Here is a 57,260-nt window from a genome sequence, read left to right as displayed (position 1 = left end):
AAATTACCAACATTTTCGTCCCAGCGCCATAGGCTGTATCGCTTGATTTAGAGCGGTTTTGTAGGACAATCCGACCAGATTCGCGACCTGTTGAGCGATCTTTGGATCCAGGGGTGGTTAGCAGGCTACCTGATTCAGCGGTGAAACACAGGTTTGCCAGGCGCACGTGAAGTCGCGCAGGCGACCTTGGGGCTGGAAGGTCTGGCGCCAGATCCGGGCCATGCCCAGCAGATCGTCGGCTTCGGGGAGGGGAGTGTTCTGTTCTTCGACCAGCAGCCAGGCGATGGCGGTGGCGTAACGCAGGTTGACGGTCAGTTCCAGGTGCGGGCCGCTGAGAAAAGCATGCTGGCTGGCCAGGCCGCGGACCAGGCTGGCGCGCTCGGGGTCGAGTGCCAGGTAGTGGTCCCAGAGCGCCTGATGGCGGGGTTCGGCGATTCGGTACAGGCCGTGTCCACGGCGATCGTGCAGTGCTGAACCCAGGGCTGACTGGCTGGCGGCAATCCCCAGCAGCAGGGCTTCGGCGGTTGCGCTATGGCGTCCCAGGTAGATCAGGGTGGGGCGGATCACATAGCGGCACAGTTCGCTGGCAGCGATACCCATAAAACCCTCGAAACATTAAATGGGCGGCGAAACCTGAAGGAGCGTTGGCAGCGGGTGAATCGACTCAGGTTCGCCGAAAGCGGCTCAGGCCGCTTGAGTTGAAGTGTAGTGTCATATTCGCTCCGTAAAGGCCTGTTTTTAAAATATTTCCGGCTTCCAGTTATAACCGTTATATCGGTTGGTGCTTTACCGGATGGCCAGCGACGAGAAATGCCAGGCAACAAAAAGCCCCGCTTTTTGGGCGGGGCCTTGATGTTTCAGCCTTGCTGGCGTGTCAGGCAACCAGTGCCTGACGGGTACGCTCGATCACAGCCTGCAGCGGTTCGGCGCTGGAGTATTGATCGGGGTACAGGCGTTCGCTGTGACGGGCGATGCCGTGTTCGTTGACCAGGGTGAAGCTGAAGCAGCCTTTGCGAGCGGCCATGATCAGGCAGTTCATTGGTGCAAAAGCGTTGGTTAGGGTGCGGATGGCATCCTGAGTGTGGATTTGAGTAGACATAGTCATGGGTGTTCCTACAAGCGACACGGATAAGAGCCGTGCAAAATTAAAACGTTCCAGTGACGACGACCACCGTTGGTCGAACGAAGAACCCGACTGGAACAAAGCAGCCAGTTTGAAGCGCTGATAATTGGCGCGCTTGGGCTGGCAGGTAGGTACTTAGGAGGGCAGGCAACACATCGAGGGCAAAGGTTCTGGGCCCGGGGTGAAGATCCTGATCAATTTGCAGGTTGGTTCGGTCAGAGTAAGCGAGCCTGGCAACACCCTTTGCATTCGATTCAAAGGCCGTGCTGACGCAGGTTTTACCTGGAAACCATCGAGGTGGTCGATCCCGCTTGTTCGGTGCAAGGCTTCCTGTGGGAAGGCTGACCGGGGGGATTTGTTCGACCAGAATTGACTTTCAGCTTGGTACTAACGCCGCGGATACTAACGGATTGAACGGGAGAAGGGAAGTGTGGTAGCCAAAATCATTTGGCTTCGCCGTTCCCGGATTACCGCACCCACCGGGCATGATGGGATCCAACGCCCGGTAAAGACTCGCAATCCGACCGATGGTCTTGTTCATTTAAGCCCTGACAGCTGCCTGGATCAGGGTTTTAGCGCGATTTATCCCCAGGCACGGCATCAAAATGCGCCGAAAAAGCGCAGTGATATAACCGTCCCGAAGGTACTTGTGCACATTAATCGCGCAGCCTGTCACGCCACTGTCATCCATCGTTCAAGCGCAGTGGGTGCCTGTAACCAAAATTTAAGTCAATGAAAAACATCGGTTTTTTTTACTGGTGAAAAAATCGTCAGTTTGACTGCAGGCCCCGTTCCACAGGGCTTTGCGAGACTTCAGGGGCGGTTGTCCACTGAGTTATCCACAGCTTCTGTGGATTGTCCCGAGCGCTTGCTCTAGGACGGGCGTGCCGGGATTTTTTCAGCTTTACCTGTAAGAAAAAAAGAGTAGAGTGGCGCGCCTTCCGATCTGCCCACAGTGCTTTATGAAGTTTCGTACACCATCCGCGTCCACCCCTTCCAAAACAGCCACCGTTGCCCCGCCCAAGCGCTTTTCGATGCGCGTGGCCGAATGGCTGCTGGACAGCCCGCGACTGGGCGAAAACACCAACGTCAAACACATCGCCGGGCGATTGCTCAAGCAACCGGCTCGTGAAGGTGTCGTGGCTGCGCAAAGCCGCCTCGGCCAGTTGATGTGCCGCGAATGCGGGAACGCCAGGGATCGCCGCATCGGCCAGGATCTTTTGCGCCAGGCCGCGCGGGCAGGGGATCAGCGCGCGCAGCAGGAACTGGGCCTGATCGAAGACTGAGCTGTCCAAGACCTGACGCCTTGGTTAACCTTCAAGCATTATTTCAATGGCAGGAATGGCTATGGCTATGGACTTGACCAGCGTATTGCTCGGTCTGGGGGGCGCTGCTCTGCCGCTGCTGGTGTTGGCCTGGCAACTTCAACGCAAGGCGAACTCGGCGCAGGCCGGGGTGGCGCTGCTGGAAGAGCGACTGGCCACGGCGCATCTGGCGCAGGATGGCTTGAACGCGCAGCTCGAAGCCTGTCGTGATGAAATCGCTGACCTGGGTCAGGTCAATTCCGGGCGCCAGGCCGACCTCGCCGCCCTGCGCCGTGAAGTCGAGCTGCTGCAAATCGAACGTGACGATGCGCGCGACGCTTCCCACGCCTGGAACATCGAACGTGCCGGCAAGGAAGCCGAATTGCGCCGCCTTGACGCCCAGGCCGCTTCGCTCAACGCCGAGCTGCGCGAGCAGCAGGAAAGCCATCAGCAGCGCCTCAATGACCTGCAGGGGTCGCGAGACGAGCTACGTGCGCAGTTCGCCGAACTGGCGGGGAAGATCTTCGATGAGCGTGAGCAGCGTTTCGCCGAAACCAGCCAGCAGCGTCTGGGGCAGTTGCTCGATCCGCTGAAGGAACGCATCCAGTCTTTTGAAAAGCGCGTCGAAGAAAGCTACCAGACCGAAGCCCGCGAGCGTTTTTCGCTGGCCAAAGAACTTGAGCGCCTGCAGCAACTCAATTTGCGCCTGAGCGACGAAGCCACCAACCTGACCCGTGCCCTGAAAGGGCAGAAGACCCAGGGCAACTGGGGCGAACTGATTCTTGAGCGGGTGCTTGAGCATGCCGGGCTGGAGAAGGGCCGCGAGTACCAGACCCAGGTCAATCTCAAGGGCCCGGACGGCGAGCGCTTCCAGCCCGACGTGATCATTTACCTGCCCGGCGACAAGCAGGTGGTGGTCGACTCCAAGGTCAGCCTGACGGCCTATCAGCAATACGTGGCGGCCGATGACGAAGGCATCAGCCAGATCGCGATCAAGCAGCACGTCCTGTCCCTGCGCAGTCACGTCAAAGGTCTGGCCGGCAAGGATTACAAGCGCCTCGACGGCTTGCACAGCCTGGATTTCGTCCTGTTGTTCGTGCCGATCGAAGCGGCCTTTTCCGCCGCGTTGCAGGCCGAGCCGACACTGTTCCAGGAGGCGTTCGACCGCAACATCGTGATCGTCAGCCCAACCACCTTGCTGGCGACCCTGCGCGTGATCGACAGCCTGTGGAAACAGGAACGGCAAAGCCAGAACGCCCGGGAAATCGCCGAGCGGGCCGGGTGGCTGTACGACAAGTTCGTGTTGTTCATTCAGGATCTGGATGAGGTCGGCAATCGCCTGCAGCAACTGGACAAAGCCTATAGCGCCGCGCGCAACAAGCTGACAGAAGGGCGCGGCAACCTGGTCAGCCGCAGTGAGCAACTGAAGTTGCTTGGGGCGCGGGCCAGCAAAAGCCTGCCGGCGGATTTGCTGGAGCGGGCGATGACGGATGTCGATGGCCTGGTCGAGTTGCCGGAATAGCCAAAAGCTTCGCGAGCAAGCCCGCTCCCACATTTGAAAAATCCGTGAACGCTGGAGATCAACATGTGGGAGCGGGCTTGCTCGCGAAGGCGTCACCACATGCCTGAAGCCCGCGTCACTACAACGGCAAATGCCGGCTCAACAACGCCCGCAACGCCGCCGGTTTCACCGGTTTGGCCAGGTAATCCAGCCCGGCCGCATGCACCTGGGCCATCGTCTCCGGTCGCCCATCCGCGCTGATCACCACGCCAGGCACCGGTTCACCCAATCGGGTGCGCAACCAGGCCATCAACTCGGTGCCCGTTTCGCCGTTGTCCAGGTGGTAATCCACCAGCGCCAATTGCGGACGTACCCCATCGCCCAGCAGCGCCGCGCACTCGTCGCGGTTGCGCGCGGTCCAGACCTGGCAACCCCAGCGGGTCAACAGGCTGTTCATGCCGATCAGGATGCTGTCTTCGTTGTCGATGCACAGCACCTGCGCACCGCCGAGCAATTTGCCATTGAGTTCGGCCACCTTGGCCGGCCACGCGGCTTGCGGTCGGGCCAGGGGGACGCTGACGCTGAACACACTGCCGCGCCCCGGCCAGGAGCGAACGCGCAAGGTGTGGCCCAGTACGCGGCATAACCCGTCGGCAATCGCCAGGCCCAGGCCCAGGCCCTTTTCGGCGCGGGTCTGGTGGCTGTCGAGGCGCTTGAATTCTTCGAAAATCACCTGCTGTTTGTCTTCCGGAATTCCCGGACCGCGGTCCCAGACCTCCAGGCACAGCTCGCCCTGGCGCCGGCGAACCCCCAGCAGCACCGGGCCTTTTGCGTAGCGGAAGGCGTTGGTCAGGAAGTTCTGCAGGATGCGGCGTAACAGTTTGATGTCGCTTTCGATGCGCAGCGCGCTGCCCCTGACGCGGAACTCCAGCCCCTGATCCCGCGCCAGTGCCTTGAACTCGGCACCCAGAGCGTCGAACAACTCACTCAGTGCGAAAGGCTTGGTGTCGGGATTGATCTTGCCGTTTTCCAGGCGGGAAATATCCAGCAGATCGCTGATCAGGTCTTCGGCTGATCGCAGGGAACTGTCCAGGTGCTGCACCAGTTTTTGCGCTTCGCCGGACAAACCGTCGTCCTGATGATTGAGCGCGGCGGAGAACAGTCGCGCGGCATTCAAGGGTTGCATCAAGTCATGGCTGACGGCGGCCAGGAAGCGGGTTTTCGACTGGTTGGCAGCCTCGGCGGTGCCCTTGGCTTCGGTCAGGGCTACGTTCAGTTGCGACAGTTCGTGGGTGCGTTCGGCCACGCGCTGTTCGAGGCTTTCGTTGGCTTCGGTCAGCGCCTGTTCGGCTTCGCGGAACGGGGTGATGTCGGTGAAGCTCATGACGAAGCCGCCGCCGGGCATCGGGTTGCCGATCAGCTCGATCACCCGGCCATTGGGGAACAAGCGCTCGGAGGTGTGGGCGCGGCCCTGACGCATCCAGTGCAGGCGGCGGGCGACGTGCACTTCGGCTTCGCCGGGACCGCACAGGCCGCGCTCGGCGTTATGGCGAATGATGTCGGCAATGGGCCGGCCGACGCTGATCAAGCCGTCCGGGTAATTGAACAGCTCCAGGTAGCGACGGTTCCAGGCCACCAGTTTCAGCGACTGGTCGACCACGCTGATGCCCTGGGTGATGTTCTCGATCGCCCCTTGCAGCAGTGCGCGGTTGAATTGCAGGACTTCCGAGGCTTCGTCGGCGATCCGTACGACGTCCTCCAGTTGCATCTCCCGGCCTTCAATGGCGGCCTTGACCACCGCTCGCGTCGACGAGGCGCCCAGGACACCGGCCAGCAGGCGTTCGGTATGGGCGATCCATTCACCGTCGGCGTTCTGGTTGGGGTTGAAGCCTTTGCCCTGGCGGTAGGCGAAGCGGATGAAGCTCTGGCGCGCGCGCTCCTCACCCACAAAGCGAGCCGCCAATTGCAAAAGATCGTCGATCTGTACCGACAGCATCGAGCGGGCGCTGGGGCGAGAGCTGATTTCCTGGCCGATGAATCGACCGGCCTGCCAGTGTTCCGACACCCGTGTGCGCGACAGCACCGAGACCCAGGCGAACAACGTGAAGTTGCCGGCCAGGGACAGGACCACGCCCTGGGTCAGCGGCGTGATCGGCAGGTTCAGCGGGTTGCTGTGCAGCCACGCCAGGCCGGGGAAGTTACTCAAGGGCAAGCCGAGGCTGTGGGCGGCGATCGGCAGGATCAGGGTGTAGAACCACAGGAAGGTGCCGGCGGCCAGGCCGGCGAAGACGCCGCGACGATTGGCCTGCTTCCAGTACAGCGCACCGAGCATGGCGGGCGCCAGTTGGGTCACGGCGGCGAAGGCGATCTGGCCGATGGTTGCCAGGCTCGCCGTCGAACCCAACAGCCGATAGCTGACGTAGGCCAGCAGCAGAATTACCACGATGCTCACGCGGCGCACCGAGAGCATCCACTGGCGGAACACTTCGAACGGGCGCTCGGCGTTGTTGCGGCGCAGCAGCCATGGCAACAGCATGTCATTGGAGACCATGGTCGAGAGCGCAACACACTCCACGATCACCATGCCGGTGGCCGCGGACGCACCGCCGATAAAGGCCAGCAACGCCAGGGCCGGGTGTGCCTGGGCCAGCGGCAGGCTGATCACAAAGGAGTCCGGCAGCACTGAACTGGGCAACAGCATCTGGCCGGCGAGGGCGATCGGCACCACGAACAACGCCGCGAGGGCGAGGTAGGCCGGAAACACCCATTTGGCCAGGCGCAGATCCTGAGGGTCGATATTTTCCACCACCGTCATCTGGAACTGTCGTGGCAAGCAGATGATCGCCATCATCGCCACGCCGGTCTGCACCACCATTGATGGCCAGTTGACGGTTTCCTTCCAGTATTCCTCAAGGCGCGGGGCGAGCATGGCCTGGTTGAACAGGTCATCAAAACCGTCATACAGCCCGAAGGTCACATACGCGCCGACCGCCAGGAACGCGAACAGCTTCACCAGCGATTCAAAGGCAATCGCCAGCACCATGCCACGGTGGTGTTCCGTGGCATCAAGGTTGCGCGTACCGAAGACGATGGTGAACAAGGCCAGCACCAGTGATACCACCAATGCGGTGTCCTGGGCGCGAACCCCCATGGCATCGGCGCCGGCTCCGATCAGCAGGTTCACCCCGAGGACGATGCCCTTGAGCTGCAAGGCGATGTAGGGCAGCACGCCGACCAGGCAGATCAGGGCCACCACCACCGCCAGCGACTGGGATTTGCCGTAGCGCGCGGCGATGAAGTCGGCGATGGAGGTGATGTTCTCCTGTTTGCTGATCATCACCATTTTTTGCAGGACCCACGGCGCGCAGATCAGCAGCAGGATCGGCCCGAGGTAGATCGGCAGGAACGACCACAGCTGTTCGGCCGCCTGGCCCACCGCGCCGAAAAACGTCCAGCTGGTGCAATAGACGGCCAGCGACAGGCTGTACACCCAGGCACGCACCCGCGGCGGCAACGGCGCGCTGCGACGGTCGCCGTAAAAGGCGATGGCGAACATGATGGCCATATAGGCCAGGGCAACGGCGGCAATCAGCCCGCTGGACAGCGACATGGGAACTCCAGGCAACCAAGGACAGCCGGGCCTCCCGCCCGGCAAGACAGACAGTCTCGCACGATGGCAGGGGTTAGTCAGTGTCGACCAAGGTCGTGGCGTGGCGGGGTGTCGCAGGCGGGGTGTCAGTCAGGTTTTAGGTGCTGGGGCGGGCCTCTTCGCGAGCAAGCCCGCTCCCACATTGGTCCTGCGCGCACCGGTCAAAATGTGCTCGCGAACGCGGTGTCACTGACTCAACGCAATCTCGATCAACCGATGCAGCTCCTCGACCGGCATCGGCGTCTCGGAAAACAGAATGCGAAACACGATGGGGGCGGCCACCAGGTTGATCAGGCGATCGACACCGGGCCGGGGCGCATCCGGGTAGCGATCCAGAATGGCCTGCAATTGCCCGCCAATGATCGTCGCGCAATAGCTTGGCTTGAGGCTCGCCTGTACGTCGCGCAGCATGCAACGACCGGGCTCGGAGCTCATCTCGTCCAGATACTGTTCGGCCCAGGCCCGCACATCGCCTTGCAGGCTGCCGGTCCTGGCCGACTCGGTCTCAGGCTGCATGCGCGCGAGCGCAACGTCTGCCAGCAGCACCGACAGATCGCCCCAGCGCCGATAGATCGTCGAAGGCGTAACCCCCGCGCGCGCGGCGATCAGCGGCACGGTCACGGTGGCGCGATCCTGTTCTTCGAGGAGTTCGCGCACTGCTTTATGAATCGATTCCTGCACCCGGGCGCTGCGGCCTCCGGGACGTAAAACGGGAGCGGTCATCAGGTGTTTCCTGTGTTGCACCGGAGCCAGCCCCGGTTCTGAAAAGCCATGAACCGGACCTTAACACAAAGAATTTGCTTTAAGCGCAAGCCGGTAGCACACTCCGCAAAAGCAAAAAATTAGCTTTTGCGGAGCGTGCCCATGTCCCTGTCTCATTCGAACCGTGCCAGCCTGTGGTTTCTGGCAATCACCTTGCTCAGTTTTCTGGCGGCATCCACGGCGCCAACGCCCTTGTACCACTTGTACCAGGAGCAACTGCATTTCTCGGCTGCCGTGCTGACCCTGATTTTCGGCGTGTATGCCCTCAGTCTGCTGGTGGCGCTGCTGACGGTCGGTTCGCTCTCGGACTACCTGGGGCGCAAGCCGGTGATATTCGCGGCGGTGGTGCTCAACATCGTGGCGATGCTGATGTTCATCTACGCCGACAGTGTCGCCTGGCTGATCAGTGCCCGGGTGCTGCAAGGCTTTGCCACCGGCATGGCGACCGCGGTATTGAGCGCAACGCTGCTGGACACTGACCGCCAGCAGGGGCCGCTGGTCAACAGTGTCGCGCCGTTGCTCGGCATGGCTCTGGGCGGTATGGGATGCGGTTTGTTGGCTGAATTCGCGCCGGCGCCGTTGCACCTGACCTATTGGCTGCTGCTGGCCTTGTTTGCGATGCAGGCCGTGTATGTCTGGCGTTTGCCGGAAAGCGTCTCGCGCCAGGCCGGTGCCTGGGCGTCATTGCGCCCGACCCTGCATGTGCCGGTCCAGGCGCGGCCTACCTTGTGGCGGGTACTGCCGCTGAATGTCGCGACCTGGGCGCTCGGCGGGTTTTATGCCTCGCTGGCGCCTTCATTGGTGCGGGCGGCCACCGGTTCTACCTCGAACCTGATTGGCGGCGCCACCGTGGCCGTCTTGACGGTGACGGGCGCGGCGATGATTTTTACCCTGCGCAATCGATCCGCCACCCAGGCCTTGCGCTTGGGTGCCAGCGCGCTGCCGACAGGCATCGTCCTGATTCTGCTGGGTGTGCACAGCGCCAGTCTTGCATTGTTTTTCCTGGGGACGCTGGTCGCCGGTTGCGGCTTCGGCGCCGGTTTCCTGGGCGCGGTGCGCAGCCTGTTCCCGCTGGCCTTGCCCCATGAGCGGGCGGGACTGATGGCGGCGTACTACGTGCTCAGTTACCTGGCGTTCTGCTTGCCGTCGTTGCTGGCCGGCAACCTCACGCACATTTTCGGCCTGATCAGCACCACCGATGGTTATGGCGCGGTATTGATCATCCTGTCGCTGTGCGCGTTGTTCGCCCTGATTCGCCAGCGCAACGTCAATGCGTGCAGCGCTACGGGGCAGTCATAAAGAAACGGCGCTTTTTAAAGGCGCCGTTTTTTACCAGGCATCAGATCTGCGCAAAGCCGCCGTCCACAAACAGCTCGATGCCGTTGATGAAGCTGCTGTCGTCCGAAGCCAGGAACACCGCGGCCTTGCCCACTTCCGATGGCGTCCCGAGGCGGCCCATCGGCACCTGGCTGGCCAGGTGATCGAGCAGGCCCTGCTGTTGATCGGGCGGCGCGAGTTCGGTCAGGCCCGGGGTGTGAATCGGGCCCGGACTGATCACGTTGACGCGAATCTTGCGCGCCTTCAGATCAAGCAACCATGAGCGCGCAAAGTTACGCACGGCCGCCTTGCTGGCGCTGTAGACACTGAAGTTTTCCGTGCCCTGGGTGGCGGTGGTGGACGCCGTGAGGATCACCGAGCCGCCATCCATGAGCAGCGGCAACGACTTCTGCACGGTGAACAGCAGGCCTTTGACGTTGGTGCCGAAAATCCGGTCGAAGTGTTCTTCAGTGATCTCCCCCAGCGCCTGCATGTCTCCGCCACCGGCGTTGGCAAATACGATGTCCAGATGGCCGGCCTTGGCTTTGATGACGTCGAAGATCCGGTCCAGGTCCGCCAGGTTCGACACGTCGCCCTGAATACCGGTGACGTTTTGGCCGATGCTGCTGAGTGCGGCATCCAGTTCCGCCTGACGGCGGCCGGTGATGAACACAGTGGCGCCCTGGTCGACGAAGGCTTGGGCCGAGGCCAGGCCAATGCCGGTGGTGCCGCCGGTGATCAGTGCAATCTTGCCTTTGAGGGTGCTGCTCATGGGGTCAATCTCCGAGAGTCATGCTGGAAGGTGTCGGTGCTGATGTGCGCCGTTGTCCCCACTCTATGCCGGCGGATTAAGCAGAAAAATCACCTGAATCGGGTTTGTTTGTGCATGGTTGTGGACAATACTCAGGGCTCTTCCCCTGAGGATTCGCCATGAATCAACTACTGGCCATGCGTGTCTTCGCCCGTGTCGTAGAGGCGGGGTCCTTTACCCGGGCCGCCGACTCGCTGAGCCTGCCGAAAACCTCGGTCAGCAAATTGGTGGCCGAGCTGGAGGAGCACCTGGGTGTGCGCCTGTTGCAACGCACCACACGGCGGCTGACGGTCACGGCCGATGGCATGGCTTACTACGAGCGCGCCCTGCAGCTGATGGTTGAACTGGATGACCTGGACAACAGTTTTGCCAGCGCTCAAGGCCGGCCGAGGGGGCGCATCCGCGTCGATGTCGGAGGTTCGGTGGCCAGTATCCTGATCATTCCGGCGCTTGCGGATTTTCATGAGCGTTACCCGGACATCCAGATCGACCTGGGCGTCAGTGATCGTCCGGTGGACCTGATCAGCGAAAATGTCGATTGCGTCATTCGCGGCGGGCCGTTGACCGAGTTGTCCCTGGCGGCGCGGCCCTTGGGCTTATCGTCCTGGACCACTTGCGCGGCCCCGGCCTACCTCGCGCGTTTCGGAACACCGCTTGACCCTCGGGACCTGGACAAGCATCACCGCATCATCAGCTACCACTCGGCCCGCACGGGGCGAGTGATGCCGGCGCGTTTCGAGCGCAACGGCGAGAAAATCGAAGTGCAGGGTCGTGGCATCGTCAGTGTCAACGAAAGCAATGCCCACCTGGCGGCGGGGCTGGCGGGGCTGGGGGTGATCCACACCTTCACCTACACGGTTCAAGCGCACATCGAGCGCGGTGAGTTGGTGCCGATCCTTCAAGACTGGCGCCCTCCTCGTTATCCGTTTCATGTGCTGTATCCGCCGAATCGCCACTTGAGCAATCGGGTCCGGGTATTTATCGATTGGTTGACGCAGGCGTTCGCCGGTATGCACTAGCCTGGGTGGGGTTGTATATCTGTTAAATAGATAACAGTTAGAGATATTACCCGTTATATCGATATTCGATTGGGATCTATGATGGGCTCAACCTCACCAGAGGACAGGAGTTCGCCATGAAATGTCCCAACACCGCCACTCTCAGTCTCAAACCCTTCAGCGCCTTGCAGCACCCGCGCGAAGTCATTCGCCAGTTCACCCCGAACTGGTTCGCCGCGACCATGGGCACAGGTGTCCTGGCCCTGGCGCTGGCGCAATTGCCCATTGCCAGCCCCGTATTGCACGCCATTGCCGAAGCGCTCTGGCAGTTCAACATCGTGCTGTTCCTGATGTTCACGGCGTTGTATGCGGCGCGCTGGGTGCTGTTCTTTGATGAAGCGCGACGGATTTTCGGCCATTCCACGGTTTCGATGTTTTTCGGCACCATTCCCATGGGCCTGGCGACCATCATTAATGGCTTCCTGGTGTTCGGTGTGCCGCGCTGGGGCGATGGCGTGGTGCAACTGGCCGAAGCGTTGTGGTGGCTGGATGTGGCGATGGCCTTGGCGTGCGGTGTGCTGATCCCTTACATGATGTTCACCCGCCAGGAACACAGCATCGACCAGATGACCGCCGTGTGGCTGTTGCCCGTGGTGGCGGCGGAAGTGGCGGCGGCCAGCGGTGGCCTGCTTGCTCCTCATCTCGCCGATGCCCATTCGCAACTCGTGGTGCTGGTGACCAGCTACGTGCTCTGGGCCTTTTCCCTGCCGGTGGCGTTCAGCATTCTGACCATTCTGCTGCTGCGCATGGCGCTGCATAAACTGCCCCACGAAAACATGGCCGCCTCCAGTTGGCTGGCATTGGGCCCGATCGGCACAGGCGCGCTGGGCATGTTGCTGCTGGGCGCCGAGGCGCCGGCGATTTTCGCCGCCAACGGTTTATCGGGCATCGGTGAAATCGCGGCCGGGCTGGGCCTGGTCGCCGGCATCACGTTGTGGGGCTTCGGCCTTTGGTGGATGCTGATGGCGGTGCTGATCACCTTGCGTTATCTGCGCGCCGGCATCCCGTTCAACCTCGGCTGGTGGGGTTTCACCTTCCCGTTGGGCGTCTATTCTCTGGCAACCTTGAAGCTGGCCAGCACGCTGCACCTGGCGTTTTTCAGTGTCGTCGGTTGTGTGCTGGTGACAATGCTGGCCCTGATGTGGCTGATTGTCGGCAAGCGCACGTTGCAGGGCGCATGGCGGGGCGAGCTGTTTGTCTCGCCGTGCATTGCAGGATTGAAGAAATGATCGGCCAGGTTTAGGTAATGTGTGGCCTGGATCGAAGTTCGACATTCCAATAACCGTATCCACGCCAACCCACCATCAGGGACACATGGACGATGAGTCACCCCTCGCAATTCACCTTGTTGCGCACCCGGCGCTTCCTGCCGTTCTTCGTGACGCAGTCCCTCGGGGCGTTCAACGACAACATCTTCAAGCAGTCGTTGATCCTCGCCATTTTGTACAAGCTGACGATCGACGGTGACCGTTCGATCTGGGTCAACCTGTGTGCCCTGCTGTTCATTCTGCCGTTCTTTCTGTTCTCGGCGCTGGCCGGGCAGTTCGGGGAAAAGTTCGCCAAGGACGCACTGATCCGCCTGATCAAGCTGGGGGAAATCGCCATCATGGCGGTCGGCGCGATCGGCTTCCTGTTCGATCACCTGTGGCTGATGCTGCTGGCGCTGTTCGCCATGGGCACGCACTCGGCGCTGTTCGGGCCGGTGAAGTATTCGATCCTGCCACAGGCCCTGCATGAGGATGAGTTGGTCGGTGGCAACGGCCTGGTGGAAATGGGCACCTTCCTGGCAATCCTGGCGGGGACCATCGGTGCCGGGGTCATGATGTCGTCCAGTCACTACGCCCCCGTCGTTTCCGCCGCGATCATCGGCATCGCCGTGCTCGGTTACCTGGCCAGCCGCGGTATTCCGCGGGCTGCGGCGGCAACGCCGGACATGCGCCTGAACTGGAACATTTTCAGCCAGTCCTGGGCCACGCTGAAACTGGGCCTGGGGCAAACCCCGGCGGTGTCGCGCTCGATTGTCGGTAACTCATGGTTCTGGTTCGTCGGGGCGATCTATCTGACGCAGATCCCGGCCTATGCCAAGGAATGGATGCACGGTGACGAAACCGTGGTGACGCTGATTCTTACCGTGTTCTCGGTCGGTATCGCGGTGGGTTCGATGCTGTGCGAGAAACTGTCCGGTCGCAAAGTCGAAATCGGCCTGGTGCCGTTCGGCTCGTTCGGCCTGACCGTATTCGGCCTGCTGCTGTGGTGGCATTCCGGCGGCATTCCTGACAGTGCTGCGGGGCATGGCTGGATCGAAATCCTCGGCTTTGGCCACACCTGGCTGGTGTTGCTCGACATTCTCGGCCTGGGGGTGTTCGGTGGTTTCTACATCGTGCCGCTGTACGCGCTGATCCAGTCCCGCACGGCCGAGAACGAGCGGGCGCGGGTGATTGCCGCCAACAACATTCTCAATGCGTTGTTCATGGTGGTGTCGGCAATTGTCTCGATCATCCTGCTGAGCATGGTCAAGCTGTCGATCCCGCAGTTGTTCCTGGTGGTGTCGTTGCTCAACATCGGCGTCAACGCCTACATCTTCAAGATCGTCCCGGAGTTCACCATGCGTTTCATGATCTGGCTGCTCAGCCATTCCATGTACCGCGTGGAGCATCGCAACCTGGACCTGATACCCGATGAAGGCGCGGCGTTGCTGGTGTGCAACCATGTGTCGTTCGTCGATGCCTTGCTGATCGGTGGGGCGGTGCGTCGGCCGATTCGCTTTGTGATGTACTACAAAATCTACAACCTGCCGGTGCTGAACTTTATCTTCCGCACGGCCGGGACCATTCCGATTGCCGGGCGTCACGAAGACATCCAGATCTACGAAAAAGCCTTCACGCGCATTGCCCGGTATCTGAAGGATGGCGAGTTGGTGTGCATTTTCCCTGAGGGGAAATTAACGACCGATGGCGAGATCAACGAGTTCAAGGGTGGGCTGACGCGGATTCTCGAAGAAACGCCGGTGCCGGTGATTCCGCTGGCCTTGCAGGGGCTGTGGGGGAGTTTCTTCAGCCGCGATCCGGGCAAGGGGCTGTTTCGCCGGTTGTGGTCGCGGGTGACATTGGTGGCGGGGCCGGCGGTGGCGGTCGAGGTGGCGGAGCCGGCGAAGTTGCAGGCGCTGGTGGGGGATTTGCGGGGTGCCGTTAGATAGGCGGTGATGGTGCCGGCCTCTTCGCGGGCAAGCCCGCTCCCACATTGGATCTTCAGTGAACGCAGCGTTTGTGTGTGGGAGCGGGCTTGCTCGCGAAAGCGGTAGGCGCTTAAGCGCTGACCTTGAGCCCGACCAACCCGGTAATGATCAACGCCACGCTCGCCAGTCGAATCAGCGCCATCGATTCCCCAAACAGAATAATCCCGGCGATCACCGTGCCGACGGCACCCACGCCCGTCCAGATGGCATAGGCCGTGCCCAGCGGCAATTCCTTCATGGCAAGGCCCAGCAAGCCAAGGCTGACAGCCATGGCTGCAATGGTGAGGGCAGTGGGGAGCGGGCGGCTGAACCCGTCGGTGTATTTCAGGCCGACGGCCCAGCCAACTTCGAACAGGCCGGCGAAAAACAGAATGATCCAGGACATGAGAGACCTCCATCGATTGACGGGGTCGTCCCCAGATTAATGACTCGATCGAGCCGCGAGGTCGTCCTCGCGTTGCGCAATATAGTGCCCAGCATTAATCCGGGGATCAAGTTTTCGTATCAATCGGTGGCTTGCCCGGCAGCGATTTCCCGGTCCTGTTTCTCGCTCATGCGACGGAAGTACGTCGACAGCAGTGCCCCGGAGATGTTGTGCCAGACGCTGAACAGCGCGCTAGGCACCGCCGCCAGCGGCGAAAAGTGCGCACTGGCCAACGCAGCGCCCAGGCCGGAGTTCTGCATGCCGACTTCCAGGGCCAGGGATTTTCGCTGGGCCAATGGCAGCTTGAACAGGCGCCCGGTGAAATAGCCCAGCAGGTAGCCGAAGCTGTTGTGCAGCATGACCACGGCCATGATCAGCAGGCCGGACTCGGCGATTTTCGCCTGGCTGGCGGCCACCACGGCGGTAACGATGATCACGATGCTCACCACCGACACCAGCGGCAACACGTCTACCGCGTGGCGAACCCGGTCACCGAGCAGGCGCTGGGCCACGACGCCGAGCACGATCGGCAGCAGCACCACTTGCAGGATCGACCAGAACAATTCCATGAACGAGACCGGCAACCAGGCCGATGCCAGGAGCCAGATCAGCGCCGGGGTCAGCAACGGGGCGAGGAGGGTGGTCACGGCAGCGATGGCCACCGACAGCGCCAGGTCCCCGCGTGCCAGCCAGGTCATCACGTTCGAAGAAGTGCCGCTTGGGCAGCAGCCGACCAGGATCACGCCGACGGCGATCTCCGGCGGCAGATGGAAGGCCTGGCAGAGCAACCACGCCACGCCGGGCATGATCACGAAATGCGCAACCACGCCCAGGGCGACGCGCCATGGATGGCGGGCGACCTCTGCGAAGTCTTCGAGCTTGAGGGTCAGGCCCATGCCGAACATCACCAGGCCCAGCAGCGGCACGATGGCGCCCTTGAGGCCGATGAACCATGCCGGTTGCAGGAATGCCACGACAGCGAATATCAGAACCCAGTAAGCGAAGGTGTTGCCGACAAAACGACTCAATGCAGCCAGTGCGCGCATGGCTTTATCCTTGTTATGTGAAAAGCGTTAGGGAGCTAAGCATACGTCGTCTGCAAAAAAAGATCGCAGCCTTCGGCAGCTCCTACAGGGAAAAGAAAGTCCCTATGTAGGAGCTGCCGAAGGCTGCGATCTTTTTCAAACGCCAAGGATCAAGACAATCAGATGCCCTGCGGCGTCTCCTCGCCCCCCAACGCCTCAACCAGCGCCGGCAGGAAGTCGCCGAAGGTCAGCATCATCAGGGTGAAGCTGGCATCCAGCTGGCCGAGGGCTTCATCACCGCCGTCCTGTTCCGCCTGGTCTTGCAGCAGGTCTTCGAACTTCAGGCGCTTGACCACCATTTTGTCGTCGAGGACGAAGGACAGCTTGTCCTGCCAGGCCAGCGACAACTGGGTGACCACCTTGCCGGTGCTCAGGTGCAGCTGGATTTCTTCGCTGGTCAGGTCCTGACGCTTGCAGCGCACGATGCCGCCGTCTTCGTGGGTGTCGCGCAGCTCGCACTCGTCCAGTACAAAGAAATCGTCCGCGGCTTTCTGGGTGGTGACCCACTCGGTCATGGTCGCGGTCGGGGACATCTTCACGGTCAGCGGGCGCACCGGCAGGGTGCCGATCACTTCACGCAGGGTAGATAGCAGGTCTTCGGCGCGTTTCGGGCTGGCCGAGTTGACCAGGATCAGGCCCTGTTTCGGCGCAATGGCGGCGAAGGTCGACGAGCGGCGGATAAAGGCGCGCGGCAGGAAAGCCTGGATGATTTCATCCTTGATCTGGTCGCGTTCCTTCTTATAGACCTTGCGCATTTGTTCGGCTTCGATCTCTTCGACCTTTTCCTTCACCGCATCGCGCACGACGCTACCCGGCAGGATGCGTTCTTCCTTGCGCGCGCTGATCAGCAGGAAGTCACCGCTGACATGCACCAGCGGGGCATCTTCGCCCTTGCCGAACGGCGCAACGAAACCGTAGGTGGTCAACTCCTGGCTTGCACATGGGCGCGCCAGTTTGGTGGCCAGTGCAGTTTCCAACGCCTCGGCATCAACAGGCAGATCTTGGGTCAGGCGATAGATAAGCAGGTTTTTGAACCACATGGGGTGAGTCTCTCCTTTATACAAAGGCGGGCATTATTGTCTTCGCCGGGTCATAGGCCAACCCTTCTCTAAGCCTTTGGAAGGCCTGAGAAAATTAATTAAAAAAGTGCTTGCCAGAGGGTGGGTCGCTCCGTAGAATGCGCGCCACACCGAAGCGAAGGGTGATTAGCTCAGCTGGGAGAGCGTCTGCCTTACAAGCAGAATGTCGGCGGTTCGATCCCGTCATCACCCACCATTCGTTTCAAGTGTTTAGCGCAGCGGTAGTTCAGTCGGTTAGAATACCGGCCTGTCACGCCGGGGGTCGCGGGTTCGAGTCCCGTCCGCTGCGCCATATTCGGTAACCTGGAACACTGAACGCCAGGTCACCACGGAAAAGCCCGCTAAAGCGGGTTTTTTTCTGTCTGCAGTTTGACTGTTGTACCGCGGGATGTGTCGTTTTACCGGTTTCAGATTTTTTTGAAAAATTTATCAATTAAATCAACACTTTATGAAAACCTGTGGCATAATGTGTCCCGCAACGAAGGTAAAGGGTGATTAGCTCAGCTGGGAGAGCGTCTGCCTTACAAGCAGAATGTCGGCGGTTCGATCCCGTCATCACCCACCACTTTCAACGCTACGCGCAGCGGTAGTTCAGTCGGTTAGAATACCGGCCTGTCACGCCGGGGGTCGCGGGTTCGAGTCCCGTCCGCTGCGCCATATTCGGTAACCTGGAACACTGAACGCCAGGTCACCACACAGAAAGCCCGCCTTGTGCGGGCTTTTTGTCGTCTGGCGTTTGGTCATTCCTGCTTTTTGCAGGAGCGAACCTGTCGAATCGTCGCGATGGTCGTTAACGATCACGCGGGATATCTGATACCCCCGTGGTGTTCTCGGGTTCATCGCGAGCCTGCTCGCTCCTACAGTTCGATATTTAGGCTATTGCCCTGTATTGCGTGCGTGGCGGTAATCACTGACGGCTTCATAAACGGCTTTGCGAAGTCGATTGATACCGCCAATCGGGCGATGCGCCTCGATTCCAAACCATGGATTGAATGACAGGTTGTCGCATTGCAGGTTCAGCGCCGGCGTATCGAAATCCTGCGCCGGTACTGTAATCCGCGCCACGGTCTGGAATGGCGCATCCTTCTCGCTCCACTCAATACTGGTGTCTTCAATCGGCATGTACCTGTTTGCGTCCTGACGCTGGATCTGCAGGGCGAAGCACGCCGGCGCACGATCGGTCGACAGCTGTTGGTTCAAGGCACTGCGCAGGAAATTCGGCAACTTCTGGTTTTGTGTCGGCAGGGTATAGCTTGGGCAACTTGCCGGATCTGGCATCACCCGAAACTTGGCATTGGCGTCACCGAACTTGTAGGGTGAAACAGAAAAGTAAGTCGTGTGGGTCGGGCTCGGCGGGGCAGGGGACAATGTCGCCAAAGCGATGAACAAATGACGAACCTGCCAGCTACGCGGGTCCCAGCCCGGAAAGAACGCCATCACCTTTTTGCCATCCGCCTGAGCCGCGACGTTCTGCCGATACTCGGCGACATCGCTGACGAAGAAATTCGGATGGCTGAACATCACGAAATCCTGTTCGCTCCTTGGCTGTCGATCGCTCAACAGTTGTTGGCCTGGCACATCGAGCAGCTTGAGCGCCATGCCCCGTGCGTCACGAATGCTGTCGAACTGCGGGTAGGCGTTGCCGTTGGACAGACGCATCGTCGCTCGCCAGTTTTTACCCGGCTCACTGAACACACCCTGGCGCAGCTCGCCTGCCAAGTCCGGCAGCACCTGGACTTCAGCCTGCACGCAGCCGTGGGCCTTGGCGTGGGCATCGCGCAGATAGCGAGTGCTTTCACGGTGCTGGTCGACGATGCGCACGGCAGTCTGAATGATCTCCTGGGTCATTGCCGTTTCGCCGTCCGGAATCAGTTCCTGTGCCGAGACCGGCCCGCGGTGCTGCCCGGCAAACCACGCCGTGGCCAGTGCCCAGCCCAGTAACCCAAGCCCCATCAACCACAGCAGTGTCTTGCCGAGAAAAGCGCCCAGGCGCAGCCAGAGGGTCTTCAGCATGCGGGGGTCCTTTTGATCATGGCAATTGCGACTCCAATGGGCCGCCCAACACTTTCAGATACTCCAGCAGCGCCCAGCGCTCCTGCGGCTGCAGCAGGCGTCCGATCACGCCGTTGCCGCGCTTGCCGGAGCGGAATTCATGGCCGCTGTTGTGGTTACCGGTCATGCGTGTGTCGAACAGAAAACCGTTGGGAAAAGCTTCGGTGCGATAACCCAGGTGGTTCGGGTCGTACTCGAACGTGCCTTTGTAGAACGTCGTCGCGCGTTCATCCTGCGGCGAGAGCAGCTGGAAAAGGCTGGGCACCGAACCGTTGTGCAGAAACGGCGCCGTTGCCCACACACCCGCCAGGGGGCGAGCCTTGTAGGCGCGCAGCTCGCGTACACCGATCGGCAAGCCGAAGCCGTCCATTTCCGCCCGCTCGACGGGGGTAATCCCCGCCTCGCGATACGCCCGGTTTTCGACGAACGCCGTGACATAGGCCAGTCCCTTGGCCACTGACATCTGGCTCAGGTCCAGCGGTTCGACGGGTTTTGGATCGACGTCCAGTTGCTCCAGCTCCTTCTGGCTCCATCGCAGCGCCGTCAGGTCGAAACGGTGGTCGGCGATGTTGTTGGCAGCCCCGGGATCGGTGCCGATGTAGTCGACCGGGAGCATTTTCAGGTGCTGCACGTATCGCCCTTCACCCTGAGTCACACGCGGTACGTGGCAGCCGGCACAATTTTCACTGAACAGGGCACGGCCTTTGGCGGCCAGGGGTTTATCGATTTTCCCCAGCAGTGCTTCTGGCCAGGCGGGTGGCTCCAACCGTTGCAGGGTTTGTTCGATCCGATGTAAATCGCGCACTCGCACACTGGAGGGGTAGCGGTCATCGCCCATCAGCGGCTGTCGGTTGCTGTCAAAAAAGCTCAATGTGGCGCCCACGCCCAGGGCTTCACCGATATTGCGTGCCATGGGCTGCTGCGCCGAGCCATTCCACTGCACCCAATCGAAGGTCCACATGTCCCACAACTGTGGATAGTCGACAGGGGCGTTGGCGACGCGGTAGTTGGCGGGGGAAATCGCATCGCCAAAGCTGGCATTGGCGATGCGCCCGAAGGCGTCGGTGCGTCCAGGGCCTTCTTCGGTGGGGTAAAGGCCGCGATGGGTGTCGTTCCAGGCCACTTTCAGGAAGGTGTCGAGGGACACTTTGAAATCCTTGCGCAGTTGCCGGTGTCGCGCCTCGTAGTCGGCGCCCAGGACCTTGCGGGCAAAGCGTTCGAATTTCCACGGGTTGTAGTAAGTCGAGGCCAGACTGGCGACCAGTGCTTGTCCGAAACTGCCTCCACGCAATGTAGGCACACTGGAGGGTAAGACGTGCTGCGCCGATCCGCCGTCGATCCTCACGGCCTGGCCGTTGAAACGCAGCTCGCCGGTGTGGCAGGCGGCGCAGGTAATATCCAGAAATGTATCCGTGCCGCCCGGATTTTGATGGCGGGCAAAGCCCACCGGCAGATTGCCGGGGTTGTTCGGCGCGGGTTTTTGGCCGGGGTCAATCAGAAAGCCAAAGCGCGCGAGGTATTCGGGGGCGGCGAAGCGTTGTGAGGAGAAGGGCAGCTCAAGCGCGGTGAACCAGTCGTAGCGCAGGCCTTTGACCTGGGTGCCTTGCGGTGTGAAGTAATAAGTCTGGCGATCGTCGGCGCTCCATTGCTCCAGGTAATGCACCTGTTGCGCGGGGCTCCAGCGCGGCAATTGGGGGTTGGCGACGTAATACAGGATCACAGCGAGACCCACGCCCAGCAGGACGACGATCAGGATCAGCAAGCGAAATAAGAGGCGCAAGATGAACATCCTTGTCGATTTGTTCTACTGTTATGCCTGAGCCCCAAGTGAGCGGCAAGTGGCCATTACGTCGGCGCTTGTGGGATAAGGAATCTTCTTGCGCGAGAGCGAGATGACAGAAGTTTCATCATCTACACTGCGAAAAGCGTTTAAACACCTGAACTTATCGCAAATGCCCGGCTCTCATGCCGGTAGCCATTGGTCGTGGCCGCCTGATAAGCTCGCGGCTTTACTCGATTGCCCTTTAGGCGCATGAACAAGGAAATAGCATGAAACAGCATCGGTTGGCGGCGGCGGTGGCCCTGGTTAGCCTGGTACTTGCGGGTTGCGACTCGCAGACCAGCGTAGAGCTGAAAACCCCGGCGCAAAAAGCTTCCTACGGCATTGGTCTGAACATGGGCAAGAGCCTGGCTCAGGAAGGCATGGATGACCTGGATTCCAAAGCTGTTGCCCAGGGCATCGAAGATGCCGTCGGTAAGAAAGAACAGAAACTCAAAGATGAAGAATTGGTTGAAGCCTTTGCCGCACTGCAAAAGCGTGCCGAAGAGCGTATGGCCAAGATGAGCGAAGAGTCGGCAGCCGCCGGCAAGAAATTCCTCGAAGAAAACGCCAAGAAATCCGGTGTCGTGACCACTGCGTCGGGTTTGCAGTACGAAGTGGAAAAGAAAGCCGATGGCGCCCAGCCGAAGCCGACTGACGTAGTGACCGTTCACTACACCGGCAAGCTGACTAACGGCACCGTTTTCGACAGCTCCGTCGAGCGCGGCAGCCCGATCGATCTGCCGGTCAGCGGTGTGATTCCGGGTTGGGTCGAAGGCCTGCAACTGATGCATGTCGGCGAGAAGTACAAGTTGTACATTCCAAGCGAACTGGCTTACGGCGCGCAAAGCCCAAGCCCGGCAATCCCGGCCAACTCGGTGCTGGTATTCGACCTGGAACTGCTGGCGATCAAAGATCCCGCAAAAGAAGACGCCGCCAAGTAATCAGCGTCTGCTTGAAAACAACGCCTCGCTTTTGCGGGGCGTTGTTGCATCTGGCGTGCGGCGCGGGTAAACAAAGCGAACAGATGCTGTAGGCTGCAGTCATAGCCATTGTGGGGCTGGCGCTAACCGCGTCAGACCGCCAAGTCAATGAAATATTGGGTTTTTTTCGATGAGTAAAAAACGCCCGATCTAAGCTCAGCCCTTGTGGAACGGGGCTTTCAGCGCTGAAAAGCAGCTCTGTTCACAAGGTTATCCACAATTTGTGTGGATAACATTTCCGTGGGAGAAACTCATGAAAGCACCCTGGAATTTTGCGCGTTTCCTGCCATTGGCGGGACGTTTGCTCGCACGTGGGCGCTTGCCGACCTTGTTGTTCGCGGTGGCCAGTAAAGGCGCCAGCCAGGGTAACCGGCTGGGCAAGTTCAAGGATGATCTGCGTCTGCTGCAAGCACTTTGCCTGGCCTACTGGCGCGGTGAGTATCGTGCGATCAGTCCGAAAGCCGTGGTCTCGGTCGTGGCAGGCCTGATGTACTTTCTCAGCCCGCTGGATGCGATTCCGGATTTCCTGCCCATGTTCGGCATGCTCGATGACATCGCGGTGCTGGGTTGGCTGATGAAAGTCCTCGACGATGAACTCAACGCCTTCCGGGTCTGGCGCAAGCGTCAGGTGCCCGAGAAACTGGCGGTGGTCGAGCGCTTGCCCGATACACCTGAACAACTTCAACTCCAGGGACCGAAAAAACGCTGAGTCGATAAAGTCTCCTCCACAGATAGATACCCCCCGCGACCTTGGCCGCTGTTAGGATTACACTTCTAGGGAAAAGTGCCGACTCGCCAAGTGTTGTTGTCCTACGGGGTAAACATGGATATTCAGATAATTACACGCGAAGGCGAACCCGAATACGCGGTTCTGCCATGGGCTCAGTATCAGGCTCTACTGAAAGCAGCAGGCATCAACGAAGCACCGCCGCGCCCGGCTCCGGCGCCGCTCGCAGCAACCCAGGACCCGATTCTTCCAGGTCTTGATCAATTACGCAGTTTGCGCGAAGGCAAGGGCATCGCCATCGAGGCGCTCGCCCGCACGGTAGGCATCAGCCCGTCGTATCTGGCCATGATCGAGAGTGGCGAGCGTCAGCCCGACGCTGCGATTCGCCGCAGCCTGGCCTGGGAGTTGACGGTGCCCGGTTGGAGGGATGAATCGTGAGCGTACGCATCAGTCGTCAACACTGGGACGGATTGCTGGGCGAACTGGATCAGGCGCGTCGACAGCGTCATCTGCTGACTTACCGGGCGTTGCTCGAGCGTCTGCAACTCCCGACACCGGCCATGCAAACCCTGACGGCCGCGCTTGAACATCTGGCTGCGCTGGATGCCAAGGCCGAGCAGCCCTTGCGCAGTTCGCTGGTGATCAGCCAGGGTGCCAGTCGCCTGCCACGCACCGGATTCTTTGAGTGTGTCGAGCGTCTCGGGCGTTTTTCCGGACCCTCCGATGGCGTCGCTGCCGCTTCCTGGCATGCCTCGGAAGTGGTGCGGGTGTTCGAATACGAGTACCCCGAATCGGCGGAGGCCTGAGTGTTTTTACGCATCAAGGCCCGATTCGGTTACTGGCTGGCACGCCGGCTGTTTCATTGGCCATGGTTTGTGCGACAACCCCGAGGCTGGAGCTGGCTTGAAGGTCAGTTTGCGCGCATGGCGAACCTGGGTGATGTCGGCGCCCAGAGTTTTTATGGCCACATCCTGACCTTTCGCGGCGTCGGTCTGGGCGCACGCGAAGAGGGGGTTCGCCTGCTGCGCTTGGCGGCATTGGCGGGCGATGGCAAAGCGGCGTATCAAATGGGAGTGATCAGCCTTGCCGGGTCTGCGAGCAAAGCCCCGGATCGTGCCGAAGCTGCACGATTCTGGCTGATAGCCACGAAGGCCGGGCATCCTCTCGCACAGGTCAAGCTCCAGGAACTGGCATCGCGCCGTTCCATGGAATAAAAACGATCTATCTGACAGATGCGCGTGGCGTAGGGGGAGCACTCCTACGCCACTTTTTTGTAGGTGAAGAGGTTTTAGCGAATCGCCCTACATCAACATCATCCTTGCCTGACTTCTTTCCTCATTAATCCCCCGCACAGTCCCTCGCGCCCAATTTTCAGTGCGAGAGATTGCTCATGTCCTACCCGGTTTTTCGCAAATGCCTACCTGTTGATGGGCGAATGGATCACATTGCCCGGATCGGGCAGGCGCTCGACCCTTTCCAGACCAGGACCGTCACCCTCGATGAAAATGGCAGGGGCCTGTTCCGCGGCGGAACTTACGACGACGTCACGATTCGGGCAAAAAATCCGTGCGGCGACCATGCCGATTCCGCCTTCAGCACCGCCATCCACGGCTGCCCGGTGTCGCTGGTCACCGGTGAAGGGCTGCTGATCCTCACCGACGGTGTGCTCGACGGGATGTTGCCGTTCGAGTTCATCCGCCTCTATCGCACCAGCGCAGCGGACATCGACTGTGGCCTCGGTTTTGGCTGGAGCCATTCGCTGGCCCAGCGTCTGGAGATCAAGTGCGACTCGGTGCTGTGGATCGACCACGAAAACCGCCGTACGCCGTTTCCGCTACCGACTCTGGCGCGACCGGCCATCCACAACAGCTTGTCGCGGGCGGCGATTTATCTCGGTGATCAGCATGAAGAATTGATTGTGGCGCTGGCCGGCGAAACGGCACGTTTCTATCATTTTCGCGCTGGGCATCTGACGGCGATCAGCGACGCCTACGGCAATCGTCTGACGGTGCAGCGCGATTTATCCGAGCGTATCCAGCGCCTGGATAACGGTGCCGGGCGTTGCTTGCAGCTGCGTTATGAGCGCCAGCACCTGATTGCCATCGATTACCAGAGCTTTGACCTCGTCGAGGGCCAGCCACCGGCCTGGCGCACCGAACAGACGCTGGTCAACTACCGCTACGACGCCCGGGGCCGGTTGATCGAAGCGCGCAACGCCGCCGGGGAAAGCGAGCGTTACGACTACGACGAGCAGCACGTCATTTTGCAGCGACAACTGGCCGCAGGCGCCAGTTTCTACTGGGAATGGGAGCGGCCCGGCAAGGCGGCGCGCTGCATCCGCCTTTGGGCGTCGTTTACCCGGATGAACACCCGGTATCACTGGGGCGACGGCGCAAGCGTGCAGCTTACGCACGCCGACGGGAGCCGGGAAACCTACGTCCACGACCATCAGGCGCGGCTGGTGCGCCGGGTCGCGGCCGACGGCGGTGAACAGCAAAGGACCTATGACGCCCAGGGCCGCTTGATGGCCGAGCAAGACGCGCTCGGCGCCATCACCGAATACCGCTACGACGAAAGCGGACGGTTGATCGCGCTGATTCCGCCGGAAGATGCGCCGACGTCCTACGAATACCGTAACGGTTTCCTGCACGCCCGTTATCGTGGCCAGGCCAAGTGGACCTTGCGACGCAACGCCCAGGGCGATGTCATCCGGCTGATCGACCCCGACGGTGAAATCATCTGCCACGAATACAATGCCCAGGGCCGCTTGCTGCTGATCCGATACCCGGACCACAGCTGTCATCTGTTTACATGGAACCGCCTCGGCCAATTGCGCGGCGAAACCCTACCCGACGGTGGGCGCCGGCAGTATGCCTACGACGTGTTGGGGCGGCGGATTACCGTTCAGGATGAATTCGGCGGCGTCACCCATTACCTGTGGGATGCCGTCGGCCGACTGCTGCGGACGATTCTTCCTACCGGCGCCAGTCGCAGTTTCAGCTATAACGCCGACGGCCGTCTCACCGCCGAGCGCGATGAACTGGAGCGCGTCACTCGCTATGAGTATGCCGACGATCTGCACTTGGTCAGTCGGCGGATCAACCCCGACGGCACGCAACTCAAATACCGCTACGACCACGCACAGCTGTTGCTGACCGAGATCGAGAACGAAAGCGGTGACAAATATCGGCTGGACTACACGCCCGGTGGATTGATTCGACAGGAAACCGGCTTCGAAGGCCGACGCACCGCTTATGCCTACGACCGCAACGGCCAGTTGCTGAAAAAAACCGAGTTCGGTGATGACGGCTCGCAACTCGTCACCGTCCATCAACGTGACAGTGCCGGGCGCCTGCGGGCCAAGACCCTGCCCGACGGGATCCGGGTCGAGTACCGCTACGACAGCCTGGGGCGCCTGGCCAGCGTCGACGACGGTCAGGACCATCCACTGGCGTTCGAATACGACGCCCATGACCGACTGATCACTGAACACCAGGGCTGGGGCACGCTGAGCTACGGCTATGACGCTTGCGGCCAGCTCCGGCACCTGTACCTGCCGGACAACAGCCGTCTTCAATATCACCGCGCCGAGGGCGGTGCGCTGACCGCCATTGATCTCAACGGTTCTCGGCTCACCGGCCATCGGTTCGACTTCGGCCGTGAGCGCCAGCGCCAGCAAGGCCTGTTGCTCAGTGACTACGCCTACGACAAACAGGGCCGCCTGCGAGCCCACACCGTCTGCCAAAACCAGGCTCTGTTGTACCGTCGCGACTATGCCTACGCCGCCAACGGCAACCTCCTACAGGTCAGCGACAGCCGTCACGGCCAGCGCCACTACCAGTACGACCCACTCGACCGCCTGATCCACGTCCGCCACTCCCGCGAACAGACCCCAGAACACTTCAGCCACGACCCGGCCGGCAACCTGCTGATCCACGACCGCCCCGGCCCCTGGCACTTGAAGGGCAACCGCCTGCTGCGCCACGGCGACTGCCACTACGACTACGACGCCTACGGCAACCTGATCCGCGAACGCCGTGGCAATGCCGTCACCGAATACCGCTACGACAGCCAGCACCGGCTTATCGCTATCCAGCTGCCCGACGGCTGCCAGGCCTCCTACCGTTACGACGCCTTCGGTAGACGCATCGCCAAGACCGTCGACGGCCACACCACTGCCTTCTTCTGGCAAGGCAACCAGCTCATCGCCGAAAGCAGCGCCAGCCACTACCGCAGCTACCTCTACGAGCCCGGCAGCTTCCGCCCGCTGGCGCTGCTCGACGGCCAAGGACCGGAGCACGCTTGCCCGTTTTTCTATCAACTCGACCACCTCGGCAACCCGCAGGAACTCACCGACTACCGTGGCGACATCGTCTGGTCGGCCCGATACACCGCTTACGGAAAAGTCAGCCAACTGAGGCACGGCGGCGAACAGCCGGAGCAACCGCTGCGTTTGCAGGGCCAGTACTTCGACGCCGAGAGCGGGTTGCACTGCAGTCGCCATCGCTACTATCAGCCGGATAACGGGCGCTATCTGACGCCGGAACCGGTGAAGCTGGCGGGTGGGTTGAATGCCTATCGGTATGTGCCGAATCCGACGGGGTGCCCGGCGCCAGATGGCAGTGCGGGCGCTAATGCGAATGAAGGTGAACCCGGGGTTCCACATTTGCGAGCGACGTAAAAACCTCTGGCGGCGTGGTTGACCGCGATGGCTTCAGATCAGTCACCGCTGTCCAACCCGGTATTCCTCCACGGACTCCGGCACCGCCAGGCTATCAATGACATGCACGCTATACCCCGGTACATTCTTCGCGTGATGTTTGGCCTGGGACGCCATCTCAGCCAACTGACTGGCGTCGATGGTTGCGCAAGCCTCGGGATGCAAATGCACCACGCCGATGGACAGGGACAGCAACGGAAATTCCTGGCGCACACCCTGGCGGTTGGGGGCGATGAAGCAGCCGGCTTCGAGGTGTTCGGTGCGGTAGAAGCGTCGGCACTGGCTCTGGAAATCGTCCAGCAGCTGGTTTAAACGTTTGCCCCAGTCTTCCGGGCCGAGCACCAGCAGGAAGTCATCGCCGCCGATGTGGCCGACGAAGTCGCGGGACGGATCGACGCGGTCATTCAGGCATTGCGCCAGGCACAGCAGGACTTCGTCGCCGCGACCGTAGCCGTAGATGTCGTTGAAGGGTTTGAAGCTGTCGATGTCGACATAACAAATCACCGACTCGCGCTTCTGTTGTAACAACCGCGTGAGGCATTGCTGGATCGGCACGTTGCCCGGCAGCAGGGTCAGCGGGTTGGCGTAGCGGGCCTGCTGGATTTTCAGTTCGGTAATCAGTTTGAGCACATCGATCACCCGGCCCAGGCCCAGGTAGCTACCGTTGAGGGTGATGATGAAATCTTCTTCGATGCGTTGCCGGGCCCGGCTGGTGATCAGGCGGCTGACCTGTTGCAGCGACTGGCTCAGTTCGACGGCGAGGAAGTCATCGTTCATCAAGCGGCTGATGGGTTTGCGGGCAAAGAGGTCGGTGGCAAACGGCTTGAGCAACGCATCCGAAAGTGAATGCCGGTGGACGATGCCGCAAGGCTGGCCTTGTTCGTCCAGCACCGCCAGCGAGTTCAGGTTGGCCTGGCGGCGGAAGGCCTCAAGGACGTTGGCGGTCGGGGTATGGCGGCCCACGGCGGGCTGGTCATTGAGCAGGGCGCTGAGGTCGCTGGCTTCGTCGTTCAACGCCACGGCGGTATTGTCTTGCCTGGGCATCAGGGTCCGGGCGTCCCGGGGCGGATGTTCCTGGGGGCGGCAGAGCAGGTAGCCCTGGACCAGATCGACACCCATTTCGGTCAACACGGCCAGCTCTTCCGGCAGCTCGATACCTTCGGCGATCACCTGCGCCCGCGACGCCTTGGCGATTTGCAGGATCGACCCGACGAACTCGCGCTTGAGCGCATCCTGATGAATGCCGTCGATGAAATGCCGGTCGATCTTCACGTAGTCCGGGCGCAGCTCGGACCACAGGCGCAGGCTTGAATAGCCGGCACCCAAGTCATCCAGGGCAATGGAAAAACCCATTGCCCGGTAGTGATGCAGGGCGTTTTGCAGCAACTGGAAATCATCGATCGGCGTCTGCTCGGTGAGTTCGATCACCACCTGGCTCGGCGGAATGCCGAAATCCTGGAGCAATTGCAGGGTGCGACCCGGTTGGTGAGCGGATTCGAGCAGGGATTCGGGAGACACGTTGAGAAACAGCTTGCCGGGCAGTTGCTGTTCATTGAAACGTCGACAGGCGCTGTGCCGACAGGCAATTTCCAGTTCACTCAAGCGGCCGGCTTGCCTGGCCACGGCGAATAAGGCGATGGGGGAGTGCAGGGGGCTGTTGGACGGGCCGCGACTGAGGGCTTCGTAGCCGAGAATCCGTCGCTCGGAGAGGCTGACGATGGGCTGGAACAGACTGTGCAAGCCGCCTTGAGTCAGGATTGAACTCAATGCACTCAGCTGTTCGGTCGTGGTCATGGCGATCTCTGGCGATAAATAAAGGACTGGGCGTGCCCTTGGTAAAAGAGCACGCCCAGTCCTTTATTTCACGACAGGATGATGACTGTTTGATGACGCTCCGGGGAGCGTCAGCATTAAATTGCCATCATTTGTGTTGAAGCACTCAGTGCTTGGCCACCGCCGTGTTGAGCTTGAGGTAGTCCAGCAGGATGCGTCCGGTCTCGCTCAGGTAGGCATCGTCTTCCGGCTTGGTCTTGTCCGGCTCGGCCGCGATCGCGTCTTCGTCTTCTTTCTTCAGCTCTTTGAGCGGCTCTTCACCCTTGGCCTTGCGACGGATGTTCTCCATGGCCAGTTGCTTGGCTTCGATATCGGCGTGTTGCGCACGACGGTCGGCCTCGTTGAGGCTGACGGTTTTTTCCGACATCAGCTTCTGCGCCAGGGCCAGCTTGTCGCGAATGAACACGAACTCCGCGTCCTTGGCCGTACGCACGTCATGCTCGGACTTGAGCTGGGTGATGTACGGTTTGAACGGGTCGACCGCCGGCTTGATCGCCGCGCGGATGGTGTCCCACGGCATGGCTTCCGGCAGGGCGCTTTCGCCGATTTCCTTGGTGTCGATGATCGACGGGTAATCGATGTCCGGCAGTACGCCCTGATGCTGGGTGCTCTGGCCGGAAACCCGGTAGAACTTGGCCAGGGTCAGTTTCAGTTCGCCATGGTTCAGCGGCTGGATGGTCTGCACGGTGCCTTTGCCGAAGGTCTGGCCGCCGATGATCAGTGCGCGGTGGTAGTCCTGCATGGCGCCGGCGAAAATTTCCGAAGCCGAGGCGGACAGGCGGTTGACCAGCAACGCCATCGGGCCTTTGTAGAACGCGCCCGGGTTTTCATCTTCGAGCACATCGACGCGGCCATCGGCGTTACGCACGAGGACGGTCGGCCCCTTGTCGATGAACAGGCTGGTCAGCTCGGTGGCTTCCTGCAGGGAGCCGCCGCCATTGTTACGCAGGTCGATGACCACGCCGTCGACCTTGTCTTTCTGCAACTCGGTCAGCAGCTTCTTGACGTCGCGGGTGGTGCTCTTGTAGTCCGGATCGCCGGCACGGAAGGCCTTGAAGTCCAGGTAGAAGGCCGGGATCTCGATGACGCCCAGCTTGTAGTCCTTGCCATCCTGCTTGAGGTTGAGCACCGACTTCTTCACGGCCTGGTCTTCGAGCTTCACCGCTTCGCGGGTGATCGGCACGATCTTGCTGGTCTGGTCGTTCGGCGCATTGCTGGCCGGGATCACTTCCAGGCGCACCACGGTGCCTTTCGGCCCACGAATCAGCTTGACCACTTCGTCGAGGCGCCAGCCCACCACGTCGACCATCTCCTTGTTGCCCTGGGCAACGCCGATGATCTTGTCGGCCGGGGCGACCAGCTTGGTCTTGTCCGCGGGGCCTGCCGGCACCAGGCGCACGACTTTCACTTGATCGTTATCGCTCTGCAACACGGCGCCGATGCCCTCCAGGGACAGGCTCATGTTGATGTCGAAGTTTTCCGCGTTATCCGGCGACAGATAGTTGGTGTGCGGGTCGTAGGACATGGCGAAGGTGTTGATGTACGCCTGGAAGATGTCTTCCGCGCGGGTCTGGTCCAGGCGCGCCAACTGGTTCTTGTAGCGCTTGGTCAGGGTTTCCTGGATTTGCTTGGAATCCTTGCCGGCGATCTTCATCCGCAGGACCTCGTCCTTGACGCGTTTGCGCCACAGGTCGTCGAGTTCGGCGGTGGATTTGAGCCAAGGGGCGTCCTTGCGGTCGATCAGCAAGGTTTCCTTGGTATTGAAGTCGATCTTGTCGACGCCCTTGTTCAGCTCGGCAAGGGCGAAGTCCAGACGCGCCTTGACGCGGTCCAGGTAGCGCTTGTAGATGGTGAACCCGGCGTTGAGGTCGCCGCTCTTGAGGAAGTCGTCGAACTGGGTTTTCCACTTGTCGAATTCGGTGATGTCGCTGGCCATGAAATAGCTGCGCGAGGGGTCCAGCAACTTCAGGTAACTGTCGTAGATGATCACCGAGCGCGCGTCATCGAGCGGCGGCTTGCTGTAGTGGTGGCGCTTGAGCAACTCCACGACGTTCAGACTGGCGATGACTTCGTCACGATCAGGTTGAAGCTTGTCCCAGCTATTGGCTGCGAAAGAATTGCCGGACAGCGGCAAAAGGCCGATACCGATGAAAAGGGCGAGGGCAGTGCTGGGGAACAAACGCTTCATGTTGATTCGACGCGGGGACAATTGATAACGCATATTAGGCCGTCTTTGAAGTCGCCGGTTCCACAAGGGCCGGTCGCATAATGCAAAAAGCCCGGCGCTACAGCTTCGGGCTCAGTCCAGACTCACTATGGAGGCACTGTGAAAGCATTGCAAGGCGTTGACGGTCAAGTGGAGTGGGTTGAAGAGCCAAGTCCTGCGTGTGATGTGGGGCAAGTTCGCATTCGAGTGGCGGCTGCGGGTCTCAATCGCGCCGATCTGTTACAGAAGGCCGGTCTTTACCCGCCTCCGCCGGGGGCCAGCCAGGTGCTCGGTCTAGAGTGTTCGGGAGTCATCAGCGAGGTCGGCGCGGGCTCGTCCTGGCAAGTGGGGGATCGGGTTTGCGCCTTGCTGGCCGGGGGCGGGATGGCCGAAGAGGTGGTTGTCGACGGACGGCACGTGTTGCCGGTTCCCGACGAAATGTCGTTGGCCGAAGCCGCTGCGTTGCCGGAAGTCTATGCGACTGTCTGGTTGAATGTGTTTCAGCTCGCCGCGCTCAAGCCGGGTGAAAAAGTTTTGCTGCACGCCGGCGCAAGTGGCATCGGTTCAGCGGCCATTCAGCTGTGCAAGGCGTTTGGCAATCCGTGCTGGGTCAGCGTCGGCTCCGCCGAGCGCCTGGCCTACTGCGAAGCGCTCGGGGCCCAGGGTGGCGTGGTGCGCACCGGCGACCTGGAGAGCCTGAGGGACCTGGGGCCGTTCGACGTCATCCTCGACCCGGTGGGCGGCAACTACGCGGCGCTGAACCTGAAACTGCTGGCGGCTGACGGTCGCTGGGTGCTGATCGGCCTGATGGGCGGTCGCGAAGCCAAGCTGGACTTGGCGCAGGTGCTGGCCAAGCGTGTGCAGCTGCTGGGGTCGACCCTGCGCAGTCGTGACGATCAGTTCAAGGCGGATCTGTTTAGCGATCTGCGCCAGCATGTCTGGCCGCTGTTCGCCGATAAACGCCTGAGCCCGCAACTGGCCAAGGCCTTCCCGATCAAGGATGCCGAGGCGGCGTTTGCGCAGTTGGCGAGTAACACGGTGGCGGGGAAACTGGTGTTGGTGATTGACGAGAGCTTGACCTGACACCACCGAACCTTGTGGGAGCGGGCTTGCTCGCGAAGGCGGCATGTCAGTCGACATCAATGTCGAATGATCAACCGCTTTCGCGAGCAAGCCCGCTCCCACAGGGATCCGGATTACTTCCAGATATGGATCGGCCAGCCGGCCTTTTCGGCCTGCTCAAGCAGCACCGGATCCGGGTTGACCACGTGCGGGAAGTCCACCTTCAGCAACAACGGCAGGTCATTGCGTGAGTCGGAATAGAAACTCGCGCCTTCCAGGTTTTCCTCTTCCGCATCCAGCCATTCCAGCAGCCGGGTGATCTTGCCCTCGCGGTAGGTCAGGGTGCCGACGGTGTGGCCGGTATAAACCCCGTGCGCCACTTCCAGCTCGATCCCGAGAATCTCGTCGATGCCCAGGCGCTCGGCAATCGGCCCGACCAGGTGCGTGCCCGAGGCCGAAATCACCAGGATGCGGTCGCCAGCCTTGCGGTGGGCGGCGATGGCCTTGGTGGCGTCGCTGAAGATGATCGGCTCGATGAAGTCTTCCACCCACGGGCCGACCAGGTGCTCGACCTCCTCGGGCGTGCGCCCGATCATCGGTTCCAGGCTGAAGGTCATGAATTCCTCCATGCGCAGCTTGCCGTGGCTGTAGGCGTCCATCAGCTCGTCGTTCTTGCGCATGAAAGAGTCGGGATCGACCCAGCCCAGGCGACCCATTTGTTCGCTCCAGAGGGTGGCGCAATCGCCGTGGATCAGGGTTTCGTCCAGATCAAAAATTGCCAGGGCCATCAGTGCGGTTCTCTCTTCAACGTCAGCAAAGGCATCAGGCTACCTCACACAGGGCCGTCGGATCGATGGAAAGCGCCAGGCGCTGACCATCGGGATGCAGGTCGGCGCCCGAGCGGTTGAGCACATCCACCACCAATTCCACGCCGCGGGCTTCGATGCGGTAGCGAATCACGTTGCCCAGCAGGCTGTGGCTGCGCACCTGAGCGTCCAGCTCGCCGGTCAGGCTCAATTCGATGGCCTCCGGGCGAATGGCGATGCGGTGGGTGACGGGACGTTGCAGCAGCTTCGAGGCCGCGGCGGCGTCCAGCAGGTTGTAGTTGCCGATGAACCCGGCGGCGAACACATCCACCGGCGCGGTGTACAGGGTCTCGGCGTCGCCGCTTTGTACGATTTTTCCCTGATTCATCAGGAAAATCCGGTCAGACATGGTCAGGGCTTCTTCCTGATCGTGTGTGACGAAAATCGTGGTCAGACCCAGTTCGCGCTGGATCTGACGGATCTGTTCACGCAGGTGCTTGCGGATCCGCGCATCCAGGGCCGACAGCGGTTCATCCAGCAGCAGCAGGCGTGGCCGGGTCACCAGCGAACGGGCGAGGGCGACACGCTGGCATTGGCCGCCGGACAGCTGATGCGGATAACGGGCGGCGAAGTCATTGAGCTCCACCAGTTTCAGTACCTCGGCGACGCGCTTTTGGGTGTCGTCGGCATTGACCTTCTGCATGCGCAAGCCGAAGGCAACGTTTTGCTCGACGTTCATGTTGGGGAACAGTGCATAACTCTGGAACACCATGCCGATCCCGCGTTTTTGCGGGCTCAACGGCACGATATCGACGCCATCGAGCAGGATCTTGCCGCCATCCACCGAGGTCAGCCCGGCGATGCAACGCAGCAGCGTGGACTTCCCGCACCCGGACGGGCCGAGCAGGGTGACGAATTCGCCTTTCTGGATGTCGCAGTTGATATCGCTGAACACCGGGGTGCCCGCGTAGTTTTTCTGCAGATGTTGGACGCTGACATAGCTCATTCGCTTTTGTCCTTGTTCAAGATATTGGCCGCCCAGGTCAGAACCAGCACAAAGAAGAAGTAGGAAATCACCAGCGCACTGGTGAAGTGGCCGCTGCTGTTGCGCATGTTGTTGAGGTAGACCTGCAGGGTTTCGTAACGGGTGCCGACGAGGATGTTGGCGAACACGAACTCGCCGAACAGGAACGAGAACGACAACAGCAGCGCCACCATCAGGCCCTTGCGCAGGTTCGGCAGGACCACCAGGATCGCCGCCTGAAAGGTGCTGGCGCCAAGCAGCTGGGCGGCGTCCATCAGGTCATGCAGGTTGATCGCTTGCAGGTTATTGGTGATCGCCCGGTACATGAACGGCAGCGCCACGGTGAAGTAGCAGCCGATCAGGATCCACGGCGTGCCCACCATCGCCAACGGCCCGGAACCGTAAAGCTGCAACAGCCCGACCGATGACACCACCGGCGGCACGGCGAAGGGCAGCAGGATCAGGATGTTCATGAGGGCATCGAGTTTCGGGAAGTGGTAATGCACCACGAACAGCAACGGCAGAATCAGCACCACCGACAGCACCAGCGCGCCCACGCAGACCAGCAGCGATTGGCCGAAAGCACCCAGGAAGCGCGGATCGCTCCACAATTGCGCATACCATTTGATGCTGAAGCCGCTGGGCAGGATGGTTGCCGACCAGCTGCTGGAAATCGAGTAGATAAAGGTGCCGACCAATGGCAGTAAAAGGATGGCGAACAGCAGATAGACCACGATCCGATGGTAGATGCCGGCGGGGCCCGATTCAGCGCGAGACATGGTAGCTCCTCTTCAACAGCAGCTGATGCACGACGGTCACCAGGGTCATCAACGCCACCAGCACCACGGCCAGCGCGCTGGCCAGGTTCGGGTCCAGGGAAATGTCGCCGGAGACCATCGCCGCGATCCGGATCGGCATCACGTTGAAGTTGCCGGTTGTCAGGGCATACACCGTGGCGTAGGCGCCGAGGGCGTTGGCCAGCAGGATCACGAACGTGCCGAGCAGGGCCGGGGTCAGCACGGGCAGGCCGATGTGCCGCCAGAATTGCCAACTGTTCGCCCCGAGCAGCGCGGCAGACTCGCGCCAGTCTTCGCGCAGGGCATCGAAGGCCGGGTAGAGCAGCAGCACGCCAAGGGGAATCTGGAAGTAGGTGTAGAGAATGATCACGCCGGTTTTCGAATACAGGTTGAAGTCCTGAATGATCCCGGCCTGTTTGAGCATGATGGTGAAGGTGCCGTTAAAGCCCAGCAGGATGATGAACGCGAAGGCCAGCGGTACGCCGCTGAAGTTGCTGGTCATGTTGGCGAAGGCGTTGACGAAGTTGCGCAGTTTCGAGTCGACCCGGTGCAGGGAATAAGCACCGAGCACCGCGATGACGATGCCGAACACGCTGGACCAGAAGCTGATTTCCAGGCTGTACTGGATCGCCTGCAGATAGAACTTCGAGTTGAAAATCCGGGTGAAATTGGCGATGCCCCAGCCGAATTCTTCCGATTCCAGGCTGTTGATCATCACCCATGTCAGCGGGGCAATTTCGAACACGATGAAGAACAGGGCGAAGGGCACCAGGCACAAGGCGGCCAGCCATTTGCCGCGAGTCGTTGAGGTCACTTGAGCAGCTCCCGGCACACGGGTTTGTCGTGGGGCACGCCCAGCAGTTCGCAAACGGTGCCACAAATCTCGGTCTGTCCGGGCGTGGCATCGGCGTTGAAGCTGAAGGCATCGCCGAGCACGAACAGCGGCACTTCGCGTTCTTCGGGCAGCAGGCCGTTATGGGAGCGGTCGTTGTTCATGCCGTGATCGGCGGTCACCAGCACCTGATACCCGGCGTCGAGCCAGCCTTGCAGGTAGTCGGCCAGGATGATGTCGGCCGAACGGGCGCTGTTGCGGTATTGCGGGGTGTCCAGGCCGTGCTTGTGCCCGGCGTCGTCGATGTTCATGGGGTGAATCAGCAGGAAATTCGGCGCATGGCGCAGGCGCAGGCTTTCAGCGTCGGCGAACAGGTGCGAGTCGGGGTAGTGATCGCTCCAGTAGAAGTGCCCGTGCTGGATCGGTAGCCCGGGGTTGTCGGTGTGGCGATCCCGGGCCGCCACGAACGGCGAACGGTTATACAGTTCGCTGACCCAGTGATAGGCGGCCGCGGCGGTGGTAAGGCCGGCGTCGGTGGCGTAGTGGTAGATGCTGCGCTGGTTGGACAGGCGCGAGACGTTGTTGTGAACGATGCCGCTGTCGATCGGCGTGACGCCGGTCAGGATGCATTCGTACAGCGGTCGGGACAGGGCCGGCAGCTCGCACTCCAGTTTGTAGAGCGCTGCGCGTCCTGCGCCGACGTAGGCCTGCAGGTGCCCCATGGCGTGGCGGGCGACCTCGTAATTGAGGCCGTCGAGCACGACAAGGATGACGTTGTGCTTCATAGGGGCAAAAACTCCACGAAACAGGAAATCGGAAATTTCGGACTTCACTCGGTCCACTGTGGGAGCGGGCTTGCTCGCGAAAGCGGTTGATCATTCAACATTGATGTCGACTGATACGCCGCCTTCGCGAGCAAGCCCGCTCCCACAGGGATCTACCGCGTTATTTCATTTCCACGATGACTTCTTCGTTCCACTTCTGAGGCAGCGACTTGGAGGTTTTTTCCCACGCATCGGCGTCCTTGATCGGCGTGACGTTTTTGTACTGTTCGTTCGGCAGCAGCTTGGCCTGGACATCGGCTGGCAGGGTCAGGTGCTCGGCGCGGATCGGCCGGGCGTTGCCCTTGGCCAGGTTGATCTGGCCGGCGTCGCTGAAGATGTACTCGCGGGTCAGCTTGGCGGCGTTTGGGTTCTTGGCGTATTTGTTGATGATGGTGGTGTAGCCGGAAATCACCGAACCGTCCGATGGGATCAGTACGGTGTAGTCATCCGGATTGGCCATCTTGGCCTTGTAGCTCAGGCCGTTGAAGTCCCAGACCACGCCGACTTCGATTTCGCCTTTTTCCATGGTGGCAATGGTCGGGTTGGACATCGACAGGCGACCTTGTTTGGCAATGTCGGCGAACAGATCCAGTGCCGGCTTGAGGTTCTTCTCGTCACCACCGTTGGCCAGCGCGGCAGACAGAACACCGTTCGCGGCTTGTGCGGCGGTGCTCACATCACCGATGGACACTTTGTACTTGCCATCCTTGAGGTCCGCCCATTTGGTCGGTGCGTCGGAACCGTGCAGCAGCTTCTTGTTGACGATAAAGGCAATCGTGCCGGTGTAGGCCAAGGCCCAGTGACCGTCCTTGTCCTTAGCCCAGGTTGGCACCTGGTCCCAGGTAGATGGCTTGTAGGGCTGGGTGACGTCCTGTTTCACCGCGATCGGGCCGAAGGCCGCGCCGACGTCGCCGATGTCGGCGCTGGCGTTGTCTTTTTCAGCGGCGAACTTGGCGATTTCCTGGGCGGAGCTCATGTCGGTGTCGATGTGTTTGAGGCCGTAATTCTTGGCCAGGTCTTCCCAGGTGCCTTTCCAGTTGGCCCAGTCATCGGGCATGCCGACACTGTTGACCGCGCCTTCCGCTTTCGCAGCGGCTTCCAGGGTTTTCAAATCATCAGCCGCCATGGCGGCGGTGCACATGGCAATGGTCGAGCCTAACAGTGATGCCAGGAAAAGCTGTTTCATTCCGAAGCTCCTATGGGCGTTTTCAACGCTGCGATTGCGATTGTGTTGGTCTAGGTCAGCAATACCTGAGCCAATCTAAGGGCGCTCGATGACACTTTGATGTCGTTCGTCGCCCGACAGGGCGCTTATTTGCCCGGCATTGGCGGGTGTCCGGTAAGCGTAGACCATCGGCAAGAGCCCGCTACACAAGGGATTTGGCCGATGAATTGCAGGCTTTGCGGGCCGTCATCCGAATGACCATTGGGCAACTTGTCATCTCTCAGTCATCTGCAATGCCTACGCTTGCAGGATGTTTGAAACGCCGTTTTATCGTGCGGTTCTGCCCCGAAACTGTGCTGGTCTAGTCCAGATAGGTAACGTTGATGCGTGATGAGGCAACAAAAGCGGTGACAGCCATCGGCCAGGTGCTTCAGGAACAACTCGATCACGGGTTGCTGGCACCGGGGAGCAAGCTGCCGGCCGAGCGCAAGCTCAGCGAATTGTTCGGGACCACTCGGATCACGGTGCGCGAGGCGTTGTTGCAGCTGGAGGCCCAGGGGCAGATTTATCGTGAGGAGCGGCGTGGCTGGTTCGTTTCGCCGCCGCGACTGGCCTACAACCTGATGCAGCGCAGTCACTTTCACGCAATGGTCAGCGCCCAGGGGCGAGTGCCGTCCACCGAGGTGATTTCTGCGCGATTGCAGCCGGCGTCGGCGGCGGTCTGTGCCTGGTTGCAGTTGCCGGCGCTGTCCAGCGTGATTCAGATCTGCCGTTCGCGACGCATCGACGGGCGGCTGGTGCTGTACGTGGAGCATTACCTGAACCCGCAATATTTCCCGGGGATTCTGGCTTTCGACCTGAATCAGTCGATCACCGAGTTGTATGCACGGCACTACGACCTGCACTACGGGCGTGTGCGTTTCGAGATTGTGCCGACGGCGTTGTCAGTGGACGCGGCCGCGGCATTGCGGGTGTCGGTGGGGAGCCCTGGGTTGCGCATTGCGCGGGTCAATTACGATCAGCACGAGCGGTTGATCGATTGTGACCTGGAGTTCTGGCGCCACGATGCGATTCACGTCGGCGTGGATGTGGTCTGATCCGGGCCGCCGCCCGCGGTGATCACCTGCACACTCATCCGCGGCGTCGCCAGGTCCATCCCGGCTTCATCCAGGTGGCGTTTGAGTGACAGGTTGAACGCCCGCGAGACTTCCCACTGCTTGATCGGCGCGGTCTTGAAGCGGGCGCGCAGGATCGCGTTGCCGGATTCGAAGCTTTCCACCCCCTGGATCTCCAGCGGCGACCAGATGTTGCGCCGTTGCAGCGGGTCGGTGCGCATTTTCTGGCCGACCTCGCGCATCAGTTTGATCGCACTGTCGATGTCCATGCTGGCAGGGACTGCGACCCGGAAGATCGCGTAGCCGAATTCCCGCGAGTAGTTCTTGATGCTTTTGATTTCGCTGAAGGGAATGGTGTGGACGATGCCGTCGATGTCCCGCAGGCGCACGGTGCGGATGGTCAGGCCTTCCACCGTGCCCAGGTGACCGCCGACGTCCACGTAGTCGTCGATGGCCAGGGAGTCTTCGATGATGATGAACAGCCCGGTGATCAGGTCGGCCACCAGCGATTGCGCGCCGAAACCGATGGCCAGGCCGATCACGCCGGCACCGGCCAGCAGCGGCGTGACGTTCATGCCCATGTTGGCCAGGGCGACGATCAAGGCAATGATGAAAATGGCCACGAACAGCACGTTGCGGATCAGCGGCATCATCGTCTGCGCGCGGGCGTTGGCCAGGCCCTTGCGTGAGCGGGTGAGGGCGTGGTGCACGGCGGTGTCGCTGAGGATCCAGATCAGCCAGGCAAAGATCAGCGTGCCACCGAGGCTGAACAGTTTGACGCTGATTTCATGCCCTTCGCCTTCGGTGAAGCGGATCAGCGACATGCCCCAGACCCGCAGGCCGAGTTCGATGAACGCCAGCCAGACCAGCAGGTGCGCGAGGGTGTAGAAGAAGCTTTTCAGGCGCTCGGAATACAGCGCATGGCGCTTCACGCCACGTTGTGGCCTCAGGGCATGGCGGCGTACCAGGCCGTTGATGACCATGCACAACACCAGCAGCACGGTGCAGATCAGTGACTGTCGCAGCGCGGTACTGGTATCGCCGGCTGAAACGAAAGTGGCGAACAATGAAATGGCCACCAGCACCAACGCTGGCACGTACCAGAAGGTGCCGAGGATTTCGATAGTGTCGCTGAGCGCGCGACGGGTCAGGCGTCGGGACAGGGGCTGGTTGCGGATCAAGTGGGCGATCGGACGACGAAAGCGCAGGATGAAAAAACCCGTGGATATCGCGGCCAGGACGTTGGCCACCGTCGCGGCGGAGTGCGCCAGGTGCACGCCCAGGCTGTCGATCAGGCGCGGGTCGTTGAGGGCTTCGCCGAACGCGGCGAAGCTGCCGATCAGCCACAACGGGCGAAAGGCCTGATGGCGCAGGATGTACAGGGCGCGGTGGCGATGCGGGCCGTCGAGCAGGGAAAAAGCGATCACGCAGACCGCGGAAAAACAGGTGCCGACCACCAGCGCATAGGCCAGGACCATGGCCAGGCTCTTGCCCAGCGACGAGGGCAGGGCGTAGCTCATGTACACCGTGATGACCAGGGCAATCAGCCACGGACCGAGCTTGCGCAGGGCGAAGCGCAGCATGTCCAGGGCCCTGGGGTGTTGCGGCAGCTCTTCGGTCAGGCCGAAACGCATGCGGACCCGATGACTGATCCAGATCAGCGCCGCCGCCAGCAGGCTCCAGACTGCCAGGATCACGGCGAAGGCGAAGATGATCGGCAGCCATTCGTTGGCGGGCAGCACCAGGGCGGTCAGTTCGTCTTTGGCCAGGTCGAATTCGTCAGACCAGCGGGTGAGCGGGCTGTCGGCCCCGGTGAATTGCTTTTCGAAGCTGGCCAGCGTCCCGCCAATCAGGCCCAGCACGCCCTCTTCGGTGGCCGGCTGGGCCTTTTTCGTGGCGTCGCGCAGTTTCTTCAAATCCGCCAGCAGCTTGGTCCGCTGCTGATCGTTTTCCAGGGACTTGATCACTTCGTCGAGGGATTGCCCGAGGGGTTCCTGCGCCTCCGGCTGGGTCTTCGCCGAACTGTTGAGCAGGCTCGGCAAGCCGACCGCCTGGGCAGGCGCCAGCGGCAGCAGCGTCATCAGGCAGACAAGGAAAAAGCACGGCAGGGCACAAAGACGAGCGAACACTGGGCGGTCAACCTCGGGGTGAGCGGGTCGACCGAGTGTACGAGCCCGTCAAAATCAATGCGAGTCAGAGAGGGATTTATTCGTTGAGTTTGGCGAGGATCTTGAAAATCACCGTGGCCAGAATGGTCAGCATGCCGATCCACATGGCGAACACGCCGAGGTTTTTGTCGCGAAAGTTGAAGCCAAGTGCCAGCAGGATCATCCCGGCAAGAATCGGGACCAGCATGGCGTGGAACGAGGACAATGAAATCATGGCGACTGCCTTGTCGGGAGGGATAGTTGAAGTCTAGGTGGCTTTTGGATGGGTAGCGGCGAGGTGAATCATCAATTCATCGTTGTCCGTGCTGCCGCCTTCGCGAGCAAGCCCGCTCCCACATTTCAAATGCATTCAAAAAGTGGGAGCGGGCTTGCTCGCGAAGGCGATCGACGAAGACGTTCAGGGGTTACGGCAACTCGCGGCAGGCGTAGAACGCGCTCAGCACTTTGACCAGGTGTGCCAGGTCATGGCTGCCGCACAGTTCGCGGATCGAGTGCATGGCGAAGGTCGGCAGGCCGATGTCCACGGTGCGTACGCCCAGGTGGCTGGCGGTGATCGGGCCGATGGTCGAACCGCAGCCCATGTCGCTGCGCACCACGAAACTCTGCACCGGCACTTCTTCGGCCATGCACAGGTGACGGAAGAACCCGGCGGTTTCGCTGTTGGTGGCGTAGCGCTGGTTGCTGTTGACCTTGATCACCGGGCCGGCGTTGAGTTTCGGGCCGTGGTTGGCGTCGTGCTTTTCCGCGTAGTTGGGGTGTACGCCGTGGGCATTGTCGGCCGAGACCAGCAGGGATTTCTGAATGGTGCGCACGAACTCATCGCCTTCGGGCAACAGGCGACGCAGGGTCTGTTCGAGCATCGGGCCGTCGGCACCGCAGGCCGAGCAGGAACCGACTTCTTCGTGATCGTTGCAGACCAGCACGCAGGTTTCGTCGGTGTCGGCGGTCAGCAGCGCTTGCAGGCCGGCGTAGCACGACAGCAGGTTGTCCAGGCGCGCGCCGGCGATGAAATCACCGTGCAGGCCGATGACGGCGGCGCTTTGGGTGTCGTAGAAACTCAGCTCGTAATCCAGCACGACGTCGGCGTTCAGGCCGTGCTCGCGGGCCAGTTGGTCGGTGATTACGGCGCGGAAATCCACGCGCTCGTCGCCGGCAAATTGCGCCAGCACCGGTGGCAGCTCGGTCTGGGCGTTGATCGCCCACCCCATGTTGGCTTCACGATTGAGGTGGATGGCCAGGTTCGGAATGATGGCGATCGGTGCCTTGAAGTCGATCAGCTGGCTTTCGACCTTGCCATCACGGCGGAACGTCACGCGGCCGGCCAGCGACAGGTCGCGGTCGAACCACGGCGCCAGCAGGGCACCGCCGTAGACTTCGACACCCAGCTGCCAGAAGCCCTGGCGTTGCAGTTCCGGTTGCGGCTTGACTCGCAGGCACGGGCTGTCGGTGTGGGCGCCAACCAGGCGGATCCCGCCGTGCAGCGGCGAGTGACGGCCCATTTTGATCGCGACGATCGAAGAGTCGTTACGGGTGACGTAGTAGCGACCGTTGGCTTCGGTGTGCCATGGCTCGCGCTCGTCAAGGCGCTGATAGCCCGCCGCTTCCAGGCGCTGAACCAGGCTGGCGGTGGCATGGAACGGGGTAGGGGAGGCCTTGAGGAAGTCGATCAGGCCTTGGTTCAACTCTTCGCGCATAAATAGCTCCAGACAGCAATGGCGCCAGTTTAACGTATTGGTCGCAGAATTGGCGGCGGCGTGTGGGTGGGGTAGCGCGTGAGCTGAATCTTAATGAGATCTTCTGTGGGAGCGGGCTTGCTCGCGAAGGCGGTGTGTCAGTCGATATCAATAGTGACTGGCAGACCGCCTTCGCGAGCAAGCCCGCTCCCACAGGGGGGTACATCTGCTTCAGAACGGGGCGGGGCACTCGAAGCGCAGGCGTTCGCCGGTCTGCGGGTGGGTGAAGCTGAGCATGCTGGCGTGCAGGCACAGGCGCGGCCAGGCGGCCAGGGCTTGTTCGTGGGCGTAGAGCCCGTCGCCGAGCAGCGGGTGGCCGATGGAGAGCATATGCACGCGCAATTGGTGCGACCGGCCGGTGATCGGCGTGAGTTCCACGCGGCACCAGTCGCCGCAACGCTCCAGCACGCGCCAGAACGTCAGGGCATGTTTGCCGAACTCATGGTCGACCACATGGCGAGGCTTGGTCGGCGGATCGTAGCGCAACGGCAGGTCGATGCTGCCACTGTCCAGTTCGGGTTGGCCCCAGCACAGAGCGGTGTAGGCCTTTTCGGTTTCACGGTCGTGAAATTGCCGGGACAGTTCACGGTGCGTATCGGGATCGCGGGCCAGCAGGATGATGCCGGAGGTTTCCCAATCCAGGCGATGGACGATTCGCGCTTCCGGGTAGCCGTTTTCCTGCAGGCGGGTGATCAGGCAGTCCTTGTTGTCGTCGGCCCGGCCGGGCACGGAGAGCAACAGGGTCGGTTTGTTCACCACCAGCACGGCGGCGTCCTGGTGGATGATGTGGACGTTGGACAACGGCATTAAAACAGCCTCGTAACAAACGCCAACGGCGGCTCAGAACTCCCAGTGTCTAATGCAGGAGCTGCCGCAGGCTGCGATCTTTTGATTTGCGTTAAAACAAGATCAAAAGATCGCAGCCTGCGGCAGCTCCTACAAAAGCCCTGAAAGCCTGAACCGCCGTGGCTCCAGCCGGATCGACTAGCGATCTGGCAGGGTGATATTGAGTTCCAGAATCGAGCAGCTGCCCTGGCTTTCCAGTGCGACGTGCACGTCATCGGACCCGATATTGACGTACTTGCGAATCACCTCGACCAGTTCTTTCTGCAAGGCTGGCAGGTAGTCCGGGGTGCTGCGTTGGCCGCGTTCGTGCGCCACGATGATCTGTAGACGCTCTTTCGCTACCGACGCGGTGCTTTGCTTTTTGTTGGCACGAAAGAAGTCAAAAAGGTTCATTGCTTAGTTGCCTCCAAACAGGCGCTCGAAGAATCCCTTCTTCTGTACATCGAGGAAACGATGGTCCACGGTCTTGCCCAGCAGGCGGTCAACAGTATCGCTGTAGGCCTGGCCGGCATCGCTCTGGTCGTCGAGGATCACTGGAACGCCCTGGTTGGATGCCTTGAGCACCGCCTGGGATTCCGGGATCACGCCGAGCAGCGCCACCGAGAGGATTTCCTTGACGTCTTCTACGCCGAGCATTTCGCCTTTGCTCACACGTTCCGGGTGATAACGGGTAATCAGCAAGTGTTCCTTGATCGGGTCTTCGCCGCGCTCGGCGCGACGGGACTTGCTGGCCAGCAGGCCGAGCATGCGGTCGGAGTCACGGACCGAGGACACTTCCGGGTTGGTCACGACGATCGCTTCGTCAGCGAAGTACATGGCCAGGTGCGCGCCTTTCTCGATGCCCGCCGGGGAGTCGCAGACCACGAACTCGAAGTCTTCCTTGAGCTGCATCAGGACTTTTTCCACGCCTTCGACGGTCAGCGCGTCTTTGTCGCGGGTCTGGCTGGCGGCCAGCACGTAGAGGTTTTCCAGGCGCTTGTCTTTGATCAGGGCCTGCTGCAGGTTGGCTTCGCCGTTGACGACGTTGACGAAGTCGTACACCACGCGACGCTCGCAACCCATGATCAGGTCGAGGTTACGCAAGCCGACGTCGAAGTCGACGATCACTGTTTTGTGGCCGCGCAGAGCGAGGCCGGTACCGATAGCGGCGCTGGTGGTGGTCTTACCCACACCACCCTTGCCGGATGTAACCACGAGAATCTTGGCCAAGGTGTTTCACCCCTAAGGAAAAAGGACTTTTAGCCCCTGAAAAACATCTCTGGAAAACTACTGCAGTCGAACAGCCTTGGCTGGAATTCGGTTCTGGGCGGCGTTTACCTTTGATAAACACTGCTTTTGTCCTTTTTCCTACTTCGTTTGAGCCGTTTTCGCTACGTTTTAGAGATGTTTGGAAAATGCGGCAGTATCCGTTAAAGCCGAATGATGTTCAACACATCGCCCGACAGGCTGACCTGTACGCCCGAACCCCAGAGCGGATCGCGACGCAGATCCTCGGACACCTTGTAATGACCGGCGATGGAAACCAGTTCAGCGCTCATTTGCTGACAGAAAATCCTGGCTTTCGTGTCGCCCTTGACCCCGGCCAGTACGCGACCTCGCATGGGGCCGTATACATGGATGTTGCCATCGGCGAGAAGTTCCGCCCCCGGGCTGACCGAGGAGATCACCACCAGGTCGCTGCCCTGGGCATAGATCTGCTGGCCGCCGCGCACGGGCGAGGTGATGATTTTCGTCGGCTTGATCGTGGGTTCCGGTGGTTTTTCCGGTTTTTTCGCCACGACGCTTTCATTCAGCTCCAGCGGCCGCTCACGGGCGCCGGACGGTGGCAGCACCGGCAGGTCGACGGCGATGGCGGCGGCGATGTCTTCGATGCGGCTGGCGCGGATGGCCAGGGTGCGCAGGCCGTGCTGGCGGCATACGCGCATCAGTCCCGGCAGATCGACCGCGCCTTCATGGGCCGGAAGCTTGTCCAGGGCCAGGACCAGCGGCGCATTACTGAAAAAACCGGGGGCCTGGGCGACCTTGGCGGCCAATTGCCGATCGAGGCCTTCGAGGTCGTTACGGGCCAGTTCCAGCACCGTAATGGCGAGCATGCTGCCCTTCAGCTGGAACACGGGATCTTGGTCTAGCGGTTCGGTTTGGCTCATGGTCGGCATACAACGACTTGTCACTAAAAGTGCCGAGACTTATAACGAGAACGCCCGCAGGCCGCAAGCCGGGTCGAACGATGTAGAATGCGCGGCCATTGTCTTTGTGGAAGCATTAATGGACCGCCCGCGTTTTCGAACATCCTTTCTATCGCCACGTTTCTGGCCGCTGTGGCTGGGCCTTGGGCTGTTGTGGCTGATTGTCCAGTTGCCGTACCCGGCATTGCTGTGGATCGGCCGTGGTCTGGGCGCCCTGATGTATCGAGCGGCCGGCGACCGACGGCGCATTGCCAGGCGCAATCTGGAGCTGTGTTTTCCGGAAAAGTCCGCGGCCGAGCGCAAGCGCCTGCTCAAGGAAAACTTCGCCTCGACCGGCATCGCCTTTTTCGAAATGGCCATGAGCTGGTGGTGGTCGCGCGAGCGTCTGGCGAAACTGGCCCACATCGAAGGGCTGGAGCATTTGCAGCAGGCCCGGCGCGAAGGCAAGGGCGTGATCCTGATGGCGGTGCATTTCACCACCCTGGAAATCGGCGCCGCCTTGCTCGGCCAGCAGCACACCATCGACGGCATGTACCGCGAGCACAAGAATCCATTGTTCGACTACGTCCAGCGTCGCGGTCGCGAGCGGCACAACCTCGACTCCCTGGCGGTGGAGCGTGAAGACGTGCGCGGCATGCTCAAGTTGCTGCGTTCAGGCCGGGCGATCTGGTATGCACCGGACCAGGACTACGGCGCCAAGCAAAGCATTTTCGTGCCGTTGTTCGGCATCCAGGCCGCGACGGTCACCGCCACCAGCAAGTTTGCGCGGCTGGGCAAGGCGCTGGTGGTGCCGTTCACCCAGGAGCGCCTGGCGGACGGCAGCGGCTATCGCCTGGTGATCCACGCACCGCTCGAAGGGTTCCCCGGCGAAACCGAGGAAGCCGATTGCCTGCGCATCAATCAGTGGATCGAAGGCGTGTTGCGCGATTGCCCCGAGCAATACCTCTGGGCCCATCGCCGCTTCAAGAGCCGTCCACCGGGCGAGCCCAAGTTGTACGCCAAACGCGGTTGATCGACCGAACCCAATAGGCACCATGGAGTGTTGCGATGAGTCCCGCTGAACCGGTTACAGGGTTGATTCTTTCCGGCGGCGGGGCCCGGGCGGCCTACCAGGTGGGTGTGCTGGCGGCGATTGCCGAGCTTCTGCCATTGGGCGCGGACAATCCGTTTCCGGTGATCGTCGGCACCTCGGCCGGGGCGATCAATGCGGTCAGCCTGGCCAGCGGAGCCCTGGATTTTCGCGCGGCCATCGAACGCCTGACCGCCTTCTGGCAAGGCTTTCGCAGTCATCTGGTGTTGCGCAGCGACTGGCCCGGCGTGATCCGCCAGGCCAGTCGCTTTGTCAGTCACAGCTTGCTGGGCCTTGGCGCCCAGGTGCCGGTGGCGTTGCTCAACAGTTCGCCACTGCGCGGCCTGCTCAACGACAAGTTGCACATGCACGGCATCGCCGAAGCCATCGCCCGCAAGCAATTGCACGCGGTGGCGGTGACGGCGTTCGGCTACGAGTCCGGACAAGCGGTCACCTTCTATCAGGGCGGCGGCACCATCGACGCCTGGTTGCGCCATCGGCGGATTGGCGTGCCGACCCAACTGTCCGTTGAACACCTGCTGGCCAGTTCGGCCATTCCCCTGCTGTTTGCCCCGGTGAAGATCGGCGAAGAGTATTTCGGCGATGGCGCGGTGCGCCAATCGGCACCGATCAGCCCGGCGTTGCATCTGGGCGCCAGCCGGGTGCTGGTGGTGGGCGTCAGCGGCAACCCGCGCGGCGTCGATCCGCAGCAACCGCTGCAACGCGCTTACACCGGGCAGCAACCGACCCTGGCGCAGATCGGCGGGCACATGCTCAACAGTACGTTCATTGACAGCCTGGAAAGCGATATCGAGTTGTTGCAGCGCTTGAACCAGTTCAGTCACCTCATGCCCGATGGCACACCCACCCGGACCCTGGGCGTGGCGCCTGTGGAAGTGCTGGTGATTTCACCGAGCCAGCCGATCGATGAGATCGCCGCACGGCATCGCCAGGAATTGCCGGCGGCATTGCGCCTGTTCCTGCGCGGCCCGGGGGCGACCAGGACCAGCGGGGCGGGGGTGTTGAGTTATTTGCTGTTCGAGGCGGGGTATTGCAGCGAGTTGATCGATCTGGGGTGGCGGGATGCGTTGGCCAAGAAGGATGAGTTGTGCCGTTTTCTGGGGTTGCCTTAAAACAAAGATCGCAGCCTCCGGCAGCTCCTACAGGGGAACGCGGCCCAGGGTAGGCGCTGGCGAAGCCTGCGATCTTTTGCCGTTAAATCAGAAGTGCACCTTGACCAGGAAGCTGGTCACGCTCTGATCGGTCTTGAAGCCCTGGCTGTCTTCGATACCGTACTTGTTCTTCCAGTAGTCGTACTCGACACCGACGTACAACTGCTTCTCACCCAGGTTCAGCGCCTTGCCCAGGTCGTATTTGATCTGCGGGTTGAAGTGCAGGTTGGCGTGGTATTCGCCTTTTTTGTTGACGTCGTTGTCGACCACCCAGTCCATGAAGCCGTCGATCAGCACGTCCGAATCGCCCACCGGAAGGGTGTAGGACCAGACCGGGGTGATCTGCCAGATGTCATCGCCCGCACGGCTGCCTTCGGTGTGACGGTTGTAGAAGTTCAGCTGGAAGTAGTCGAAGCCCGGGATGGCCAGGTCGAAGCCCGGACCGATCAGGTACGACTCGGTGTCGTTCTCGCCGAACTCGTAGGTCATGGCCAGCAGTACGTCCTTGATCGGGCCGAACTCCAGCTTCTGGTCGAAGATCTTGCCGAACGACAGGCGCGGGCTGAATTCGCCGTAGTAGGTGTTTTCACCGGCGAAGGCGTCTTCCTTGCCGTTGTAGAAGATCTTGTCGAGGAAGAAGAAGTTGTCCCCGTATTTCCAGCCATCGGCGTGTTCGAAGGTCACCGTCTGCTGGATGCGCGGGTTGACCTGGAAGTCCTTGCCATACAGGTAGGTCAGGCTGTTGTTCTGCCATTGCAGCAAGTCGCCGGCCATGGCCTGGCCCCCCGCCAGCATTGATCCCGCCAGCATCAGGCTCGTGCACGTGCGTTTCATTTGGTTGCTCCCAAAAAGTAGTGGTATCACGTTATTTTTTTAAGGTCGGCGCTCTGGTGTGGCGCCTTTTTCTGTCGCTGTAAAAAATCATCCATTCGGTCAGCTTTAGTGCTGTTAGCAAGAGCTGCGCCAAGGCTTTCGGAAAAACAAAAAACTCCCGCTCGGCCGCTCTTGAGCGGTCGATTGAGAGGAGTTTGGGGATGCCTTGGTACCGTCCAGGGCCGGGATAAGTTGGCTTTCTGGTCAGGAATTAAATCCGGGCTTTTTTTTAAAGCGGATTCAGGCGGCCGCGGAGAATACTGACTCCTCGGCCAGGTCTCAAGTGCCCCGCAACAGCGCACCGACGACAGGTTTGGGGCACGGTTGCGGGTCATCTTAGAAATGCACCTTCACCAGCAGGCTGGTGGTGCTTTCGTGGGTGTCGAGGTTGCTGTTGTTTTCGATGCCGTACTTGTCTTTCCAGTAGCTGTACTCGACACCGACATACACCTGCTTCTCTCCCCAGCCGAGGGTTTTGCCCAGGTCATATTTGATCTGCGGGTTGAAGTGCAGGTTGGCGTGATAGGTGCCGCGCGCGTTCTGGTCGTTGTCGACGACCCAGTCGAGGTAACCGTCGATCAACAGGCTCGAATTGCCCAGGGGCACGGTGTAGGACCAGGCCGGCGAGACCTGCCAGACATCATCGCCGGGACGCGAGCCTTCGGTCTGGCGATAGTAGAAATTCAAGGTGAAAAAGTTGAAGCCCGGAATCTTGAGGTCGAAACCGGGGCCGATCAGATAGGCCTCGCTGTCGTCTTCGCCATTCTCGTAGGTCATGGCCAGCAACACGTCCTTGATCGGGCCGAATTCGAAACGGCGGTCGAGAATCTTGCCGAACGAGAGGCGCGGGCTGAATTCGCCGTAATAGGCGTGCACGCCTTTGTTGCGGTCTTTCTCGCCGTTGTAATAGGTGCTGTCGACGAACAGGAAGTTGTCGCCGTACTTCCAGCGGTCGGCGTGTTCGAACGTGATCGTCTGCTGGATCGACGGGTTGACCGCGAAATCCTTGCCGTACAGGTAACTCAGGCTGTTGGTTTGCCACAGCAGCAGATCGCCGGCCATGGCCTGGCTCGCCGCCAGAAGTCCACCGCCCAACAGCATGTTTGTCTGTGTACGAATCATGTGTTGCTCCCTCTTGTTTTTATTTTCAAGGCGCAGGAAACCCCAACCCTGTGGGAGCGGGCTTGCTCGCGAAAGCGGTGTGTCAGTCAACAGTGATGTCGAAGCTGATGGCCTCTTCGCGAGCAAGCCCGCTCCCACAGGGATTGGTGTCGTTACCTATCTAGTGGGCGTGGCAGTCGTTGGCGGCGGCGCGTTCGCTGCCGCCAAGGATGTTGAACAACAGGTTCAGCGACAGGGCGCTGAGGGTGGCCATGGCGATGCCGCTGTGGGTGATGGGGCTCATCCACACCGGCAGGTGGGCGAAAAACTCCGGTCTTACCACCGGGATCAGGCCCATGCCGATGCTTACCGCCACCAGCAGCTGGTTGCGACGATCACCGATGTCGGCTTCCTGAAGAATCTTGATCCCGGTGGCGGCGACCATGCCGAACATCGCGATCGCCGCCCCGCCAAGCACGGCCGGTGGAATCGAGGCCACCAGAAACGCGGCCTTAGGCAACAGGCTCAGGACGATCAGCAAGCCCCCGGCGACGATGGTCACCGACCGGCAGCGCACGCCGGTCATCTGCACCAGGCCGATGTTCTGGGCGAAGGAGGAGTGGGTGAAGGTGTTGAAGAAACCGGCGAAGAACGAAGCACCAGCGTCGCACAGCAAACCGCGACGCAACATGCGCGGGCAGACGTCCTGGCCGGTGATCTTGCCCAGTGCGAGGAACATTCCGGTGGACTCGACGAAAATGATCACCACCACCAGGCACATCGAAAGGATCGGCGCGAGTTCGAACTTCGGCATGCCGAAATGCAGCGGGGTGACGAATTGCAGCCATGGCGCCTGGGCCATGCCGCTGAGGTCGACCATGCCGATCAGCCCGCACAGCACGTAGCCCAGGCACATGCCGATCAGCACGGAAATGTTGACCCAGAAACCGCGCATGAAGCGGTGTACCAACAGGATGGTAGCCAGCACCAGCGCGGCAATAGTTAGGTAGATCGGAGAACCGAATTGCGCCGCCTGAGCACCCCCCCCGGCCCAGTTGACGGCCACGGGGAACAGCGACAGGCCGATCGAGGTGATGACCGTGCCGGTCACCAGTGGCGGGAAGAAGCGTACGACCTTGGACATGAACGGGGCGATGAGCATGCCGAAGAACCCGGCGGCGATGGTCGCGCCGAAGATCCCTTGCAGGCCGATGCCGGGCATGCCGGCCATGGCGACCATGCTGCCGACGGCGGCGAAACTGGCGCCCATCATCACCGGCATGCGGATGCCCACGGGGCCGATGCCCAGCGATTGCACGATAGTGGCGATGCCGGCGACCAGCAGGTCGGCGTTGATCAGAAAGGCGATTTCTTCACGACTCAGGCCAGCGGCCTGTCCGATGATCAGCGGCACCGCGATGGCTCCACCGTACATCAGCAGAACGTGTTGCAGGCCAACCAGGATCAGTTGCAAGAGGGGCAAACGCTGAATGGCGGGTGCGTCGGGGATGCGCGCTTCGGATAGCTCGGACATGCAACACCTCGGATCTTTTTTATTCTTGTGATTTTTTGCATCAGGCAAACCTGTGGGAGCGGGCTTGCTCGCGAAGAGGCCTTAACATTCAACACCGTTGTTGACTGACCCGACGCCTTCGCGAGCAAGCCCGCTCCCACAGGGGTTTGCGTCATACCTGTAGGAGCGGTCCTTGCTCGCGAAGCTTTCAGCTACTTAATTGGTCGGAGCACCCTGAACAATCCAGGCGCCGATCAGGTCACGTTCCTGCTGGGTCATCTGGGTGATGTTGCCCAGTGGCATGATCTGGCTGGCGACGGCTTGAGCCTGGATCCGTGCAGCGTTCTGGCGGATCTGCTCGGGGGTGTCGAACATCACGCCGGCGGGAGCTGCGCTGAACAACGGGCTGGTCGGTTTGGCCGAGTGGCAGACCGCGCAGCGTTCCTGAATCACGCTGTGCACCTTGTCGAAGCCAGGGCCGGCGTTGGCTGCTTGCGCCGGGGCGGCGGCAGGCGCCTCTGCGGGTTTGGCTTCAGCCGGTTTCAAACCGCCACCCACTGCTGTTTCCGGCAGCGGCTGGTACTCGATCGCGGCAGGTGCCTTGGCCACGTCCGGGGCACTGGACATCGGTTTCGGGCCGGAGACATAGGCCAGGCAAATCATGCCCACCGCTGCCACCGGCAGGGTCCAGGCAAATTTGTGGCTGTCGTGGCGGGTGTTGAAGTAGTGACGCACCAACACCGCCAGCACCGCGATCCCGGCCAGGATCAGCCAGTTGTACTGGCTGCCGTAGGTGCTCGGGAAGTGGTTGCTGATCATGATGAACAGCACTGGCAGGGTGAAGTAGTTGTTGTGACGCGAACGCAGCAGGCCCTTGGCCGGCAGTGCCGGATCGGGTGTGCGGTTCTCGGCGATGGCTGCCACCAGGGCGCGCTGTGCCGGCATGATGATGCGGAACACGTTGCCAACCATGATGGTGCCGATGATCGCGCCGACGTGCAGGTACGCACCACGACCGCTGAACACTTTGCTGAAGCCGTAGGCGGCGCCGATGATCAGTACGAACAGAATGAAACCCAGCAGGGCAGGGCGTTTGCCCAGGGCCGAGTCGCAGAGGAAGGAGTAGATGAACCAGCCGATGAACAGCGAGCCGATACCGATGGCCACGCCTTCAGGGCCGCTCAGGGTGCTGCCGGGCGCCAGCAGGTAGAGCGTCGGGTTGGAGTAGAACACCACGCACAGCAGCGCGATCCCCGACATCCAGGTGAAGTAGGCTTCCCATTTGAACCAGTGCAGGTTGTCCGGCATGGTCGGTGGGGCCAGTTTGTATTTTTCCAGGTGATAGATACCGCCGCCATGGATCGCCCACAGATCACCGGCCAGACCGCTTTTCGGGTTGACCCGATTGAGGTTGTTCTCCAGCCAGACGAAATAGAACGACGCACCGATCCAGGCCACGCCAGTAATCATGTGAACCCAGCGCACGCTCAGGTTCAGCCATTCCAACAGATGTGCTTCCACAGTCTTTACCTCTCGCCTGTCACTCTGTTGTCGAGTGATCAGACCTTCTCTTATTGGTGGGGGGCGAGGATCAAACGCTCATCCTCTTTGAAAAAATGCTCATCGCAGTTATTGCCTGTGCCACTGCGATCAACCACCAGGAAGTCATCCCGCTTTTCGATCGTCAGCACCGGGTGGTGCCAGACGCCGCGATGGTAATTAATGCCCTGCCTGCCGTTGGTGACGAAGGCGCGGACCAAGCCTGATACAGGTTCATCGCCAAGTGGCGCGACCACGATCAGAAAGGGGTTGCCGAGCAGCGGAATGAACGCCTGGCTGCCCAGCGGATGACGCTCCAGCATGCTGACGGTCAGCGGCATGTCCTGCGCGTCGGCGCGGAAAATGCTGATGATCGCCTTGTCCTCTGGCGTGGCGGTTTCCACCGACGCCAGTTTGTGAAAGCGCATGGTCGAACCGTTGTTGATCATGAAGTGATCGCTGCCGTCGGTTTCGATCACGTCACCGAAAGGGGCGAAGGCTTCTTTGGTCAGCGGTTCAATCGTCAATGTGCGCATGCTGGTCTTCTTATCTTCAAATGTATGTTCGGTTCACTGCATTCCCTGTAGGAGCTGGCGCAGCCTGCGATCTTTTGACTGTGCTTTTTAGATCAAGATCAAAAGATCGCAGCCTGCGGCAGCTCCTACAGGCTCAGCATTACTTAGCGACCTTGCCCAGTACGCGCAGGCGGCTCACACCACCGTCCGGGAATACGTTCAGGCGGATGTGGGTGATTGGGCCCAGGGCCTTGATCTGCTCGGCGAAGGTGTGTTCGGCGTGCATTTCCAGTTTCTGGCTTGGCAGCAGTTCGCGCCAGAACAGCGATTGGGTTTCGATCTGGCTGTCGGTGCCGCCCTTCACGAACGCGCCCTGGATCGAGCAGCTGTCCGGGTAGTTGCCCTTGAAGTGCAAGGTGTCGACGACGATTTTCTCGATTTCGCCCGGGTGGCCCAGGGCGACGATCACCCAATCATTGCCCGGGGTACGACGGCGTGCGGTTTCCCAGCCGTCGCCCATGTTGATGCCACGGCCCGGGTTGAGGATGTTGCTCATGCGGCCGAAGTGTTCGTCGGAGCAGGCGAGGGCGCGGCCACCGTTGAGAGCTGCGGCCAGGTCGACTTGCTCGTTGTCACCCACAGCGGACCAGTCGCGGAACGGCACGCCATACACGCGCAGACGGGCCACGCCGCCGTCCGGGTAGATGTTGAAGCGCAGGTGGCTGAACGCCTGGTCGTTGCTGATTTCGTGGTAGTGGTGGCTGTTGCCTTGCAGCTCGACGGCGGACAGCACTTCAACCCACTGGGTATTTTCGTTCGGCTCACCGGATGCCAGGAAGCAGGCTTCCAGGGAGGCCGATGGCGGGAAGTTGCCGGTGAAGAATGAAGTGTCGATGTCCACGCCTTTGATCGAACCCGGTACGCCCAGGCGGATCACGGCGCTGTCGTAGCCTTCGAAGCGCTTGCGGCGCGACTCCCAGCCGTCCATCCACTTGCCGTTGTCATCGAACACGCCCTCCTTCCACACGGCCGGGGTCGGTTGGAACAGACGGTTGGCGTCTGCGAACCAGTCATCGGTGACCGAGATGATTTTGGTGCCCAGGCGGGCGTCGGCCAGGTTGACGAACTTCTCGAAAGGTACGGCGTAAGCTTTCATTCTTCTTGTCTGCCTTTAATAAGTTGGCTTGGGATGCTTGCAGTGCCCTGGGTATTTTCGCGTTTTAAATACTCGGGCAAGGCTTGCTATAGGGTCAGTAATCGGAACAGGGCAATCTTGTTGATCTCCGCCAGCGCGCACTTGAACTCGGTGTCGACCGGGTTGTGGATGCGCGTTTCGAACGCCGCGAGGATCTGATGCCGGTTGCTGCCTTTTACCGCCATGATGAAGGGAAACTTGAACTTGGCCTTGTAGGCGTCGTTCAGCTCGGTGAAGCGCTGGAACTCTTCGGCCGTGCATTGGTGAATACCGGCGCCAGCCTGTTCATTGGTGCTGGCTTCGGTCAACTGGCCCTGGACGGCGGCTTTGCCGGCCAGGTCCGGGTGAGCGTTGATCAGGGCCAGCTGGCTGGCATGATCGGCGCTCAACAGGATGTCGCTCATGCGCTGGTGCAGGGTTTCGATCTGGTCGATCGACGCATCCTGGCCCAGGTCGAAGGCCTTTTCGGCCACCCATGGCGAATGTTCGTAGATGTCGGCGAAAGCGGCGACGAAGGCGTCGCGGCTCAAGGTCGAGGGTTTCAATGTTTGAAAGGCGCTCATTTCGCGGCCCCTTGGTACGGGTGGGTTTCGTGCCAATGACGTGCAACGTCGACGCGACGGCTGAACCACACCTGTTCATGACCTTTAGCGTATTCGATAAAGCGCTTGAGCGAAGCCAGACGCGCCGGACGGCCGATCAGGCGGCAGTGCAGGCCGATCGACAGCATCTTCGGTGTTTCGGCGCCTTCGGCGTACAGCACGTCGAACGCATCTTTCAGGTATTCAAAGAAATCGTCGCCCTTGTTGAAACCCTGGACCTGGGTGAAGCGCATGTCGTTGGTGTCCAGGGTGTACGGGATCACCAGGTGCGGCTTGCCGGTCGGGTTGTTCGGTTCCCAGTAGGGCAGGTCGTCGTCGTAGGTGTCGCTGTCGTAGAGGAAACCGCCTTCTTCCATCACCAGGCGACGGGTGTTCGGGCCGGTGCGACCGGTGTACCAGCCCAGCGGACGTTCACCGGTGATTTCGGTGAGGATGCGGATCGCTTCGAGCATGTGCTCGCGTTCCTGGGCTTCGTCCATGTACTGGTAGTCGATCCAGCGGTAGCCGTGGCTGCAGATCTCATGGCCGGCATCGACCATGGCGCGGATCACATCCGGGTGGCGCTGGGCGGCCATGGCCACGGCGAAGATGGTCAGCGGAATGTCAAACTCCTTGAACAGCTTCAGAATCCGCCAGACGCCGGCACGGCTGCCATACTCGTACAGCGATTCCATGCTCATGTTGCGCGCGCCTTGCAGCGGCTGCGCCGAGACCATTTCCGAGAGGAACGCTTCGGATTCTTTATCGCCGTGCAGGATATTGCGCTCGCCACCTTCTTCGTAATTGAGCACGAAGGACAGGGCGATGCGAGCATTGCCCGGCCAGTGTGGGTGAGGAGGGTTACTGCCGTAACCGGTCAGGTCGCGTGGGTAGTCAGCGCTCACTGCAGTCTTCCTTCTTATTCGTGTTGACAGGTTGGTGTGGCGAGCCTGTACATGAAAGTAAGGCTGGCGTCACAGCGATGGGCTGATTGTATACAACTTTATATTCACTTTGTAAGCCTGATTTTTCGCATTTTTCGTTAACGGTCATCTTTGCGTGGTATTTGAGCGAACCTGCAAGAAACCTGCCTGTTCAGTCAGCTATCGGTCATGAGGGTCAGCAAGGGTATGCTTTAACGGCAAAACGTCGGCAAATCCATGGATGGCGCCGTGGGTCGCAAAAATGTCGTTTTTATTGTGTACAATTTTTTTTAAAAGTGTCTTAATCAATCGCTCGCCGCAGCTTTTCGTGCTCCGAATCGGTGCGGTCTCCTTTTCAACTGACTTCGGGAGGCGCGAGGTCTGACTGCTTCCACGCAGGCAGGCGCGCAGAATCAATGGGACGTTTGACTACACACGTTTTGGACGCTGCACACGGTTGCCCGGGCAGCTCGATCAAGGTCGAGTTGTACCGTGTTGAAGGTTCGCAGCTGGAATTGGTCGCCACTGCGACA

49 protein-coding genes, 4 tRNA genes and 1 pseudogene (1 of these 54 running past the window's edge) are annotated in these 57,260 nt (G+C 60.8%); 21 read left to right on the top strand and 33 right to left on the bottom strand.

What is annotated here, in order from left to right; genetic code table 11:
- Window positions 1–117: 117 nt before the first annotated feature.
- Window positions 118–600 carry a hypothetical protein gene (locus tag F8N66_RS24790; RefSeq protein WP_110964275.1) on the bottom strand — a complete coding sequence of 161 codons (483 nt, stop codon included), beginning with the start codon at window positions 598–600 and terminating at the stop codon, window positions 118–120.
- Between the two features lie 274 nt (window positions 601–874).
- Complete coding sequence (locus F8N66_RS24785; RefSeq protein WP_007898912.1) at window positions 875–1,099, bottom strand: hypothetical protein; 225 nt, start codon at window positions 1,097–1,099, stop codon at window positions 875–877.
- A gap of 986 nt (window positions 1,100–2,085) precedes the next feature.
- On the opposite strand from F8N66_RS24785, the gene F8N66_RS24775 reads away from it, so the two are divergent.
- Both F8N66_RS24775 and rmuC read left to right on the top strand, forming a co-directional pair.
- Window positions 2,086–2,409 carry a sel1 repeat family protein gene (locus tag F8N66_RS24775; RefSeq protein WP_150772658.1) on the top strand — a complete coding sequence of 108 codons (324 nt, stop codon included), beginning with the start codon at window positions 2,086–2,088 and terminating at the stop codon, window positions 2,407–2,409.
- A gap of 175 nt (window positions 2,410–2,584) precedes the next feature.
- Window positions 2,585–3,949, top strand: a complete 1,365-nt coding sequence (gene rmuC / locus F8N66_RS24770) for a DNA recombination protein RmuC (RefSeq protein ID WP_191623054.1) — start codon at window positions 2,585–2,587, stop codon at window positions 3,947–3,949.
- Window positions 3,950–4,067: 118 nt separating this feature from the next.
- On the opposite strand, the gene F8N66_RS24765 is transcribed toward rmuC, so the two are convergent.
- Entirely contained in the window at window positions 4,068–7,538 is a 3,471-nt protein-coding gene (locus tag F8N66_RS24765) for a hybrid sensor histidine kinase/response regulator (protein ID WP_150772656.1), read from the bottom strand.
- Between the two features lie 225 nt (window positions 7,539–7,763).
- Window positions 7,764–8,300, bottom strand: coding sequence for a TetR/AcrR family transcriptional regulator (locus F8N66_RS24760; protein WP_150772655.1), 537 nt, complete (start codon window positions 8,298–8,300; stop codon window positions 7,764–7,766).
- A gap of 141 nt (window positions 8,301–8,441) precedes the next feature.
- Between F8N66_RS24760 and F8N66_RS24755 the strand changes: the two genes are divergently transcribed.
- A complete protein-coding gene (locus F8N66_RS24755; protein WP_150772654.1) occupies window positions 8,442–9,638 on the top strand; it encodes an MFS transporter in 1,197 nt (398 codons plus the stop codon).
- Between the two features lie 40 nt (window positions 9,639–9,678).
- Here F8N66_RS24755 and F8N66_RS24750 read toward each other — a convergent pair whose 3' ends face one another.
- Window positions 9,679–10,428 carry an SDR family NAD(P)-dependent oxidoreductase gene (locus F8N66_RS24750; RefSeq protein WP_150772653.1) on the bottom strand — a complete coding sequence of 250 codons (750 nt, stop codon included), beginning with the start codon at window positions 10,426–10,428 and terminating at the stop codon, window positions 9,679–9,681.
- Window positions 10,429–10,586: 158 nt separating this feature from the next.
- Here F8N66_RS24750 and F8N66_RS24745 point away from each other — a divergent pair, with 158 nt between their 5' ends.
- From F8N66_RS24745 to F8N66_RS24735, 3 genes are all read left to right on the top strand, one after another.
- The gene (locus tag F8N66_RS24745; RefSeq protein ID WP_150772652.1) at window positions 10,587–11,486 is read left to right on the top strand and encodes a LysR family transcriptional regulator; all 900 of its coding nucleotides are present in this window, start codon (window positions 10,587–10,589) and stop codon (window positions 11,484–11,486) included.
- Between the two features lie 116 nt (window positions 11,487–11,602).
- The gene (locus F8N66_RS24740) at window positions 11,603–12,754 is read left to right on the top strand and encodes a TDT family transporter (RefSeq protein WP_150772651.1); all 1,152 of its coding nucleotides are present in this window, start codon (window positions 11,603–11,605) and stop codon (window positions 12,752–12,754) included.
- Between the two features lie 92 nt (window positions 12,755–12,846).
- On the top strand, window positions 12,847–14,721 hold the full coding sequence (locus F8N66_RS24735) for an MFS transporter (RefSeq protein WP_150772650.1): 1,875 nt from the start codon (window positions 12,847–12,849) through the stop codon (window positions 14,719–14,721).
- A 109-nt stretch (window positions 14,722–14,830) separates the two neighbouring features.
- On the opposite strand, the gene sugE is transcribed toward F8N66_RS24735, so the two are convergent.
- The 3 genes from sugE to rdgC form a co-directional block, all read right to left on the bottom strand.
- Complete coding sequence (sugE, locus tag F8N66_RS24730; protein WP_150772649.1) at window positions 14,831–15,145, bottom strand: quaternary ammonium compound efflux SMR transporter SugE; 315 nt, start codon at window positions 15,143–15,145, stop codon at window positions 14,831–14,833.
- Window positions 15,146–15,264: 119 nt separating this feature from the next.
- Window positions 15,265–16,230, bottom strand: a complete 966-nt coding sequence (locus F8N66_RS24725; RefSeq protein WP_150772648.1) for a bile acid:sodium symporter family protein — start codon at window positions 16,228–16,230, stop codon at window positions 15,265–15,267.
- A gap of 158 nt (window positions 16,231–16,388) precedes the next feature.
- Window positions 16,389–17,309, bottom strand: coding sequence for a recombination-associated protein RdgC (gene rdgC / locus F8N66_RS24720; protein ID WP_008060875.1), 921 nt, complete (start codon window positions 17,307–17,309; stop codon window positions 16,389–16,391).
- 159 nt (window positions 17,310–17,468) lie between these two features.
- Here rdgC and F8N66_RS24715 point away from each other — a divergent pair.
- The 4 genes from F8N66_RS24715 to F8N66_RS24700 all read left to right on the top strand — a co-directional run bounded on the left by F8N66_RS24715 (window position 17,469) and on the right by F8N66_RS24700 (window position 18,005).
- Window positions 17,469–17,544 (top strand) — tRNA-Val (locus tag F8N66_RS24715).
- A gap of 19 nt (window positions 17,545–17,563) precedes the next feature.
- Window positions 17,564–17,640, top strand: a tRNA-Asp gene (locus F8N66_RS24710).
- A gap of 197 nt (window positions 17,641–17,837) precedes the next feature.
- A tRNA-Val gene (locus F8N66_RS24705) sits at window positions 17,838–17,913 on the top strand.
- A gap of 15 nt (window positions 17,914–17,928) precedes the next feature.
- Window positions 17,929–18,005: transfer RNA gene (locus F8N66_RS24700), tRNA-Asp, on the top strand.
- Between the two features lie 219 nt (window positions 18,006–18,224).
- On the opposite strand, the gene F8N66_RS24695 is transcribed toward F8N66_RS24700, so the two are convergent.
- Together F8N66_RS24695 and F8N66_RS24690 are read right to left on the bottom strand one after the other, a co-directional pair.
- Entirely contained in the window at window positions 18,225–19,361 is a 1,137-nt protein-coding gene (locus tag F8N66_RS24695) for a catalase family protein (RefSeq protein ID WP_150772647.1), read from the bottom strand.
- 16 nt (window positions 19,362–19,377) lie between these two features.
- On the bottom strand, window positions 19,378–21,180 hold the full coding sequence (locus F8N66_RS24690) for a di-heme-cytochrome C peroxidase (RefSeq protein WP_150772646.1): 1,803 nt from the start codon (window positions 21,178–21,180) through the stop codon (window positions 19,378–19,380).
- Between the two features lie 269 nt (window positions 21,181–21,449).
- Between F8N66_RS24690 and F8N66_RS24685 the strand changes: the two genes are divergently transcribed.
- The 6 genes and pseudogenes from F8N66_RS24685 to F8N66_RS24660 form a co-directional block, all read left to right on the top strand.
- Window positions 21,450–22,163, top strand: coding sequence for an FKBP-type peptidyl-prolyl cis-trans isomerase (locus F8N66_RS24685; RefSeq protein WP_150772645.1), 714 nt, complete (start codon window positions 21,450–21,452; stop codon window positions 22,161–22,163).
- A gap of 292 nt (window positions 22,164–22,455) precedes the next feature.
- On the top strand, window positions 22,456–22,911 hold the full coding sequence (locus F8N66_RS24680; RefSeq protein WP_150772644.1) for a YkvA family protein: 456 nt from the start codon (window positions 22,456–22,458) through the stop codon (window positions 22,909–22,911).
- A gap of 114 nt (window positions 22,912–23,025) precedes the next feature.
- A complete protein-coding gene (locus F8N66_RS24675; RefSeq protein WP_150772643.1) occupies window positions 23,026–23,367 on the top strand; it encodes a helix-turn-helix domain-containing protein in 342 nt (113 codons plus the stop codon).
- Window positions 23,364–23,735: a hypothetical protein gene (locus tag F8N66_RS24670; RefSeq protein ID WP_003223109.1), complete on the top strand. Its 372-nt coding sequence runs from the start codon at window positions 23,364–23,366 to the stop codon at window positions 23,733–23,735. Before F8N66_RS24675 ends, F8N66_RS24670 begins: the two co-directional genes overlap by 4 nt.
- Window positions 23,736–24,143 (top strand): sel1 repeat family protein, encoded by a 408-nt coding sequence (locus tag F8N66_RS24665; RefSeq protein ID WP_150772642.1) that lies wholly within the window; start codon window positions 23,736–23,738, stop codon window positions 24,141–24,143. It abuts the gene before it with no gap.
- 269 nt (window positions 24,144–24,412) lie between these two features.
- Window positions 24,413–27,595, top strand: a pseudogene (locus F8N66_RS24660) (RHS repeat-associated core domain-containing protein); the annotation flags it as partial.
- A gap of 57 nt (window positions 27,596–27,652) precedes the next feature.
- Here the strand turns inward: F8N66_RS24660 and F8N66_RS24655 are convergent.
- Both F8N66_RS24655 and F8N66_RS24650 read right to left on the bottom strand, forming a co-directional pair.
- Window positions 27,653–29,443 carry a bifunctional diguanylate cyclase/phosphodiesterase gene (locus F8N66_RS24655; RefSeq protein ID WP_150772640.1) on the bottom strand — a complete coding sequence of 597 codons (1,791 nt, stop codon included), beginning with the start codon at window positions 29,441–29,443 and terminating at the stop codon, window positions 27,653–27,655.
- A gap of 145 nt (window positions 29,444–29,588) precedes the next feature.
- A complete protein-coding gene (locus tag F8N66_RS24650) occupies window positions 29,589–31,670 on the bottom strand; it encodes a carboxy terminal-processing peptidase (protein ID WP_191623051.1) in 2,082 nt (693 codons plus the stop codon).
- Window positions 31,671–31,808: 138 nt separating this feature from the next.
- Between F8N66_RS24650 and F8N66_RS24645 the strand changes: the two genes are divergently transcribed.
- Window positions 31,809–32,771 (top strand): zinc-binding dehydrogenase, encoded by a 963-nt coding sequence (locus F8N66_RS24645; RefSeq protein WP_150772638.1) that lies wholly within the window; start codon window positions 31,809–31,811, stop codon window positions 32,769–32,771.
- Window positions 32,772–32,884: 113 nt separating this feature from the next.
- Here the strand turns inward: F8N66_RS24645 and F8N66_RS24635 are convergent, their stop codons facing one another.
- From F8N66_RS24635 to F8N66_RS24610, 6 genes are all read right to left on the bottom strand, one after another.
- On the bottom strand, window positions 32,885–33,538 hold the full coding sequence (locus tag F8N66_RS24635) for an HAD family hydrolase (RefSeq protein ID WP_150772637.1): 654 nt from the start codon (window positions 33,536–33,538) through the stop codon (window positions 32,885–32,887).
- A gap of 34 nt (window positions 33,539–33,572) precedes the next feature.
- Complete coding sequence (locus F8N66_RS24630) at window positions 33,573–34,562, bottom strand: ABC transporter ATP-binding protein (protein WP_150772636.1); 990 nt, start codon at window positions 34,560–34,562, stop codon at window positions 33,573–33,575.
- A complete protein-coding gene (locus F8N66_RS24625) occupies window positions 34,559–35,359 on the bottom strand; it encodes an ABC transporter permease (protein ID WP_150772635.1) in 801 nt (266 codons plus the stop codon). Before F8N66_RS24625 ends, F8N66_RS24630 begins: the two co-directional genes overlap by 4 nt.
- Window positions 35,346–36,191, bottom strand: a complete 846-nt coding sequence (locus tag F8N66_RS24620) for an ABC transporter permease (protein ID WP_150772634.1) — start codon at window positions 36,189–36,191, stop codon at window positions 35,346–35,348. The genes F8N66_RS24625 and F8N66_RS24620 overlap by 14 nt, the downstream gene beginning before the upstream one ends.
- The gene (locus tag F8N66_RS24615; protein WP_150772633.1) at window positions 36,188–36,994 is read right to left on the bottom strand and encodes an alkaline phosphatase family protein; all 807 of its coding nucleotides are present in this window, start codon (window positions 36,992–36,994) and stop codon (window positions 36,188–36,190) included. Before F8N66_RS24615 ends, F8N66_RS24620 begins: the two co-directional genes overlap by 4 nt.
- Before the next feature lie 160 nt (window positions 36,995–37,154).
- Entirely contained in the window at window positions 37,155–38,219 is a 1,065-nt protein-coding gene (locus F8N66_RS24610; RefSeq protein ID WP_150772632.1) for an ABC transporter substrate-binding protein, read from the bottom strand.
- Window positions 38,220–38,581: 362 nt separating this feature from the next.
- Here F8N66_RS24610 and F8N66_RS24605 point away from each other — a divergent pair, with 362 nt between their 5' ends.
- Window positions 38,582–39,295, top strand: a complete 714-nt coding sequence (locus tag F8N66_RS24605; RefSeq protein WP_150772631.1) for a UTRA domain-containing protein — start codon at window positions 38,582–38,584, stop codon at window positions 39,293–39,295.
- On the opposite strand, the gene F8N66_RS24600 is transcribed toward F8N66_RS24605, so the two are convergent.
- The 7 genes from F8N66_RS24600 to minC form a co-directional block, all read right to left on the bottom strand.
- Window positions 39,271–41,442 (bottom strand): mechanosensitive ion channel family protein, encoded by a 2,172-nt coding sequence (locus tag F8N66_RS24600; RefSeq protein WP_150772630.1) that lies wholly within the window; start codon window positions 41,440–41,442, stop codon window positions 39,271–39,273. The genes F8N66_RS24605 and F8N66_RS24600 overlap by 25 nt on opposite strands.
- A 76-nt stretch (window positions 41,443–41,518) precedes the next feature.
- Entirely contained in the window at window positions 41,519–41,695 is a 177-nt protein-coding gene (locus F8N66_RS31560; protein ID WP_191623050.1) for a hypothetical protein, read from the bottom strand.
- Between the two features lie 190 nt (window positions 41,696–41,885).
- A complete protein-coding gene (locus tag F8N66_RS24595; RefSeq protein WP_150772629.1) occupies window positions 41,886–43,175 on the bottom strand; it encodes a M18 family aminopeptidase in 1,290 nt (429 codons plus the stop codon).
- Window positions 43,176–43,385: 210 nt separating this feature from the next.
- A complete protein-coding gene (locus tag F8N66_RS24585) occupies window positions 43,386–44,021 on the bottom strand; it encodes an RluA family pseudouridine synthase (protein ID WP_007944430.1) in 636 nt (211 codons plus the stop codon).
- Window positions 44,022–44,198: 177 nt separating this feature from the next.
- Window positions 44,199–44,453 carry a cell division topological specificity factor MinE gene (gene minE / locus F8N66_RS24580; RefSeq protein ID WP_007974947.1) on the bottom strand — a complete coding sequence of 85 codons (255 nt, stop codon included), beginning with the start codon at window positions 44,451–44,453 and terminating at the stop codon, window positions 44,199–44,201.
- A gap of 3 nt (window positions 44,454–44,456) precedes the next feature.
- Entirely contained in the window at window positions 44,457–45,269 is an 813-nt protein-coding gene (gene minD, locus F8N66_RS24575) for a septum site-determining protein MinD (protein WP_060541535.1), read from the bottom strand.
- A gap of 200 nt (window positions 45,270–45,469) precedes the next feature.
- Window positions 45,470–46,207, bottom strand: a complete 738-nt coding sequence (gene minC / locus F8N66_RS24570) for a septum site-determining protein MinC (RefSeq protein ID WP_150772628.1) — start codon at window positions 46,205–46,207, stop codon at window positions 45,470–45,472.
- 118 nt (window positions 46,208–46,325) lie between these two features.
- On the opposite strand from minC, the gene F8N66_RS24565 reads away from it, so the two are divergent.
- The gene (locus F8N66_RS24565; RefSeq protein WP_150772627.1) at window positions 46,326–47,258 is read left to right on the top strand and encodes a lipid A biosynthesis lauroyl acyltransferase; all 933 of its coding nucleotides are present in this window, start codon (window positions 46,326–46,328) and stop codon (window positions 47,256–47,258) included.
- 35 nt (window positions 47,259–47,293) lie between these two features.
- Window positions 47,294–48,448, top strand: coding sequence for a patatin-like phospholipase family protein (locus tag F8N66_RS24560; protein ID WP_150772626.1), 1,155 nt, complete (start codon window positions 47,294–47,296; stop codon window positions 48,446–48,448).
- An 87-nt stretch (window positions 48,449–48,535) separates the two neighbouring features.
- Here F8N66_RS24560 and F8N66_RS24555 read toward each other — a convergent pair whose 3' ends face one another.
- The 8 genes from F8N66_RS24555 to puuE all read right to left on the bottom strand — a co-directional run bounded on the left by F8N66_RS24555 (window position 48,536) and on the right by puuE (window position 56,709).
- Window positions 48,536–49,321: an outer membrane protein OmpK gene (locus F8N66_RS24555; RefSeq protein WP_150772625.1), complete on the bottom strand. Its 786-nt coding sequence runs from the start codon at window positions 49,319–49,321 to the stop codon at window positions 48,536–48,538.
- Between the two features lie 375 nt (window positions 49,322–49,696).
- Window positions 49,697–50,482 carry an outer membrane protein OmpK gene (locus F8N66_RS24550; protein WP_150772624.1) on the bottom strand — a complete coding sequence of 262 codons (786 nt, stop codon included), beginning with the start codon at window positions 50,480–50,482 and terminating at the stop codon, window positions 49,697–49,699.
- A 160-nt stretch (window positions 50,483–50,642) separates the two neighbouring features.
- Window positions 50,643–51,995, bottom strand: a complete 1,353-nt coding sequence (locus F8N66_RS24545; protein ID WP_150772623.1) for a nucleobase:cation symporter-2 family protein — start codon at window positions 51,993–51,995, stop codon at window positions 50,643–50,645.
- Between the two features lie 195 nt (window positions 51,996–52,190).
- Window positions 52,191–53,495: a urate hydroxylase PuuD gene (locus tag F8N66_RS24535; protein ID WP_150772622.1), complete on the bottom strand. Its 1,305-nt coding sequence runs from the start codon at window positions 53,493–53,495 to the stop codon at window positions 52,191–52,193.
- 50 nt (window positions 53,496–53,545) lie between these two features.
- Entirely contained in the window at window positions 53,546–54,049 is a 504-nt protein-coding gene (locus tag F8N66_RS24530) for an ureidoglycolate lyase (protein WP_150772621.1), read from the bottom strand.
- 139 nt (window positions 54,050–54,188) lie between these two features.
- Entirely contained in the window at window positions 54,189–55,184 is a 996-nt protein-coding gene (gene alc / locus F8N66_RS24525) for an allantoicase (protein WP_150772620.1), read from the bottom strand.
- Window positions 55,185–55,270: 86 nt separating this feature from the next.
- Window positions 55,271–55,786 (bottom strand): 2-oxo-4-hydroxy-4-carboxy-5-ureidoimidazoline decarboxylase, encoded by a 516-nt coding sequence (uraD, locus tag F8N66_RS24520; RefSeq protein WP_150772619.1) that lies wholly within the window; start codon window positions 55,784–55,786, stop codon window positions 55,271–55,273.
- Window positions 55,783–56,709 carry an allantoinase PuuE gene (gene puuE, locus F8N66_RS24515; protein ID WP_150772618.1) on the bottom strand — a complete coding sequence of 309 codons (927 nt, stop codon included), beginning with the start codon at window positions 56,707–56,709 and terminating at the stop codon, window positions 55,783–55,785. The genes uraD and puuE overlap by 4 nt, the downstream gene beginning before the upstream one ends.
- Window positions 56,710–57,143: 434 nt before the next feature.
- Between puuE and uraH the strand changes: the two genes are divergently transcribed.
- Window positions 57,144–57,260, top strand: the 5' end (the start) of a protein-coding gene (gene uraH / locus F8N66_RS24510; protein WP_095196830.1) for a hydroxyisourate hydrolase. The gene runs 237 nt beyond the window's last position; the window shows 117 of its 354 coding nt (coding positions 1–117); its start codon is at window positions 57,144–57,146; its stop codon lies beyond the right edge, outside the window.

Origin of the sequence: Pseudomonas fluorescens, assembly GCF_902498195.1 — a bacterium.
Lineage (GTDB): Bacteria > Pseudomonadota > Gammaproteobacteria > Pseudomonadales > Pseudomonadaceae > Aquipseudomonas > Aquipseudomonas fluorescens_BU.
Note: the sequence above shows the minus strand (reverse complement) of the source record. Positions and strands in the feature narration are given on the sequence as shown.

Excerpts from the sequence above, each read along its gene's own strand:
- F8N66_RS24555 (WP_150772625.1), bottom strand. The coding sequence starts at position 49,321 with ATGAAACGCACGTGCACGAGCCTGATGCTGGCGGGATCAATGCTGGCG.
- F8N66_RS24760 (WP_150772655.1), bottom strand. The coding sequence starts at position 8,300 with ATGACCGCTCCCGTTTTACGTCCCGGAGGCCGCAGCGCCCGGGTGCAG.
- F8N66_RS24595 (WP_150772629.1), bottom strand. The coding sequence starts at position 43,175 with ATGCGCGAAGAGTTGAACCAAGGCCTGATCGACTTCCTCAAGGCCTCC.
- F8N66_RS24625 (WP_150772635.1), bottom strand. The coding sequence starts at position 35,359 with ATGTCTCGCGCTGAATCGGGCCCCGCCGGCATCTACCATCGGATCGTG.
- F8N66_RS24675 (WP_150772643.1), top strand. The coding sequence starts at position 23,026 with ATGGATATTCAGATAATTACACGCGAAGGCGAACCCGAATACGCGGTT.
- F8N66_RS24735 (WP_150772650.1), top strand. The coding sequence starts at position 12,847 with ATGAGTCACCCCTCGCAATTCACCTTGTTGCGCACCCGGCGCTTCCTG.
- sugE (WP_150772649.1), bottom strand. The coding sequence starts at position 15,145 with ATGTCCTGGATCATTCTGTTTTTCGCCGGCCTGTTCGAAGTTGGCTGG.
- F8N66_RS24685 (WP_150772645.1), top strand. The coding sequence starts at position 21,450 with ATGAAACAGCATCGGTTGGCGGCGGCGGTGGCCCTGGTTAGCCTGGTA.
- minC (WP_150772628.1), bottom strand. The coding sequence starts at position 46,207 with ATGAGCCAAACCGAACCGCTAGACCAAGATCCCGTGTTCCAGCTGAAG.
- alc (WP_150772620.1), bottom strand. The coding sequence starts at position 55,184 with ATGAAAGCTTACGCCGTACCTTTCGAGAAGTTCGTCAACCTGGCCGAC.
- minE (WP_007974947.1), bottom strand. The coding sequence starts at position 44,453 with ATGAACCTTTTTGACTTCTTTCGTGCCAACAAAAAGCAAAGCACCGCG.
- F8N66_RS24740 (WP_150772651.1), top strand. The coding sequence starts at position 11,603 with ATGAAATGTCCCAACACCGCCACTCTCAGTCTCAAACCCTTCAGCGCC.
- F8N66_RS24545 (WP_150772623.1), bottom strand. The coding sequence starts at position 51,995 with ATGTCCGAGCTATCCGAAGCGCGCATCCCCGACGCACCCGCCATTCAG.
- F8N66_RS24680 (WP_150772644.1), top strand. The coding sequence starts at position 22,456 with ATGAAAGCACCCTGGAATTTTGCGCGTTTCCTGCCATTGGCGGGACGT.
- F8N66_RS24790 (WP_110964275.1), bottom strand. The coding sequence starts at position 600 with ATGGGTATCGCTGCCAGCGAACTGTGCCGCTATGTGATCCGCCCCACC.
- F8N66_RS24655 (WP_150772640.1), bottom strand. The coding sequence starts at position 29,443 with ATGACCACGACCGAACAGCTGAGTGCATTGAGTTCAATCCTGACTCAA.
- uraD (WP_150772619.1), bottom strand. The coding sequence starts at position 55,786 with ATGAGCGCCTTTCAAACATTGAAACCCTCGACCTTGAGCCGCGACGCC.
- F8N66_RS24745 (WP_150772652.1), top strand. The coding sequence starts at position 10,587 with ATGAATCAACTACTGGCCATGCGTGTCTTCGCCCGTGTCGTAGAGGCG.
- F8N66_RS24785 (WP_007898912.1), bottom strand. The coding sequence starts at position 1,099 with ATGTCTACTCAAATCCACACTCAGGATGCCATCCGCACCCTAACCAAC.
- F8N66_RS24635 (WP_150772637.1), bottom strand. The coding sequence starts at position 33,538 with ATGGCCCTGGCAATTTTTGATCTGGACGAAACCCTGATCCACGGCGAT.
- F8N66_RS24560 (WP_150772626.1), top strand. The coding sequence starts at position 47,294 with ATGAGTCCCGCTGAACCGGTTACAGGGTTGATTCTTTCCGGCGGCGGG.
- F8N66_RS24725 (WP_150772648.1), bottom strand. The coding sequence starts at position 16,230 with ATGCGCGCACTGGCTGCATTGAGTCGTTTTGTCGGCAACACCTTCGCT.
- F8N66_RS24630 (WP_150772636.1), bottom strand. The coding sequence starts at position 34,562 with ATGAGCTATGTCAGCGTCCAACATCTGCAGAAAAACTACGCGGGCACC.
- F8N66_RS24610 (WP_150772632.1), bottom strand. The coding sequence starts at position 38,219 with ATGAAACAGCTTTTCCTGGCATCACTGTTAGGCTCGACCATTGCCATG.
- F8N66_RS24775 (WP_150772658.1), top strand. The coding sequence starts at position 2,086 with ATGAAGTTTCGTACACCATCCGCGTCCACCCCTTCCAAAACAGCCACC.
- F8N66_RS24605 (WP_150772631.1), top strand. The coding sequence starts at position 38,582 with ATGCGTGATGAGGCAACAAAAGCGGTGACAGCCATCGGCCAGGTGCTT.
- F8N66_RS31560 (WP_191623050.1), bottom strand. The coding sequence starts at position 41,695 with ATGATTTCATTGTCCTCGTTCCACGCCATGCTGGTCCCGATTCTTGCC.
- F8N66_RS24755 (WP_150772654.1), top strand. The coding sequence starts at position 8,442 with ATGTCCCTGTCTCATTCGAACCGTGCCAGCCTGTGGTTTCTGGCAATC.
- F8N66_RS24650 (WP_191623051.1), bottom strand. The coding sequence starts at position 31,670 with ATGAAGCGTTTGTTCCCCAGCACTGCCCTCGCCCTTTTCATCGGTATC.
- F8N66_RS24585 (WP_007944430.1), bottom strand. The coding sequence starts at position 44,021 with ATGCCGTTGTCCAACGTCCACATCATCCACCAGGACGCCGCCGTGCTG.
- F8N66_RS24565 (WP_150772627.1), top strand. The coding sequence starts at position 46,326 with ATGGACCGCCCGCGTTTTCGAACATCCTTTCTATCGCCACGTTTCTGG.
- F8N66_RS24695 (WP_150772647.1), bottom strand. The coding sequence starts at position 19,361 with ATGCTGAAGACCCTCTGGCTGCGCCTGGGCGCTTTTCTCGGCAAGACA.
- F8N66_RS24615 (WP_150772633.1), bottom strand. The coding sequence starts at position 36,994 with ATGAAGCACAACGTCATCCTTGTCGTGCTCGACGGCCTCAATTACGAG.
- F8N66_RS24750 (WP_150772653.1), bottom strand. The coding sequence starts at position 10,428 with ATGAGCAGCACCCTCAAAGGCAAGATTGCACTGATCACCGGCGGCACC.
- F8N66_RS24550 (WP_150772624.1), bottom strand. The coding sequence starts at position 50,482 with ATGATTCGTACACAGACAAACATGCTGTTGGGCGGTGGACTTCTGGCG.
- F8N66_RS24530 (WP_150772621.1), bottom strand. The coding sequence starts at position 54,049 with ATGCGCACATTGACGATTGAACCGCTGACCAAAGAAGCCTTCGCCCCT.
- F8N66_RS24765 (WP_150772656.1), bottom strand. The coding sequence starts at position 7,538 with ATGTCGCTGTCCAGCGGGCTGATTGCCGCCGTTGCCCTGGCCTATATG.
- rdgC (WP_008060875.1), bottom strand. The coding sequence starts at position 17,309 with ATGTGGTTCAAAAACCTGCTTATCTATCGCCTGACCCAAGATCTGCCT.